Origin of the sequence: Streptomyces sp. NBC_01260, from assembly GCF_036226405.1 — a bacterium.
Lineage (GTDB): Bacteria > Actinomycetota > Actinomycetes > Streptomycetales > Streptomycetaceae > Streptomyces > Streptomyces laculatispora.
On record NZ_CP108464.1, the window covers coordinates 4,285,833 to 4,341,655 of the forward strand.

The 55,823-nt window shown below is 70.8% G+C and carries 53 protein-coding genes and 1 pseudogene (2 of these 54 cut by a window edge); 37 read left to right on the forward strand and 17 right to left on the reverse strand.

What is annotated here, in order from left to right:
* From OG322_RS19085 to OG322_RS19115, 7 genes are all read left to right on the forward strand, one after another.
* Positions 1–737, forward strand: the 3' portion of a protein-coding gene (locus tag OG322_RS19085) for a peptidoglycan recognition protein family protein (RefSeq protein ID WP_266411569.1). Its footprint begins 7 nt before the window's first position; only the last 737 of its 744 coding nucleotides appear in the window; its start codon lies beyond the left edge, outside the window; its stop codon occupies positions 735–737.
* Between the two features lie 85 nt (positions 738–822).
* Positions 823–1,416 (forward strand): GNAT family N-acetyltransferase, encoded by a 594-nt coding sequence (locus tag OG322_RS19090; RefSeq protein ID WP_123460292.1) that lies wholly within the window; start codon positions 823–825, stop codon positions 1,414–1,416.
* Between the two features lie 107 nt (positions 1,417–1,523).
* The gene (locus tag OG322_RS19095; protein WP_329306720.1) at positions 1,524–3,734 is read left to right on the forward strand and encodes an MMPL family transporter; all 2,211 of its coding nucleotides are present in this window, start codon (positions 1,524–1,526) and stop codon (positions 3,732–3,734) included.
* A 5-nt stretch (positions 3,735–3,739) separates the two neighbouring features.
* Positions 3,740–4,927 (forward strand): sensor histidine kinase, encoded by a 1,188-nt coding sequence (locus OG322_RS19100; protein WP_123460290.1) that lies wholly within the window; start codon positions 3,740–3,742, stop codon positions 4,925–4,927.
* A gap of 1 nt (position 4,928) precedes the next feature.
* Complete coding sequence (locus OG322_RS19105; RefSeq protein WP_123460289.1) at positions 4,929–5,585, forward strand: response regulator; 657 nt, start codon at positions 4,929–4,931, stop codon at positions 5,583–5,585.
* Between the two features lie 106 nt (positions 5,586–5,691).
* Positions 5,692–6,279 (forward strand): DUF2975 domain-containing protein, encoded by a 588-nt coding sequence (locus OG322_RS19110; RefSeq protein ID WP_329306721.1) that lies wholly within the window; start codon positions 5,692–5,694, stop codon positions 6,277–6,279.
* Positions 6,279–6,524 carry a helix-turn-helix domain-containing protein gene (locus tag OG322_RS19115; RefSeq protein WP_123460287.1) on the forward strand — a complete coding sequence of 82 codons (246 nt, stop codon included), beginning with the start codon at positions 6,279–6,281 and terminating at the stop codon, positions 6,522–6,524. The genes OG322_RS19110 and OG322_RS19115 overlap by 1 nt, the downstream gene beginning before the upstream one ends.
* Before the next feature lie 17 nt (positions 6,525–6,541).
* On the opposite strand, the gene OG322_RS19120 is transcribed toward OG322_RS19115, so the two are convergent.
* Positions 6,542–8,095 (reverse strand): hypothetical protein, encoded by a 1,554-nt coding sequence (locus tag OG322_RS19120; protein WP_123460286.1) that lies wholly within the window; start codon positions 8,093–8,095, stop codon positions 6,542–6,544.
* A 168-nt stretch (positions 8,096–8,263) separates the two neighbouring features.
* Positions 8,264–9,046, reverse strand: a pseudogene (locus tag OG322_RS19125) (oxidoreductase); the annotation flags it as partial.
* Between the two features lie 110 nt (positions 9,047–9,156).
* Here OG322_RS19125 and OG322_RS19130 point away from each other — a divergent pair.
* The 11 genes from OG322_RS19130 (at position 9,157) to OG322_RS19180 (ending at position 22,906) form a co-directional block, all read left to right on the forward strand.
* Positions 9,157–9,507, forward strand: coding sequence for a hypothetical protein (locus OG322_RS19130; RefSeq protein WP_148085518.1), 351 nt, complete (start codon positions 9,157–9,159; stop codon positions 9,505–9,507).
* Between the two features lie 575 nt (positions 9,508–10,082).
* Positions 10,083–11,087 carry an aKG-HExxH-type peptide beta-hydroxylase gene (locus OG322_RS19135; RefSeq protein WP_123460284.1) on the forward strand — a complete coding sequence of 335 codons (1,005 nt, stop codon included), beginning with the start codon at positions 10,083–10,085 and terminating at the stop codon, positions 11,085–11,087.
* A complete protein-coding gene (locus OG322_RS19140) occupies positions 11,084–12,214 on the forward strand; it encodes a YcaO-like family protein (protein WP_123460283.1) in 1,131 nt (376 codons plus the stop codon). The genes OG322_RS19135 and OG322_RS19140 overlap by 4 nt, the downstream gene beginning before the upstream one ends.
* A gap of 13 nt (positions 12,215–12,227) precedes the next feature.
* Positions 12,228–12,980, forward strand: coding sequence for a class I SAM-dependent DNA methyltransferase (locus OG322_RS19145; RefSeq protein WP_123460282.1), 753 nt, complete (start codon positions 12,228–12,230; stop codon positions 12,978–12,980).
* Between the two features lie 42 nt (positions 12,981–13,022).
* A complete protein-coding gene (locus OG322_RS19150; RefSeq protein ID WP_123460281.1) occupies positions 13,023–14,267 on the forward strand; it encodes a cytochrome P450 in 1,245 nt (414 codons plus the stop codon).
* Between the two features lie 217 nt (positions 14,268–14,484).
* A complete protein-coding gene (locus tag OG322_RS19155) occupies positions 14,485–15,696 on the forward strand; it encodes a S8 family peptidase (RefSeq protein WP_123460280.1) in 1,212 nt (403 codons plus the stop codon).
* Between the two features lie 400 nt (positions 15,697–16,096).
* On the forward strand, positions 16,097–17,080 hold the full coding sequence (locus tag OG322_RS19160; RefSeq protein WP_123460279.1) for an ABC transporter permease: 984 nt from the start codon (positions 16,097–16,099) through the stop codon (positions 17,078–17,080).
* Positions 17,081–17,093: 13 nt separating this feature from the next.
* On the forward strand, positions 17,094–18,020 hold the full coding sequence (locus tag OG322_RS19165; RefSeq protein WP_398911713.1) for an ABC transporter permease: 927 nt from the start codon (positions 17,094–17,096) through the stop codon (positions 18,018–18,020).
* On the forward strand, positions 18,017–20,116 hold the full coding sequence (locus OG322_RS19170) for a dipeptide ABC transporter ATP-binding protein (protein ID WP_124284469.1): 2,100 nt from the start codon (positions 18,017–18,019) through the stop codon (positions 20,114–20,116). The genes OG322_RS19165 and OG322_RS19170 overlap by 4 nt, the downstream gene beginning before the upstream one ends.
* A 106-nt stretch (positions 20,117–20,222) precedes the next feature.
* Positions 20,223–21,905, forward strand: a complete 1,683-nt coding sequence (locus tag OG322_RS19175) for an ABC transporter family substrate-binding protein (protein ID WP_185095326.1) — start codon at positions 20,223–20,225, stop codon at positions 21,903–21,905.
* A gap of 326 nt (positions 21,906–22,231) precedes the next feature.
* A complete protein-coding gene (locus tag OG322_RS19180; protein WP_123460277.1) occupies positions 22,232–22,906 on the forward strand; it encodes a DUF998 domain-containing protein in 675 nt (224 codons plus the stop codon).
* 123 nt (positions 22,907–23,029) lie between these two features.
* Here OG322_RS19180 and OG322_RS19185 read toward each other — a convergent pair whose 3' ends face one another.
* Both OG322_RS19185 and OG322_RS19190 read right to left on the reverse strand, forming a co-directional pair.
* Positions 23,030–23,575 carry a hypothetical protein gene (locus OG322_RS19185; RefSeq protein ID WP_123462147.1) on the reverse strand — a complete coding sequence of 182 codons (546 nt, stop codon included), beginning with the start codon at positions 23,573–23,575 and terminating at the stop codon, positions 23,030–23,032.
* A 330-nt stretch (positions 23,576–23,905) separates the two neighbouring features.
* Complete coding sequence (locus OG322_RS19190) at positions 23,906–24,388, reverse strand: ArsI/CadI family heavy metal resistance metalloenzyme (RefSeq protein WP_123460276.1); 483 nt, start codon at positions 24,386–24,388, stop codon at positions 23,906–23,908.
* An 89-nt stretch (positions 24,389–24,477) separates the two neighbouring features.
* Here OG322_RS19190 and OG322_RS19195 point away from each other — a divergent pair, with 89 nt between their 5' ends.
* The 6 genes from OG322_RS19195 to OG322_RS19220 all read left to right on the forward strand — a co-directional run bounded on the left by OG322_RS19195 (position 24,478) and on the right by OG322_RS19220 (position 29,003).
* Positions 24,478–24,846: an ArsR/SmtB family transcription factor gene (locus tag OG322_RS19195; RefSeq protein WP_123460275.1), complete on the forward strand. Its 369-nt coding sequence runs from the start codon at positions 24,478–24,480 to the stop codon at positions 24,844–24,846.
* Positions 24,843–25,958 (forward strand): ACR3 family arsenite efflux transporter, encoded by a 1,116-nt coding sequence (gene arsB / locus OG322_RS19200; RefSeq protein ID WP_329306722.1) that lies wholly within the window; start codon positions 24,843–24,845, stop codon positions 25,956–25,958. Before OG322_RS19195 ends, arsB begins: the two co-directional genes overlap by 4 nt.
* A complete protein-coding gene (locus OG322_RS19205) occupies positions 25,951–26,433 on the forward strand; it encodes an arsenate reductase ArsC (protein WP_123460273.1) in 483 nt (160 codons plus the stop codon). The genes arsB and OG322_RS19205 overlap by 8 nt, the downstream gene beginning before the upstream one ends.
* 57 nt (positions 26,434–26,490) lie before the next feature.
* Positions 26,491–27,714 carry an MFS transporter gene (locus OG322_RS19210; protein WP_329306723.1) on the forward strand — a complete coding sequence of 408 codons (1,224 nt, stop codon included), beginning with the start codon at positions 26,491–26,493 and terminating at the stop codon, positions 27,712–27,714.
* 78 nt (positions 27,715–27,792) lie between these two features.
* Positions 27,793–28,569 carry a polysaccharide deacetylase family protein gene (locus OG322_RS19215; protein ID WP_123460265.1) on the forward strand — a complete coding sequence of 259 codons (777 nt, stop codon included), beginning with the start codon at positions 27,793–27,795 and terminating at the stop codon, positions 28,567–28,569.
* A gap of 164 nt (positions 28,570–28,733) precedes the next feature.
* Positions 28,734–29,003, forward strand: a complete 270-nt coding sequence (locus tag OG322_RS19220) for a hypothetical protein (protein WP_123460264.1) — start codon at positions 28,734–28,736, stop codon at positions 29,001–29,003.
* Positions 29,004–29,164: 161 nt separating this feature from the next.
* On the opposite strand, the gene OG322_RS19225 is transcribed toward OG322_RS19220, so the two are convergent.
* Together OG322_RS19225 and OG322_RS19230 are read right to left on the reverse strand one after the other, a co-directional pair.
* Positions 29,165–29,539 carry a PadR family transcriptional regulator gene (locus OG322_RS19225; protein ID WP_123460263.1) on the reverse strand — a complete coding sequence of 125 codons (375 nt, stop codon included), beginning with the start codon at positions 29,537–29,539 and terminating at the stop codon, positions 29,165–29,167.
* A 210-nt stretch (positions 29,540–29,749) separates the two neighbouring features.
* The gene (locus OG322_RS19230) at positions 29,750–30,238 is read right to left on the reverse strand and encodes a MarR family transcriptional regulator (RefSeq protein ID WP_124284464.1); all 489 of its coding nucleotides are present in this window, start codon (positions 30,236–30,238) and stop codon (positions 29,750–29,752) included.
* 97 nt (positions 30,239–30,335) lie between these two features.
* On the opposite strand from OG322_RS19230, the gene OG322_RS19235 reads away from it, so the two are divergent.
* The 4 genes from OG322_RS19235 to OG322_RS19250 all read left to right on the forward strand — a co-directional run bounded on the left by OG322_RS19235 (position 30,336) and on the right by OG322_RS19250 (position 34,922).
* Entirely contained in the window at positions 30,336–31,520 is a 1,185-nt protein-coding gene (locus OG322_RS19235) for a PP2C family protein-serine/threonine phosphatase (RefSeq protein ID WP_329306724.1), read from the forward strand.
* 209 nt (positions 31,521–31,729) lie between these two features.
* Positions 31,730–33,409: a GAF domain-containing SpoIIE family protein phosphatase gene (locus tag OG322_RS19240; protein ID WP_123460260.1), complete on the forward strand. Its 1,680-nt coding sequence runs from the start codon at positions 31,730–31,732 to the stop codon at positions 33,407–33,409.
* A complete protein-coding gene (locus tag OG322_RS19245; RefSeq protein ID WP_123460259.1) occupies positions 33,406–34,497 on the forward strand; it encodes a cobalamin B12-binding domain-containing protein in 1,092 nt (363 codons plus the stop codon). The genes OG322_RS19240 and OG322_RS19245 overlap by 4 nt, the downstream gene beginning before the upstream one ends.
* Positions 34,494–34,922, forward strand: a complete 429-nt coding sequence (locus OG322_RS19250) for an STAS domain-containing protein (RefSeq protein ID WP_266411588.1) — start codon at positions 34,494–34,496, stop codon at positions 34,920–34,922. The genes OG322_RS19245 and OG322_RS19250 overlap by 4 nt, the downstream gene beginning before the upstream one ends.
* A gap of 158 nt (positions 34,923–35,080) precedes the next feature.
* On the opposite strand, the gene OG322_RS19255 is transcribed toward OG322_RS19250, so the two are convergent.
* Complete coding sequence (locus OG322_RS19255) at positions 35,081–35,452, reverse strand: DUF4259 domain-containing protein (RefSeq protein WP_123460258.1); 372 nt, start codon at positions 35,450–35,452, stop codon at positions 35,081–35,083.
* 548 nt (positions 35,453–36,000) lie between these two features.
* Between OG322_RS19255 and OG322_RS19260 the strand changes: the two genes are divergently transcribed.
* The 3 genes from OG322_RS19260 to OG322_RS19270 all read left to right on the forward strand — a co-directional run bounded on the left by OG322_RS19260 (position 36,001) and on the right by OG322_RS19270 (position 38,677).
* Positions 36,001–36,945: a DUF5996 family protein gene (locus OG322_RS19260; RefSeq protein ID WP_241200055.1), complete on the forward strand. Its 945-nt coding sequence runs from the start codon at positions 36,001–36,003 to the stop codon at positions 36,943–36,945.
* 132 nt (positions 36,946–37,077) lie between these two features.
* A complete protein-coding gene (locus OG322_RS19265; RefSeq protein WP_124284463.1) occupies positions 37,078–37,545 on the forward strand; it encodes a VOC family protein in 468 nt (155 codons plus the stop codon).
* A gap of 586 nt (positions 37,546–38,131) precedes the next feature.
* Positions 38,132–38,677, forward strand: coding sequence for a hypothetical protein (locus OG322_RS19270; RefSeq protein ID WP_185095323.1), 546 nt, complete (start codon positions 38,132–38,134; stop codon positions 38,675–38,677).
* A 19-nt stretch (positions 38,678–38,696) separates the two neighbouring features.
* Here OG322_RS19270 and OG322_RS19275 read toward each other — a convergent pair whose 3' ends face one another.
* Both OG322_RS19275 and OG322_RS19280 read right to left on the reverse strand, forming a co-directional pair.
* Positions 38,697–39,566, reverse strand: coding sequence for a hypothetical protein (locus OG322_RS19275; RefSeq protein ID WP_124284462.1), 870 nt, complete (start codon positions 39,564–39,566; stop codon positions 38,697–38,699).
* Between the two features lie 100 nt (positions 39,567–39,666).
* Positions 39,667–40,101 carry a hypothetical protein gene (locus OG322_RS19280; RefSeq protein ID WP_124284461.1) on the reverse strand — a complete coding sequence of 145 codons (435 nt, stop codon included), beginning with the start codon at positions 40,099–40,101 and terminating at the stop codon, positions 39,667–39,669.
* A gap of 732 nt (positions 40,102–40,833) precedes the next feature.
* On the opposite strand from OG322_RS19280, the gene OG322_RS19285 reads away from it, so the two are divergent.
* Positions 40,834–43,011, forward strand: coding sequence for an FG-GAP repeat domain-containing protein (locus tag OG322_RS19285; protein ID WP_329306725.1), 2,178 nt, complete (start codon positions 40,834–40,836; stop codon positions 43,009–43,011).
* 437 nt (positions 43,012–43,448) lie between these two features.
* Here the strand turns inward: OG322_RS19285 and OG322_RS19290 are convergent, their stop codons facing one another.
* The 3 genes from OG322_RS19290 to OG322_RS19300 are packed head-to-tail and all read right to left on the reverse strand — an operon-like array spanning position 43,449 to position 46,161.
* Positions 43,449–43,946 (reverse strand): hypothetical protein, encoded by a 498-nt coding sequence (locus tag OG322_RS19290; protein WP_311316943.1) that lies wholly within the window; start codon positions 43,944–43,946, stop codon positions 43,449–43,451.
* On the reverse strand, positions 43,943–45,454 hold the full coding sequence (locus OG322_RS19295; RefSeq protein WP_405700370.1) for an ATP-binding protein: 1,512 nt from the start codon (positions 45,452–45,454) through the stop codon (positions 43,943–43,945). Before OG322_RS19295 ends, OG322_RS19290 begins: the two co-directional genes overlap by 4 nt.
* A complete protein-coding gene (locus OG322_RS19300; protein WP_123460253.1) occupies positions 45,451–46,161 on the reverse strand; it encodes a response regulator transcription factor in 711 nt (236 codons plus the stop codon). Before OG322_RS19300 ends, OG322_RS19295 begins: the two co-directional genes overlap by 4 nt.
* 135 nt (positions 46,162–46,296) lie before the next feature.
* Here OG322_RS19300 and OG322_RS19305 point away from each other — a divergent pair, with 135 nt between their 5' ends.
* The 4 genes from OG322_RS19305 to OG322_RS19320 are packed head-to-tail and all read left to right on the forward strand — an operon-like array spanning position 46,297 to position 49,935.
* On the forward strand, positions 46,297–46,950 hold the full coding sequence (locus OG322_RS19305; protein WP_123460252.1) for a hypothetical protein: 654 nt from the start codon (positions 46,297–46,299) through the stop codon (positions 46,948–46,950).
* The gene (locus tag OG322_RS19310; RefSeq protein ID WP_123460251.1) at positions 46,947–48,026 is read left to right on the forward strand and encodes a peptidoglycan-binding protein; all 1,080 of its coding nucleotides are present in this window, start codon (positions 46,947–46,949) and stop codon (positions 48,024–48,026) included. The genes OG322_RS19305 and OG322_RS19310 overlap by 4 nt, the downstream gene beginning before the upstream one ends.
* A complete protein-coding gene (locus OG322_RS19315) occupies positions 48,023–48,745 on the forward strand; it encodes an ABC transporter ATP-binding protein (protein WP_123460250.1) in 723 nt (240 codons plus the stop codon). Before OG322_RS19310 ends, OG322_RS19315 begins: the two co-directional genes overlap by 4 nt.
* Positions 48,742–49,935, forward strand: a complete 1,194-nt coding sequence (locus OG322_RS19320) for an ABC transporter permease (protein ID WP_123460249.1) — start codon at positions 48,742–48,744, stop codon at positions 49,933–49,935. The genes OG322_RS19315 and OG322_RS19320 overlap by 4 nt, the downstream gene beginning before the upstream one ends.
* Before the next feature lie 207 nt (positions 49,936–50,142).
* Here the strand turns inward: OG322_RS19320 and OG322_RS41585 are convergent, their stop codons facing one another.
* The gene (locus OG322_RS41585) at positions 50,143–50,595 is read right to left on the reverse strand and encodes a hypothetical protein (RefSeq protein ID WP_443066551.1); all 453 of its coding nucleotides are present in this window, start codon (positions 50,593–50,595) and stop codon (positions 50,143–50,145) included.
* Between the two features lie 101 nt (positions 50,596–50,696).
* On the opposite strand from OG322_RS41585, the gene OG322_RS19330 reads away from it, so the two are divergent.
* Positions 50,697–52,979, forward strand: a complete 2,283-nt coding sequence (locus OG322_RS19330) for an ATP-binding protein (RefSeq protein WP_329306726.1) — start codon at positions 50,697–50,699, stop codon at positions 52,977–52,979.
* On the opposite strand, the gene OG322_RS19335 is transcribed toward OG322_RS19330, so the two are convergent.
* The 4 genes from OG322_RS19335 to OG322_RS19350 all read right to left on the reverse strand — a co-directional run.
* Positions 52,964–53,428: a response regulator gene (locus OG322_RS19335; protein WP_124284457.1), complete on the reverse strand. Its 465-nt coding sequence runs from the start codon at positions 53,426–53,428 to the stop codon at positions 52,964–52,966. The genes OG322_RS19330 and OG322_RS19335 overlap by 16 nt on opposite strands.
* Positions 53,425–55,056: a PP2C family protein-serine/threonine phosphatase gene (locus tag OG322_RS19340; RefSeq protein ID WP_241200053.1), complete on the reverse strand. Its 1,632-nt coding sequence runs from the start codon at positions 55,054–55,056 to the stop codon at positions 53,425–53,427. Before OG322_RS19340 ends, OG322_RS19335 begins: the two co-directional genes overlap by 4 nt.
* 372 nt (positions 55,057–55,428) lie before the next feature.
* Positions 55,429–55,665: a hypothetical protein gene (locus OG322_RS19345; RefSeq protein ID WP_329306727.1), complete on the reverse strand. Its 237-nt coding sequence runs from the start codon at positions 55,663–55,665 to the stop codon at positions 55,429–55,431.
* Positions 55,662–55,823 carry the 3' portion of a hypothetical protein gene (locus OG322_RS19350; RefSeq protein WP_123460244.1) on the reverse strand. Its footprint extends 204 nt past the window's final position, so the window shows 162 of its 366 coding nt (coding positions 205–366); its start codon lies off the right edge, out of view; it ends in the stop codon at positions 55,662–55,664. The genes OG322_RS19345 and OG322_RS19350 overlap by 4 nt, the downstream gene beginning before the upstream one ends.

Here is a 55,823-nt window from a genome sequence, read left to right on the forward strand (position 1 = left end):
CCCATCGACTCGCGCTGGGCGCCGCGGTCCTCCCGCTCACCCTGCTGGCGCTGCGGGACGCCCCGGTGCGGCCGGTGCTGCCCGCACCGGCCGCCGCCGCCCACGAGCGGCCGCGCCCGGTGCCGCGCGGGGCGCCGCAGCCGGCCGTCGTCAGCCGGGCGGCCTGGCGTGCGGACGAGCGCATGGTCAGGGAGCCGGCGGACTACACGGGCGCCGTGCGGGCGGTCTTCATCCATCACACGGGGGAGTCCAGCGACTACGACTGCGCGGACGTGCCGCGGATGCTGCGGGCGGTGGAGGAGGCCCACATAAAGGGCAACGGCTGGGACGACATCGGCTACAACTTCCTCGTCGACCGGTGCGGGACGATCTACGAGGGCCGGGCGGGCGGCATCCGGCGTTCGGTCCGCGGCGCGCACACCACGGGCTTCAACGCCGACAGCGTGGGCATCGCGGTGCTGGGCGACTACGGGCGCGGGGCCACGGTGCCGCCGGTCCTCCTGCGGGCCCTCGCGAAGGTGGCCGCGTGGAAGCTGGTGCCGGGCGCCGATCCGCGTGGCACGGTGCGGCTGGTCTCGACGAGCGACGCGAGCAGGTTCCCGAAGGGCACGGTCGCCGTGCTGCACGCCGTATCGGGCCACCGAGACGCGTACCGGACCAACTGTCCGGGCGAGGCGCTGTACGCCGAACTGCCCGCGATCCGGGCCGCGGCGGCGGCTCTGCGCAAGGCAAGGTGAACGGCCGCGGCCGCTCCCGTCCCGGAACTATTGCGCTAGTGCATATTCGCTTTCTGCCTAGTTCGTAATGGGCTAGGGTGCCGTCATGCCTGCCACGCACCCGCTTCCCGTAACCCTGACCGGCCGCCACGTCCGCCTGGAACCACTCTCCCCGGACCACCTCGACGGCCTCTTCGCCGCGGGCGGCCGCGACGACGAGGTCTGGCGCTGGCAGGGCGGACCGACCCCCCGGACCAGGGAGGAACTCGGCGAGAAGCTGACGGCCCTGCTCGCGGACGCACGGCGTGGCGTGTACGTCCCGTTCGCCGTCATCCACCGCGCGAGCGGCCAGGCCGTCGGCTGGACCACGTACCTGGACGTCGACGTGGCCAACGAGCGCCTGGAGATCGGCTGGACCTGGTACGGCCGTGCGCACTGGCGGTCGGCGGTCAACACCGAGAGCAAGCTGCTCCTGCTCACCCACGCGTTCGAGGAACTGGGCATGGGACGCGTGCAGTTGAAGACCGACCACCTCAACGAGCGCTCCCAGGCGGCGATCGCGCGCCTCGGTGCCCGGCGCGAAGGAGTGCTGCGGCGCCATCGCCGCCGCCACGACGGCAGCTGGCGCGACACGGTCTACTTCTCGTTGCTCGCCGACGAATGGCCCGAGGCGAAGGCCCGGCTCGACGCCCGGCTCTGACCGCGTACGGGGGCAGGCCCCCGGTGCGTTGTCCACCGACCGGTGGACAACGGGTTCCACCGGCCGGGGCTGCCGGGCGCAGGGCCCCGCGGACCAGCATGTAACGCATGAGAATGCGACCCGTACGTATGGCCCGCTGGAGCGCGCGGCACCCGTGGAAAGCGATCGTCGGCTGGTTCGTCTTCGTGCTGCTGTGCCTCGGCGCGGGCATCACCGCAGGCGGCAACCCGGCCACCACCGAGGACTTCTGGGTCGGTGAGGCCGGCCACGCCGAGTCGATGGCCACCGACGGCGGCCTCCAGCGCCGGCCCACCGAGCACATCCTGATCCGGGCCGCGTCCGGCCCCCTGGACACCGCGAAGGCCACCGCCGCGGCCCGCGATGTCACCGCCCGGATGAGCGCGCTCCCCGAGGTGGCGGAGGTGGCGCCCCCGGTCCGCTCGAAGGACGGCACGGCCCTGCGGGTGGCCGTGGTCATGAAGGGCGCCGAACTGGACGCCAGGAAGAACGTCGTCCCGCTCCTCGACGCGAGCGCGAAGGTGGCCGCCGGCTACCCGGAGCTGATCGTGGAGGAGACCGGTTCACCCGCCATCTCCAAGGGTGTCAACGACCAGCGCGGCAAGGACCTCACGCTCTCGGAGCGCCTCACCCTGCCGGTCACACTCGTCATCCTGCTGATCGTCTTCGGCTCGGTGGTCATGGCCGGAGTGCCGCTGCTGCTGGCACTCTCCTCGATCGCCGCGACGATGGGCCTGGCCATGCTGGCCTCGCACCTGATGCCCGACCCCGGCGTCGGGACCAACATGATCCTGCTCATCGGACTCGCGGTGGGCGTCGACTACACGCTCTTCTACCTCAAGCGCGAACGCGAGGAGCGGGCCCGCGCGGCGGGACGGCTCGGTCCCGAGGCGCTCGTGGAGCTCGCGGCGGCCACGGCGGGCCGCGCCATCGTGGTCTCCGGCCTCGCGGTGATCGTCTCCACCGCCACCCTCTACCTCGCCACGGACGTCATCTTCTCCTCGCTGGCGACCGGCACCATCCTGGTCGTCGCCGTGGCCGTGATCAGCTCGCTCACCGTGCTGCCCGCCCTGCTGGTGAAGCTCGGACACCGCGCCGAACGCCGCGCCGCCAAGAAGGCCGCCCGGCGCGCGAAGCGCGGCGCACTCGGCGTGACGAAGCCCGCGAAGCCCGAGAACGGGCGGCTGTTCGACGCCCTCATGCGGCCCGCGCAGCGCCACCCCGGGATCACCCTGTGCGTGTCCGTGCTGGTCATGCTCGCCGTGGCGGCGCCCGCCCTGGGCCTCAAGCTCATCGACCCGGGCAAGGACACCTTCTCCCGCGCCATCCCGGCCATGCGGGTCTATGACCGGCTGACCGCCGCGTACCCCGAACTCCTGGTCAAGCACGAGGTCGTGGCCCGCTCCGCCCCCGGCCGGGCACCCGAGGTCAGGCAGGCGCTGACGGAGCTCGGGCGGCGGGCCCAGGCGGACCCGCTCTTCGCGCGGAACGCCGAGCCGGTGCTGCGGACCTCCGCCGACGGCCGGATCAGCGTGCTGGAGCTGGGGGTGCCGTACCCGGCGCCCTCCGACGAGGCGATCGTGTCACTGGGACACCTCCGGGACCGGTACATTCCGTCCACCGTCGGTGAGTTGACGGGCGTGGAGACGGCCGTGAGCGGTGATGTGGCCCGCGGCCAGGACTATGTGCACCACGAGCGGAACAAACTGCCGCTCGTCGTCGGCTTCCTGCTGCTGCTGACCTTCGCGACGACGGCGGTGGCCTTCCGCTCCGCGGTCGTCGGCCTGATCGGCGTGGTGCTGAACCTGCTGTCGGCGGCGGCCGCGCTCGGCGCGCTCGTGCTGGTCTTCCAGGGCACCTGGGCGGAGAACCTGCTGGACTTCGACTCCCTCGGCGCGATCGCCTCCAGGGTGCCGCTCTTCCTCTTCGTGATCCTCTTCGGTCTGTCGATGGACTACCAGGTCTTCGTCGTCAGCCGGATCAAGGAGGCCATGGAGCACGGGATGCCGGCCCGCGAGGCGGTGCTCGACGGCATCGCCCGGTCCGCGAAGGTGGTCACGAGCGCGGCGCTGGTCATGGTCACCGTGTTCGCGGCCTTCGTCTTCCTGCACCTCACCGAGATGAAGCAGATGGGCTTCTGCCTGGCGGTGGCGGTGCTGCTGGACGCCGTGGTCATCCGGATGATGATCCTGCCCTCCGCACTGCTGCTCCTGGGCGAGCGCGCCTGGCGCCCGCTGCGCCCCTCACGGCGAACGAGGAGCACCGCCCCGGCCGCCCCCGCGCTCCCGCACGTAATCTGACGGGCATGCTTCAACGGCCGCAGCGCGGCGATCCGTTCTGGATCTGGGTGCTCCACGGGTGGGAGGCGCTCTCCTGGGCGCTGATCGCCCTGGTCACCCTGATCACCCTGCTGGGCGGCACGCCCCCGGGGCGGAAGCTCGGGCTGCTCGCGCTGATGGCCGTGCTCGCCCTCTGCTGGGCGCTGGTGCGCAGGCGCCCCGGCAACCCGGTGCTGAGCCCGTACGGCTATCTGTGCGTGCTCGTCGTGGTGCTGGGCGGTGTCTCGTGCCTCGGGGACGGCTTCGGGGTGTTCTACACGGTGACGCTCGCGCAGTTCATCGTCTTCGCCGACAGTCCGAGGGGCGCGGTCCTCCTCACCGGCCTCGGCGCCCTGGCGATCACGGTCGGCGGCAGCCTGCGGGAGGGCGGGCGGGCCGATGTCTTCCTTACCAACACCATCTCCTCCCTCGCTGTCTGGGCCGTCGCCGTCGTGATGGCGGTACTGACTCCCAGGGCGCTGGCACAGCGCGACGAACGGGCCGCTCTGCGAGCCGAGTTGAAGAGCACCCAGGTCGAACTGGCCGAGGTGTACCAGCGCCAGGGCGCCGCCGAGGAGCGCGAGCGGCTCGCCCGGGAGATCCACGACACCCTCGCCCAGGGCTTCGCCTCCATCATCGTGCTGGCGGAGGCGGCCAGGTCCCAGCTGGCCGTGGACACCGACCGCAGCGCCCAGCAGCTCCAGTCCATCGAGCAGACGGCCCGGGAGAACCTCGCCGAGGCCCGGGTCCTGGTCGGCGCCGCCCCCAGCAGCGGTGTGGCGGCCGGATCGGTCGCCACGACGCTCCGCCGCACCCTGGACCGTTTCACCGAGGACACCGGCCTCACGGTCACGGCGGAACTGGCGGACGTCGAGTGCGACCAGCCGACCCGGATCGCCCTGCTGCGGTGCACCCAGGAGTCGCTGGCCAACATACGCAAGCACGCCGCGGCTTCCACCGTGGGCGTCGTCCTGGCCCGGCAGCCCGACGGCGTGGAGCTGGAGATCACCGACGACGGCCGCGGGTTCGTCGTCGAGGACTCCCACGGCTTCGGGCTGGACGGCATGAGACGGCGCCTCGCGGAGTTCGGCGGCGGTCTCACCGTCACCAGCTCGGTCGGTGACGGCACCCGCATCCTCGCCACGATCCCTCTGAGCGACAGGTCCCAGGTGTGACATGACATCCGACCCCGCGGCAGAAGCCGCCCCGCTGCGCATCATCCTGGCCGACGACCACACGGTGATGCGCGCCGGTCTGGTCGCCCTGCTGGGCTCCGAACCCAGCGTCGACATCGTCGGGGAGGCGGGCGACGGGCGGGAGGCCGTCCGCCTCGTCGAGCGGCTCCGGCCGGACGTGGCCCTGCTCGACCTGCGCATGCCGGTCCTGGACGGGGTGGGCGCGACCACGGAGATCGCCGCGGGTCCCACGGGCACCCGCGTCCTGATCCTGACTACGTACGAGACCGACGCGGACATCGAACGCGGCGTGGAGGCGGGCGCCACCGGTTACCTGCTCAAGGACGCCACCCGCGAACAGCTCGTCGACGCCATCCACGCGGCCTCCCGCGGCGAGACGGTGCTGGCCCCCCGGGTCGCCCAGCGGCTGGTGGCCAGGATGCGCCGGCCGGTGCCCGTCACGCTGACCGCCCGCGAGGCCGAGGTGCTGGACGCGGTCGCCGACGGACTGTCCAACGGGGAGATCGGCCGGCGGCTGTTCATCGGTGAGGCCACGGTGAAGACCCATCTGCTGCGGATCTTCGCCAAGCTCGACGTCAACGACCGTACGCGTGCGGTGGTCGTCGCGATGAACGGCGGTCTGCTGCAACGGCGTTAGGGGATCACGTCCGCATCGCACCGGGCTCGCCGGCGGCCGCGTACTTGTCGTTTATCGATATGCTCCTCTAGGGTGGGCATATCGTTAATCGATGGGTAGGGGTGCGATGAACACGCGACTCACGAGCGTACTGGCCTCGGTGACCTTCGGGCTGGCGATCCTCAGCGGGCTTGCCTTCCTCGGCACGGGGGTCACCCACATGCTCGACGACGGGGCGGTCTGCGTGGAGACGGGCTTCTGGGCCAACGCCCGGCTGGCGTCGGACGGCCTGCCGGTCGCGAAGGGCGTGGAGGCGGCGGGCAGCGTCACGCGGCTCTGCCGGAACGGCCCCTCCGTGGGCCAGCGCGCGGCCGACCTGGGGGGCGAACTGCCCTGGCTGCTGTTCGGCGCTCTCGCGCTGCTGCTCTTCTCCCGGCTGCTGACGACCGTGCTGCGGCAGGGGCCGTTCACCGAGGCGGTGGCCGGGCGGCTCAGCGCTCTCGGCTGGTTCGTCGCCGTGGGCACACCGGTGGCCGGCCTCGTCGTCGGGTGGTCGCAGTCCTGGCTGGTCGACAGCATGGCGCCGGTCGTGGGTTCCGGGCCGACCGTCTCCGGACCGATGGTGCTCGTGTTCGCCGGTCTCGCCGGTGTGATCCTTGGGAAGATCATGCGTGAAGGCGTGCGTATGCGAGAGGACCTCGAAGGGACCATCTGATGCCGGAAGAGGAACTGCACTCGATCCGCATCCACCTCGACCGGCTCCTGGTCGAGCGCGGTATGACGCTCACCGAACTGTCCGCGCAGGTGGGCATCACCGTCGTCAACCTGTCCGTGCTCAAGAACGGGCGGGCCAAGGCCATCCGCTTCTCGACCCTGTCGAGGATCTGCGACATCCTCGGGTGCCAGCCCGGAGACCTGATCACCCACGAGCCCGCCGGGCCCGCGGAGCCCGCCCAGTAAGTGTCCGCAGCCCCGGTTCAGCAGCCGCTGCCGTCGCGCGACAGCCTGTAGGCCGAGTCCAGCCGGTAGGTGCCGCCCTTCGGCACGGTGAGCTCCGTCCAGTCCCCGTCCTGCCGCAGGCATCCACCGGCGCCGTCACCGCCGACCTCGCGCGCCCGCAGCCACGGCGAGTACGCGAGCCGCACGGTCAACGAGCCCGCTTCCGGTACCCGGACCACCAGATCGGCTTCGCTGCCGCTCACGACCGCGGCCGGAGCCGGCACCAGAGGCACCGCGTTCCGCACCCGGTAGACGGTCCAGCCGTCGTCCCGCCACACCTTCCGCAGCCACGGCAGCCCGCTCCGCACCAGGGCCGCCTCCGCCTCGGCGGGGCCGTCGGGCTTCCCGTGGTGCAGCACGACGTACCCCACGGCCCAACGGTCCAGCCAGGCACGGTAGGTGGCCGGGGACAGCGTCCCGTCGTAGAACAGCCGCCCCCGCTCCACGTCGAGTTGGCGGTTCCAGCCGCGTGCCATGTTCACGTGGGGGGCCAGGACGGTCGCCTCCCGGTGGTTGCGGGCGGGGACGACCTCCACCCGGGTGAGATCGGCGTTCAGGCGGCGCAGTTCGCCGACGACGCCGTCCGTGCGGGCGGCCCAGGACGGCTTGTGGTCGGAGACCTTGAGGTCGTCCACGGTCTTGTCGGCCAGCCAGTTGGCGGACAGCCCGAGGGCAACGCCGATCACGAGGGTGCGAACGAACAGCCTCTTCCGGACGAGTTCCATGAGCGCCGCGAGCAGCACCGGGACGGCGACGAGACCCAGGAGCCGTTCGACGTTCGTGCCGATCGGGGAGGCGACGAGGAAGACGAGGACGACGCCGACGGCGTACACCACGGCGCCGTATCGCGGTACGCGCCATTCGCGCCCCGGCGGCGCCGCGACGGCCAGCGCGGCACAGACGATGAGCGGCATCCACAGCCGGCCGCTGTGCATGGGCTGCTCGCCGCCGCCGGGGAAGAGCAGCGCGACGGTTCCCACGACGACGAAGAACGGGACGATCAGGACCACGCCCTTCCGCCACTGCCGGTCGAGGAGGTACGCCGCCCCCGCCACCACGAGGAACAGCCCCGCGACCGGACTGGCCATCGCCGCCAGCGCCCCGGCCACGACGGGGACCGCGGTGCGGTGGGCGTACAGGCAGGCGACGAGCCCGATCGCGACGCCGAGCGCGAACGTCGTGCGCCCCGACGCGACGTTGCACCACAGGGCGAGCGAGGCGAGAACCGCGGGGACGAGCGGCCGGCGCATCCCGGTGCGTACGAACAGCAGGGCGATGAACCACGAGCCGGCGAGCCCGGCGGCCACGGAGACCGTACGGACACCGAGGAAGGCCATCAGATAGGAGGAGAAGACGCTGTATCCGGCGGTGTGGATCCCGCCGTACCAGGAGAGGTTGTACGCCGAACCCGGGTGGCGTGCGGTGAACCCCGACCAGGCGAGCTGCGCGGCCAGGTCGCCGCCGCCGGTGGCCAGGACGAGCGCCCACACGACGTACAGCGGAACGACCACGGCAACGGCGACGAGCGGCACGCGTTGCCGCCGCCACCAGGGCGGGGCGGCCGGTTCTTCTTCCTGGCCGCCCCGCAGCCGATCGCCGACGTCACCCGTACCCGCTCGCACTTCCCCGCTGACACCCACCCGGCAACCCTAGGGCCTCCCGTTTGGATCACGCCGGACAAGGGCCGGACGGCCGTCGGGTCAGCGCAGGGTCTTCAGCATCTCCGCGCCGAACGGTGTGATGTCACCGGTGCGCCCGTCGATGGTCTTCGCGGCCCACTCGGGGTCGGCGATCAGCGCACGGCCTACGGCGACCATGTCGAACTCGTCGCGCTCCATCCGGTCCAGCAGCCGGTCGATGCCCGTGACCTCGGAGCCGTTGCCCTGGAAGGCGCTGAAGAAGTCACCGTCCAGGCCGACCGATCCGACGGTGACCGTGGGCCTGCCGCTGATCTTCCGCACCCAGCCGGCGAGGTTCAGGTCGGAGCCGTCGAACTCGGGCAGCCAGTAGCGGCGGGTGGACGCGTGGAAGACGTCGACACCGGCCTCGGCCAGCGGCGTGAGCAGGGTGGCCAGTTCCTCCGGCGTCTGCGCGAGCTTCGCCGCGTAGGCGTCCATCTTCCACTGGGACATACGGAAGAAGAGAGGGAAGGCGTCCGACACGGCCGCGCGGCAGGCCGCCACGATCTCCGCCGCGAACCGGGTCCGCGCGACGATGTCGCCGCCGTACGCGTCGGTGCGCCGGTTGCTGCCGGACCACAGGAACTGGTCGATCAAGTAGCCGTGCGCACCGTGCAGTTCGACACCGTCGAAGCCGAGGCGCTCGGCGGCGGCCGCGGCGTCGGCGAACGCGGCGATGACGTCGTCGAGGTCCTGCTGCGTCATGGCGCGGCCCTTGGGCTCACCCGCCAGGGACACGCCGGAGGGCCCGACCGGCTCCGCGTCCACCACCGGCGGCGCCCCCTCGGTGCGCGTGACACCCACGCCACCCCACGGGCACCCGCAACCTCGCCGAACTGATCCTGCGGGCCGCCCTGCGCCCCGGCCGGCGGGTGCTCAACGCCGGTGACCCGCGGCCGCCGACCGTACGGGAGATGGCCGCCGCCGTGGACGCGGTCCTCGGGTGCGAGAGCGAGCAGTACCTGATCCGGGGGCCCGGCGCGCCGGGGCTCGGGCGGACGCCGTGGTCACTGCAGCACTCCTTCGTCATGGACGTGAGCAGGGCCGAGCGCGAACTCGGCTACCGGCCCGTCCACGACTACGCCGCCTCGCTGCCGGAGACCGTGGCCCGGCTGGTGGACGAAGTACGGGGACGGGAGCGGCGCGAGGTGTTCCCCAGACTGGCAGCGCGCTGGGGGCGGACGGCTTTCGCGTACGAGGCGGAGGACCGGGCCATCGCGGCGGGGAAGGCGGGCGGGCAGACGATCGTGGCGCCCGGCTCCTGATCACCACAGGCCGCTTGACCACCACGGGCCGCTTGATCACCACGGGCCGCTCCGGGTTCTGGACAACCTGCCGTGCCGTGCCGTCGTCGCGATCGGCGCGATCGGCGGGGTTGCGGAGTGCGCCGGGGCCTGAGTGCGTGACCCGTACCCGGCCGCACGCGCGTATACCGGCGATACGGCGTGCGGCGTTCAGTGGGCGCGGTCCCGCCGCAAGCCGGATTCCGGCCCACGACACCTTGTCCGCCACGCATCGTCGCCGCCTGATCACCATTGGCAACGGCGGGCCCGTCCCCCAACGATGAGCCTGCCGGGTGGATTCCTTCCGAGAGCGGTGGGACCGGTGTGGTGAAGGGAGTCCGTCATGAACGAGGAGACCCAGCACATCGAAGAGGTCACGGAAGAGGAGCTTCCCGAGTTCGCCCTGATGATCGACGTCCCCGACTAGGACGTCGGGGGAGTCGGCACCACTGCGCGCACCGTGCGGCGGGCTTCGGCCCGCCGCACGGTGTCGTCGGCGCGGGGTGCGTCATGGCGTGACCGACCCAGGAGGAGTGGCGAGAGAGGGGGAGGGCCGCATGCGGGTGGAGCCGAGTGCCCGAGGTGCCGTGGAGGACCGGACATCGCTGCGGGAGCGGATGCGTACGGTGCTCGACCGGGCGGATCTGAGGGTGCCGCAGGAGTCCCTGCACCATCCGGCGGCCGTCGAGATCGTTCATCTGGTGCAGCGCGCCCTGCGGTCGGGTCCGCTCGGCCCGGACCGGCTCCGGTCGTTCTCGGAGCGGCTCGACCGGGTGCCGCCCGCCCCCGTCTGCGGGGCGGCCGCACCGCAGGGGCACTTGAGCCGCAGTGTGGCGCGTGCGTTGCGGTCGGTTCCGGCGCGGGGCGCGGACGCGCCGGCGGTGACGGCGGACGTCGTCGAGTGGGAGGCGGCCGAACGGGACCTGATGGAAGCGGCGTTGGGCCTGCTGGAGCGGGTCTGGCCACAGAGCGCGGCCGAGTTGCGGGAGACGGTGGTCGAGGTCGCGCTCCTCGGAGGCGCGGCGATCGACGGATTCACGGACTTCGCCGTGCATGGTGCGGTGCTCGTCAACAGGAGTCGCTTGCAGGGGAGTCAGGACGGTGTGCCCGGCGTCGTGAGGTGTGCCGAGGCGCTGGTCCATGAGGGGGCGCACACGCGGTGCAACGCGGCGGCGGTGGCCGAGCCCTTCCTGCTGCCGGACCGGGCGGGCCGGGGCGGGGCGGATCAGGGCGGACCGGTGCTGGTCGCCACCCCGCTGCGGGCCGACCCGCGTCCCCTGACCGGCCTCTTCCAGCAGACGGTCGTCCTCGCGCGCAGCGTGCTGCTCTACCGCGCACTGGCCGGGGAACCGTTCCTGCCCCCCGGTCCGGCGGCGGTCGGGGCCCGGTACGCGAAGCTGCTGGACGGCGCCCGGCAGGCCGTCCGGACCCTGGCAGCCCACACGGACAGCCTCACCCCGCACGGCCGGACCGTGCTGGCGGAGTGCGCGGCGGTGATCGGGGAGCCCGCCCGCCACAGCGGCTACGCACCCGAGGACTCCGCCCCCGGGGGACCCGCGTGAGTGCGTGGACGCCACAGGTCTTCGTGCCCTACCCCGACCACCCCGGCGTCCTGATGGCGCGGGTGGCCGCCCGGTCCGCCGCGTTCGAGGGGGCCGCTGCCGTTTCCGGGGCCCGGGTGATCGTCGGCAGCGCCACCGGACACGACAGGGACCAGGTCGTCCGGGGTGCGCGCGGCGAACTCCTCGAACGGATGGGGAACATCGTGGCGGGCCGGGAGGCCGAGGCCGCCGCCGGGACCGTCGCCACCTGGAGCGAGCTCCGCCGCGAGGGGGTGCCCGCCCTGGAGCCCCATGTACGACCGGAGGAGCGCCGGTTGTGGGTGCGCGCCCGTACGGTGCGGGGCGCCGGGATCCGGGTACCGGCCGGGTCCGCGTACCTCCGGCACCGGCCCCCGCCCGGCTGCGGCGCCATGCCGTCGGCCGGCTCCACCGGTGTCGCCTCCCACCCCGACCGCGAGGCCGCCGCGCGGCACGCGGCGTGGGAGGTGCTGGAACGCGATCTGGTGCGCCGCAGCTGGTACGGGCCGGCCGAGTGGCCCCCGTGCCGGCTGCCGGGGGAGCTGGGCGGAGCGCTGGGCGCGCTCACGGAGGCGCGGGGGCTGGTCGTCACCGCGCTCGCGCTGCCCGCACCGGCCGGGGCCGCCTGCGTGGTGGCGTGCCTGCACCGGCCCGACGGCACGGGACAGGCCTTCGGCGCCCGGTGCGGGCCGCCGGACACGCTCCCGGCGCTGGTCGAGAAGGCCGCGTACGAAGCGCTCATGGTGCGCTGGAGCATGGGCACCGAGACCGCCCGGCGGGCCTGGGCGCAGTGGCACGGCACGACCCCGCCCGGGACGGCCGTGCGGCACGCGCTGTGGGCGTACCACCGGCAGGACAGCCTGAGCCTGTGGGGACCGGCCCGCGCGCCGGAGGCCGGTCCGCCGGGAGCCCGTACCCGTTCCGCGCGGGCCGATCCGAGCGACCCCCTTCGCATCCTCGCCGAGCACACCGGCCAGGACGTGATCCTCGTCGACACCACCTCCCGGCCCGCCCGCGACGCGGGCGTTCACGTCGTACGCGTCATCGCACCCGGCGCCCTCCCGCTGCCCACGGGCAGCGGCCCCGGGCGCCCCCACCCCTTCGGTTAGGAGCCGCACCCGCATGACGTCCGACCCCACCACCCAGGACCGACGCCCGCACTACGCAGTTGAGTTCGCGGACGACTACGACCGCTGGTTCGGCAAACCCGGGGTGAGCGGCGCGACCGTGGACGCCCTCGAAGGGCTGGCCGGCGAGGGGCCGGTGCTCGAACTCGGCATCGGTACGGGCCGCATCGCCCTGCCCCTGCGGGCCCGCGGCCTCGACGTGCACGGCATCGACGCGTCGGAGGCCATGGTCGGCCGCCTCCGCGCCAAGCCCGGCGGCGTGGACCTGCCCGTCACCATCGGTGACTTCTCCCGGGTGCCGGTGCCGGACCGGGACGTCTTCTCCCTCGTCTACCTCGCGGCCGGCACCTTCTTCGAACTCCGCGAACAGGCCGACCAGGCACGCTGTTTCGCCCAGGTGGCGCAGCACCTCGCGCCCGGCGGCGTCTTCGTCTTCGACTCGCACGTGCCCGAGGCCCTCGCGGTGGCCGCGACCGGCTCCCAGGTCGTCTCCGAGGGGGACGACCACCTGGTCCTGTGCTACCGGCGGATCGACCCGTCGGTCCAGCGCTACAGCTCGCACTACGTCATCCACGAGAACGACCGGACCCGGCAGATGCGCGTCGAGTTCCGCTACGCGGGCGCGGGAGAACTGGACCTGATGGCACGCCAGGCGGGGCTGCGGCTCAAGGAGCGCTGGGGGAGCTGGGCGGGCGCTCCCTTCACCCGGGACAGCACCTACCACGTGTCCGTGTACGAATCCCGCTGAGTACGACGTCCCGCACAACCGCTACCTCCCACGGAGGACCGCATGAGCCAGCCCGATCAGCTGTGGCAGCCCGGTGCAGAGGAACGGCCCGATCCGCCGGCCGAACGGCTGCGGTCGTTCCCGCTCGGCCATGCGGACGGGCTCGACCCATTGCCGGAGCTGGCCGAGCTGCGCCGGCACGAACCCGTCGTCCGGGTACGGATGCCCGGCGGCGGCACCGCCTGGCTCGTCACCCGCCATGCCGACGTGCGCCGGGTGCTGGCCGACCCCCGGTTCAGCCGCAGCCGCGCGACCCGGGGGAAGGGGCCGGGAGGCCGTACGACGGCCCTGCCCGACTCGATCCTGGCCACCGATCCGCCCGACCACTCCCGGCTGCGCAGGCTCGTCGCGCCCGCGCTGACCGTCCCCAGGTCGGAGGCGATGCGCCGGGACATCGCGCGCCTGGCGGACGAGCTGCTGACGAGGATGACGGAGGTGGCAGAGACCGCGCAGGGGACGGGGGCCGACCTCGTCCCCCACTTCTGCCGGCTCCTCCCCCTCACCGTCATCTGCGATCTGCTCGGCACCCCACGCGTGGACGCCGACCTGCTCGACGCCTGGGACGGCACCCTGCGCAGCACCACCGCGAAGAACGCCGAAGTGACCGCCGCGGTACACGAGATGACCGTCTACCTCACCCGGCTCGTCGCCGCCAAGCGGGCCCATCCCGCCGACGACATGCTCAGCACGCTCATCGCGGCGCGCGACGACGGTGACCGGCTGAGCGAGGGCGAGCTCGTCTCGTTCTGCCTCGTGCTGTTCACGGGCGGCTACGGCACCACGGCCAACCGGCTGGCCGGGATCGTCCATCTCCTGCTCGAACAGCCCGAGCGGTACGTGTTGTTGTGCCGTGAGGGCCACCGGGTCCCGGGCGCCGTCGAGGAGCTCCTGCGGTACGCCCAGGCCGCCATGGGCGCCAATGTGCGGGTGGCCACCGAGAGCGTCCGGCTGGGGGACGTGACCGTCGGGGAGGGGGAGTCGGTCATCGCGCTCATGGCGTCCGCCAACCACGACGAGGACGTCTATCCCGACCCCGGCGTGCTCGACCTCACCCGGTCCGCCGTCGGCCACCTTGCCTTCGGTCACGGCGTCCACTTCTGCGTCGGCGCGCAGCTCGCCCGCGTACAGCTCCAGGAAGCTCTGACCGCCCTGACCCGCCGCCTGCCCGGCCTCCGCGCCGCCGGTCCGCCCAGCTGGCGGACCGGGCAGACCACCAGGGCCCCGCGGACCCTGCCGGTGACCTGGTGACGGCGGATCGTGCACGTTGCGCGAAGACCATGTTGCCTTGTGTTGCGTGAAGTTGACGCACCGTCAATGCTATGTCGAGGTCATGACAGCATCCCGGGATCGCTTGCCCGGCCCGAATCCACCGCGCCATCGTCGATTGCGGCATACGGACCCCGTACGCCGCACCCGATGGGCGCGCGGACTCCCTCGCGCGCCACCGTTCGAGGAGGACCTCCCGATGGCAGCATTGCGCAACGTCAAGCGGCGGATCGCCGCTCTGATCGCCACCACGACCACCGCGGCCCTGGCAGCCGCGGTCGGTGCGGCCTTACCCGCCCAGGCGGCCGCGCCGGAGGGCAGAATTCTGCACGCCGGGGCAGCGGAGGCGGTGCCGGGAAGCTACATCGTCACGCTGAAGCAGTCGGCCGGGTTCAAGGCGTCCGGGTCCGACGGCAAGCAGCTCATAGCCGGCTACGGCGGCCGCATCGAGCGCACCTACTCATCGGCGCTGAACGGCTACGCCGCGGCTCTCAGCAGCACCGGGGCCAAGCGGCTGGCCGCCGACCCGGCCGTCGCCTCGGTCGAGCAGGACCAGAAGGTCCACGCGACCGCCACCCAGAGCAACGCCCCCTGGGGCCTCGACCGGATCGACCAGGCGAACCTGCCGCTGAGCGGCACGTACACCTATCCGGACTCGGCGGGCGGCGGCACCACCGTCTACGTCCTGGACACCGGGGTGCGCATCACCCACCAGGAGATCAGCGGCCGGGCCTCGTACGGCTACGACTTCGTCGACAACGACACCACTGCCCAGGACGGGTACGGCCACGGCACCCATGTGGCCACGACCGTCGCGGGGAGCACCTACGGGGTGGCGAAGAAGGCGAAGATCGTCGCCGTGCGCGTCCTCGGCAACGACGGCTCCGGCACCACCGCCGGGGTCATCGCCGGGGTCGACTGGATCACCGCCAACCACGTCGCCTCGTCCGTCGCGAACGTGTCGCTCGGCGGCGGCGCCAGCACCACGCTGGACAACGCGGTGAGCCGGTCGATCGCGTCCGGGGTCACGTACTCCATCGCGGCGGGTAATTCGGGGGCGCTCGCGTCCAACTACTCCCCCGCCCGGGTCGCCGCCGCGATCACGGTCGGTGCCACGACCAGGACCGACGCCCGCGCGAGCTACTCGAACTACGGCTCCGCCGTGGACATCTTCGCGCCGGGCTCCGGCATCACGGCGGGCTGGAACAGTTCGGACAGCGCCACGTACACCGGCGACGGCACGTCCTTCGCCGCGCCGCACGTCTCCGGTGCGGCCGCGGTCTACCTGACGAACCACCCCGGCGCCTCCCCGGCGGCCGTGGCCTCGGCACTCGTGAACGGCGCGACGTCGGGCGTCCTCACGGGTGTCGGATCCGGCTCCCCGAACAAGCTGCTCAAGCTCGTCCCGTAACGACCTGACGGCCGGGGGCGCGTACGGGACATTTCCCCGCACGCGCCCCCGGTATGCGTCGTCCGGCAGGAGCCGCTCCTGGCCTGAAAGACCAGTTCAGCGGCTTGATACCGCGAGGCGTCGCCCCATGCGCCCCGGGGTGCGGATCCTGACATGTCCGGACCGTTTGCTACGGCGGTATTTCGGTGTCATGGCGAGAGCAGCCGGGATCTGGTGGCACCGCGGAGGTGCGGACCAGACTGACGCCCGCACATCTGTGCTCACGGCCCGTCCCCCCCCAGAAAGCTCAGCGGCACATGCAGACGTCCCCCGGCCCCGGCGACCCCGAAGCGCACCGTTCGTGCGCGGTTTCGCGTGCGGATTCGTGCGCGGTTCCGCGTGCGGGGAGGAGGTGCCGCGCATGGTGCGCTATGTGATGCGCAAGGCGGCGGGCTGGCTGCTGATGATCGTCGTGGCGACCAACGCCACGTATTTCCTGGCCAGTTGGTTCCTGGACCCGCGGTCGAACTTCAAGGAGCTGCGGCCCGTCCGCAGCGAGGCCCGGATCGACCAGGCCCTCGCGCCCTACAACCTGGACCCGCGGGTACCGGTGGTGCACCGGTGGTGGGACTGGTTCACCTCGGTGGTCGTCCACTTCGACTGGGGGAGGTCCCCCACCGGCGTCTCCGTCAACGGCGAGATCGGCTACCGCTCCCTCGTCAGCGCCGAGTTGGTCGTCATCGCGACGGTCCTCTCCGTGGTGATCGGCGTATCACTCGGTGTGTACACGGCGTCGAGGCAGTACGGCTGGGGCGACCGGGTGTCGCAGGCCGTCTCCATCGCGGTGTTCAACATCCCGACGTCCGTCGCCGCGCTCGCCGTGGTCTTCGTCGCCATCTGGCTCAACCAGCACGCCGGGCTGCGCTTCCTCTACGTCGCCGGGGAGAACTCACCGAACGTCGAAGGATTCCTCCCGACCATGGGTGACCGCTTCCTGCACCTGATCCTGCCGACCCTGACCCTGACCCTGATGGGCTACGTCGGCTACCACCTGACGCAGCGCTCGCTGCTGCTCGACACGATCAACGCCGACTTCGTACGGACCGCACGGGCCACCGGACTCACCCGGACCCAGGCGATCCGCAGACACGCCCTGCGGACCGCGCTCATCCCGACGGCGACGTCCGTGGCGTTCAGTGTCCCGGCGATTTTCACCGGGGCCATCATCACCGAGACGATCTTCGGCTGGAACGGCATGGGCCGCTACTTCATCCAGACCATCAGCAAGAACGACGTGCACGGCACGGTCGCGACGGCCGCCTTCGCCGCCGTCCTGACGGCGGTCGGCGCGATCCTCGCGGACATCGCCACGGCCCTCCTCGACCCGAGAGTGAGGGTGAGCTGACGTGGCCGCGGACGTGACCACCGGCGCCCCGCCGCCGACGGCAAAGGAGGCGTTCCCCGCCCCCGGGAACGGGCGGAATCTCGGCCTCGGCCGGCTCTACCTGCGGCGCTTCCTGCGCAACCGGCTCGCCGTCGTCGGCGTGGTGATCTTCGTACTGCTGGTGCTGTTCAGCGCGTTCGGCGGGCTGTTCACCTCGTACACGTACTCCGACACGGACTTCGCCGCACTCACCCAGCCGCCGAGCGCCGCCCACTGGTTCGGCACCAACCAGGGCGGCAACGACATCTACGCCTCCGCCGTGCACGGGCTCCAGCGGTCCCTGGCGATCGCGGTGAGCGTCTCCGTCCTGACCGTCGTCGTCGCGGCGCTCATCGGCTCCAGCGCCGCGTACTTCGGCGGCCGGGCCGAGAAGGCGACGCTCGCGGTCATCCACTTCCTGCTGATCGTCCCCTCCTTCCTCATCCTCGCCCTGGTCTCCAACCGGCTCGCCGGGGACTGGCGGGTCCTCATCGTCGTCCTGACGGTGTTCGGCTGGATGTCGACCGCGCGGGTGATCTGGTCCGTCTCGACCTCACTGCGCGAACGGGACTACGTGACGGCGGCCGAATTCATGGGGGTCGGCCCACTGCGCATCATCCTGCGCCACATCATCCCCAATCTCGGCTCGCTCCTGATCGTCAACCTGACGCTCGGAGTCGTCGCGACCGTCCTCAGCGAAACCGCCCTGTCCTTCCTCGGGTTCGGCGTCCAGACCCCGGACGTCTCGCTCGGCACGATGCTCGCGGACGGGGCGAGCACCGTCACGAGCGCCCCCTGGCTCTTCGCCTTCCCCGCGGGCCTGGTCGTCCTGCTCACCGTGTCGATGACCTTCGTCGGCGACGGACTGCGCGACGCCCTGGACCCGATGTCCGTGACCGGCGCGGCAGGAGGCCGACGATGACACGCACCACAACGCTGTCCAGAACCGGGCTGCCCGACGGCGCCGTCACACCGGTGCTCTCGGTGCGGGACCTGCGGATCTCCTTCCCCTCGGAGGCCGGAACCGTCGAGGCGGTGCGCGGCGTCGGCTTCGACCTGCTGCCGGGCCGGACCCTCGGCATCGTCGGCGAGTCCGGCTCGGGCAAGTCGGCCACCGCCATGGGCATCATGGGGCTGCTGCCGCCCTCCGCCGACCTGCGGGGGCAGGTGCTGCTCGGCGGCCGAGAGCTGATCGGCCTCGGGGACAAGGCGCTCTCCGAAGTACGGGGCAAGGCCATCGGCATGGTCTTCCAGGACCCGCTGTCCGCGCTCACCCCGATCTTCTCCGTGGGCAGACTGCTCTCCGACACCCTGCGCATCCATCAGGACCTGACGAAGCGGGCGGCCTGGGAGCAGGCCGTCGAACTGCTCGACCTCGTCGGCATCCCCGATCCCCGCAACCGGGCCCGCTCCTTCCCGCACGAGTTCTCCGGCGGTATGCGCCAGCGCGTCGTCATCGCCATGGCGATCGCCAACAAGCCCTCCGTGCTCGTCGCCGACGAACCCACCACCGCCCTCGACGTCACCGTGCAGGCCCAGATCCTCGACGTCCTGCGACTGGCGCAGGAGGAGACCGGAGCGGGCCTCGTCCTCATCACGCACGACCTCGGGGTCGTCGCCGGCTACGCGGACGACATCGCCGTCATGTACGCGGGCCGGTTCGTGGAGCGGGCCGGTGTGGACGAGCTGTTCCGGCGGCCGACGATGCCGTACACCGCGAGGCTGCTCGCCGCCGTGCCCACCGTGGACAGCGGGGTCCACCGGCCCTTGGTCCCGATCGGCGGGGAACCGCCCGCCCTGGTGGGCCTTCCGACCGGCTGCCCCTTCGCGGACCGCTGCGCCCTGGTGCTGGACGCGTGCCGCACCGACGAACCCGAGCTGCGCGAGATCGCCGGGCACGGGGACGTGGCCTGTCTGCGCGCCGACGAGACCGTCGACGGATCGCTGGACCCGGCGGGGGACGTGGACCGGGCCGGAGCCGTCGCCCCGGTGGACGGGGCGGCGCCCCGCACCGAGCCCGGTGAGGTGGTGCTCCGGGTCGAGGACCTCGTCAAGACCTTCCCGGTCACCAAGGGGGCCGTCCTCAAACGCCGGGTCGGCACGCTGCACGCCGTCAGCGGGGTGAGCTTCGAGCTGCGGGCCGGGGAGACCCTGGGCCTGGTGGGCGAGTCGGGCAGCGGCAAGACCACGACCCTGATGGAGATCCTCCGGCTCAGGCGGCCCGAGGGCGGCCGGATCGAGATCGCCGGCACCGACGTCGGTGCGGCGGGCTCCACCGCACGGGTACGGGAGTTGCGCCGGGACGTACAGATCGTCATGCAGGACCCCCTGGACGCCCTGGACCCGCGGCTGCCCGTCCACCAGCTGCTCGCCGAACCCCTCCAGGCCATCGGGCGGGACCGCGAGTCGATCCGCTCCCGCATCGGTGAGCTGCTCACGCTGGTCGGTCTGGACGCCGCGGTGAGCGACCGGTTCCCGGCCGCGCTCTCCGGCGGTCAGCGCCAGCGGGTCGGCATCGCCCGTGCCCTGGCGACGGAACCGAGACTGCTCGTCCTGGACGAGCCGCTCTCGGCCCTGGACGTGTCGGTGCAGGCGGGGGTGATCAACCTGCTGGCCCGGCTCAAGCGCGAACTGGCCCTGGCCTACCTGGTGGTGGCCCACGACCTAGCGGTCGTCCGGTACATCTCCGACCGGGTCGCGGTGATGTACCTGGGGCACATCGTCGAGACCGGGGACACCGAGACGATCTTCTCCGACCCGAGGCACCCGTACACCCGGGCGCTGCTGTCGGCGATCCCGGTGCCGGACCCGCAGCGGGAGCGCACCCGTGAACGCGTAGTGCTGGAGGGCGAGCAGCCGAGCGCCGTCCGGGTGCCGACGGGCTGCGTCTTCGTGGACCGCTGTCCGCTCTACCGCCTCGCCGGCGAGGACGTACGGCGGCGCTGTCGTACGGAACGTCCCGCGCCGACCGAGGTGGCAGGGCAGCCCGGCCACCAGTACGCCTGTCACGCGGCCTGAGTCCAACTCCTGTGCGCAGCCCCGCCGTCCGTACCCGCTGCCGCTCGTCCAGCCCCCCACCGGGCTTCCCTGTCCGGCTCCACCGAATCAGAAGGAACCTTTCGCCATGCGCGCAAGACTGGCTCTGCCCCTGGCCCTCGTCGCCGCCGTCTCTGTTGCAGCGACCGCGTGCCAGTCCTCCTCCGGGACGGACGCGGACGGTCCGGACGGGAAGGACGCCCCCAAGGCCGCGTCGGCCGCCGTCGACTACAACCCGCAGCCGTACGAGAACATCAAGGACGGCGGCACCTACACGACGGTCGGCACCTTCGACGACCAGGGCAACCCGTTCAACGTCAACGCGACGCTGACCGCGTCGCGGGTCTGGGGCTGGTACAACGCAGCCGCGATCACGTACTCGCCCACCGGTGAGGTGCAGTACAACCCGGACTACTACAGCGAGGTGAAGATCGCGGTCGAGGGCGGCGACCAGAAGGTCACCCTGACGATCAACCCGAAGGCCGCCTTCAACGACGGCACCCCGATCGACTGGACGGCGATCAAGGCCACCTGGAAGGCCAACAACGGTTCTGACAAGGACTTCGCCGCCTCCTCCACCGACGGCTACGACCAGATCACCTCGGTCGAGCGGGGCGAGAACGCCAAGCAGGCCGTCATCAGCTTCAAGGGCGTCAACGCCTCCTGGTCGACCCTCTTCACCACCTTCCTGCACCCGAAGGCCGCCACGGTCGACAACTTCAACAAGGCGTACGTCAAGAAGGCCCACCCGGAGTGGGGCGCGGGCCCGTACACCGTCGCCAAGTGGGACACCCACTCGGGCAACATCACCTTCGCCCGCAACCCGAAGTGGTGGGGCAAGAAGGGCAGGCTCGACAAGCGCGTCTTCGTCAACCTGGAGTCGACCGCGGGCGTCAACGCCTTCAAGAACGGCCAGCTCGACTACACCTCCGCCGTCGACGCGGAGAGCCTCAAGCAGATCAAGGGGCTCAAGGGCACCGAGATCCGCAGCGGCGGCAGCCCCTTCGAGTACGCGCTCTACTTCAACACGAAGTCCGCGGTCCTTTCGGAGACGGCTGTCCGCAAGGCCATCGCGCAGAGCATCGACCGGGCACAGATCGCGAAGATCCAGTTCCAGGGGCTCGACTACCGGGAGCCGCTGCCCGGTTCGGCGGTGCTGTACAGCTTCCAGAAGGGCTACCAGGACAATGTCTCGGCCGTACTGAAGCACGCGCCGGACGAGGCGGGGAAGGCGCTCGACGCGGCGGGCTGGAAGCCCGGCGCGGACGGCGTCCGGGTCAAGAACGGCAAGAAGCTCGACGTCGGGTACACGCTCCTCGGCGACGACCCGCTGGGCAAGGCCACCGCGGGCGCCCTCGCCGCGATGCTGAAGCCGGTCGGCGTCCACCTCGTCATCAAGAAGGGCGACGACGCGGACTTCTCCAAGGTCCTCAGCGACCGGCGCTTCGACCTCTTCCTCTCGGGCAACCGCTCCATGGACCCGTTCGGCGCCCGCTACCTGTGCGACTTCTACTGCTCGGACCGCGACTCCAACATCACCGGTGCGGGTACGCCGGCGCTGGACAAGGAGATCCGCGCCACCACGGAGATCGCCGATCTCGACCAGCAGTCCGCGGCGGTCAACAAGGTGGAGCGGAAGGCGCTGCGGCAGTACGCCTTCCTGCCGCTGTTCAGCGGTCCCTCGACCTACGGCGTGAAGAAGGGCCTGGCCAACGTCGGCGCGACCATCTTCAACACCCCGCTCCCGGAGACGGTCGGCTGGCAGAAGTGACGCCCGCCCCGGAACGCCCACGGGGCGACGGGGCCGAGCGATCCGAGGGGTATCGCGCCGGCCGGCCCGGCGCGATACCCCTCCTGCCGGGCCGGCGGGAGGGTCAGGACCTGCGCGCGGGGGACGTACCTGCCCGTGTCCGGTGCCGCCCCGCCCTGTGGAGCGAGCAGGGGTTCGCCGCCGCAGGGCGTGCCCGCCAGCAGCCTGCGGTGCTCCCCGCCCGACCCTCGAACCGACTGTGACTCAGATCACAGAGTCTGCGTCGATTACTCCACCGTGCGTCGTCGGTCATACATGCGACAACGCTCGGACGAGGAAGGCCCGCCATGACTCAGACACTCAACACCCGTCAGTCCGCCGCCAGTTCGATAACCGCTTCCCCGTCGGCCTCCCGACGGCTGTTGGCCGGCGCGGTGGTCGCGGGCCCGCTGTTCCTCGGGGCGGGTATCGTCCAGGGCTTCGCACGGGAGGGCTTCGACTTCACCCGCAACGCGATCAGCCAGCTCGCCCTCGGCGACCTGGGCTGGATCCAGACCGTGAACTTCGTGGTCACCAGCGCCCTGTTGCTCATCGGGTCGATCGGTCTGCGCCGCGTGCTGAGACGGGAACCGGGCGGGACCTGGGGGCCGGTCCTGATCGCCGTGTTCGGCGCCTCGTTCCTGGTCGCCGCGGTCTTCCAGGCCGATGCCGGAGGCGGCTTCCCCGTCGGTTCCCCCGATGTGGGCACGATGAGCGCGCACGGCGCGGGCCACATGGCCGGCGGGGGGATCGGCTACCTCGCGCTGTCCGCCGCGTTCCTCGTCCTGGCCCGTCCACTGGCGGCCCGGGGTCACCGCGGCTGGGCCCTGGCCTCCCGGATCGCACCGGTCGTCGTCCTCACCGGATTCATGGCCTCCGCGGCCTCGGTCCTGGTGTTCACCCTCGGAGCCGGCTCGGGACTCTGCTGGCTGGCGGCCGTCGCGGTCCGACTGCTCACCGGGGCTTCGCCGGAACGGGGCTAGGGTCTTTCGTTCGGACCGGGCTGGATCAGGGTGCCGCACCGGACCCCGCGAGCCCGGCGTGATCCAGACGAGAGGCGGCCCCCGGTGTTCTGCCGGGCGGCGGCCGTGCCCGGGAGCGGCGGCCTACAGATCCTCCCGCAGCCGTGCCCAGGTGTGCGTGTCCAGGCTGTCGTGGGGGCCGAGGCGGGAGAGTTCGGTGCCGTCCCGCCCGAGAGCCACGATGAGGGGGCGGGTGCCGCGGGCGGCCTGAGTGGTCATCCAGGCGACGACGAGTCTGTGCTGCTCGGGAGCGTCGATGCGGCGGTTGCCCACGAGGAGGCGGCCGACCTCCCGCCCGAGGTGGATTGTGGCGCAGCTGATCCACGGAGCCCCGGCGAGGGAGTGCGGCGGGTCATGGCGGTGGGTGGGGCAGAGGGTGCCCCCGCCGCCCCGGACCTCGATCACGTCGACGTCGTCGGGTTCCTCCGCCGGGGCGCTGGCGACACCCAGGCTCCGCCACTGTCCCTCGTGCCGCTCCAGGAGCGCGGTGTGCTCACGCGCCGCTGCGGACCTCGGACGCCACACGACCCAGACGGCACCGGCACCGGTGGTGGTGTCGAGATCGGCGGACACCACCGTCAGCACCCGACGCGGAACACCTCGCGGCTGCGGCTCCGCCCCGTTCAGCACGCGCCGCACCACCCCCGGGAGGAGAGCCTCCACCCATCGCCCGGCCCCCAAGCCATGTACCCACGTCCGCATACGACTTCGGTACCCGGTACGTGCGAGCCTCAAAGCAGCCCGTCCGGTGGGTGGTTACGGCTGGCAGCCCATGATGTGGCCGCCCGTCTCGATCCGCTGTCGAACGGCAGATGCCCGAACTTCCGGTGCGCCGGGCCCGCACACTGCCGGCCCGGGCCATGGAGCGGTCCTCCCGTCGCCCGGCCGGTGGGCTCGTCGGCCATGCCCCTGCCGAGACGGTCACGGCGGCGGCGTTCGGGCCGTGGCGTGCGGCGCCGGTCAGCTGCCGCAGGCGCAGCCCGCAGCGGCGGGCGCGGACGCCTCGGGACCGGCGCTCCCGCTCTGTCCGGAGCAGCAGGTGTCGCCGTCCAGGGCGGGGCTCGTGCCCATCAGTCCGGCGTCGGCCTTGACGACGTAGACCTCCCACGGCTCCTTGCCGGGGCCGTGGACCCACACCTTGTCCTGGAGGGCGTAGCAGCAGGAGGTGTCGTTCTCCTCGAAGGTGGCGAGCCCGGCGTCCTTGAGGCGGGTGGTGGCGGCGCTGACCTCCTCGGTGGTGTCGACCTCGACGCCGAGGTGGTCCAGGCGGGTTTCCTGGCCGGGCTCGCCCTCGATGAGGACGAGCTTGAGCGGCGGGGTGGTGATCGCGAAGTTCGCGTAGCCGGGGCGCCGCTTGGCGGGTTCGACGCCGAACAGCTTGGAGTAGAAGGCCACCGAGGCTTCGAGGTCGGCGACGTTGAGCGCGAGCTGGGCACGGGACATATGAGTCTCCTCGATCAGGTGCATCAGGTTGTATCGATGCCTGTCGATTCAACCTTGCGCCTTGCATCGAAAAACGTCAACATAGAAGTATGTCGAAACAAGAGCTCGTGGTGCTCGGCCAGGACGGCCCCGCATGCTGCCCCGCCCTGCTGACCGCCCCGCTGGACGAGGAGCAGGCCGGGACGCTGGCGACGGTGTTCAAGGCGCTGGGCGACCCGGTCCGGCTGCGGCTGCTGTCGATGATCGCCTCCCGCGCGGGCGGGGAGGTCTGCGTCTGTGACCTCACTCCCGCCTTCGAGCTGTCCCAGCCGACGATCTCCCACCACCTCAAGCTGCTGAAGCAGGCCGGGCTCATCGACTCCGAGCGGCGCGGGACGTGGGTGTACTACCGGCTGCTGCCCGAGATGACCGACCGGCTGGCCGCGATCCTCACCCGCCCCGCCGGGGCCGGCTCGTGAGCGCCGGCACCGCGGCGCCCGCGGGGCCGGTCGCCGGGCGGCTGTCGTTCCTGGACCGCTTCCTCGCCGGGTGGATTCTCCTCGCGATGGCCGCCGGACTCGGTCTGGGCCGCCTCGTCCCTGGCCTGGGGGACGCGCTGGCGAAGGTGACGGTCACCGGGGTCTCGCTGCCGATCGCGCTCGGCCTGCTCGTGATGATGTACCCGGTCCTGGCGAAGGTCCGCTACGACCGCCTCGACACCGTCACCCGCAATCCACGCCTGCTGGTCCCGTCCCTGGTCCTGAACTGGATCGTCGGCCCGGCCCTGATGTTCGCGCTCGCCTGGATCTTCCTGCCCGACCTGCCGGAGTACCGCACCGGCCTGATCATCGTGGGCCTGGCCCGCTGCATCGCGATGGTCATCATCTGGAACGACCTCGCCTGCGGCGACCGCGAGGCCGCCGCCGTCCTCGTCGCCCTGAACTCCGTCTTCCAGGTGATCGCCTTCGGCCTGCTCGGCTGGTTCTACCTCGACCTGCTCCCCGGCTGGCTCGGCCTGGAACAGACCGCCCTGGACATCTCCGTATGGGAGATCGCCCGCTCGGTGCTGATCTTCCTCGGCATCCCGCTGCTGGCCGGATTCCTCACCCGCCGGATCGGCGAGAAGGCCAAGGGCCGCAGCTGGTACGAGACGAAGCTGATCCCGCGCATCGGTCCGTTCGCCCTGTACGGGCTGCTGTTCACGATCGTCGTGCTCTTCGCGCTCCAGGGCGACGCCATCACCTCCGAGCCGCTCGACGTCCTGCGGATCGCGCTGCCGCTGCTGGTGTACTTCGCCGTCATGTGGGCCGGGTCCATGGGCGTCGGCCGTGCCGTGGGACTCGACTACCCGAAGGCGACGACCCTGGCGTTCACCGCCGCCGGCAACAACTTCGAACTGGCCATCGCGGTCGCCATCGCCACCTTCGGTGCCACCTCCGGTCAGGCCCTCGCCGGGGTCGTCGGCCCGCTCATCGAGGTGCCCGTCCTCATCGGCCTGGTCTACGTCGCCCTGGCCGCCCGTCGCTTCTTCCCGCAGTCCGCACCGACGGCCGGACCGGCCGTCGCCCCGGAAGGTTCCGCCCGTGTCTGAGTCCAAGCCGTCGGTGCTGTTCGTCTGCGTCCACAACGCCGGCCGCTCACAGATGGCGGCCGCCTTCCTCACCCACCTCGCGCCGGGCCGGGTCGAGGTCCGCTCCGCCGGGTCCGATCCGGCCGCCGCCGTGAACCCGGCCGCGGTCGCCGCGATGGCGGAGCTCGGCATCGACATGTCCGCCGAGACGCCGAAGGTCCTGACCGCCGACGCCGTGCGGGCGTCCGACGTGGTGATCACCATGGGCTGCGGCGACACCTGCCCCGTCTTCCCCGGCAAGACCTACCGCGACTGGAAACTCGACGACCCGGCCGGACAGGGCGTCGAGACGATCCGCCCGGTCCGGGACGAGATCGAGCGGCGCATCCGCGGACTGCTCGCCGAACTCGGCGTGGAGACCGTACGCCACCCGTCCGACCGGCCAACCCGCGGCGGTTCCGGTCCAGTTGACCCGGCCGACCGTCACCGCGAGTGAAGCGCCCACCTGCTGCCATCGACGGACGTCGTTCCCGGCAGCGCGATGAGTTCCGGTTTGAACAGCGGCGGCGCGCCTATCGCGGGCTCCCAGGTCCACCTTCTCGTCCTGGGGAACCTCGATCCGCCGCCCCTCGGCGAGGTCGGACACCACCCGCAGCAGCAACCGCACACCGAGCGGGGCCAGATGCTCGCGCCACAGGCTCTGCGCGGTCGAGCCCGGGGGCACGAACAGACGGGTCCGGCCGCACTGGCGTTGCTGACCGAGGTGTTTCCGGCCGGTCCGGCGCGTAACCGCGCCTTCAGCGTGTACGCCGCGGTCGGCGCCGCGAGCTTCAGCGGCGGGGTGCTGCTGGGCGGTGTACTCACCCAGTTCCTGGGCTGGCGTTCGGTGCTGTGGTTCTCGGTGGTGGTGGGGCTGGCCGTGCTGGCCGTGACGCGTGCCGGTCTGCCCCACGGTGTCGGACGCGGCGGCCGGCTGGATCTGCCCGGTGCGATATCGGGCACGCTGGGCCTCACCCTGCTGGTCGTCGGCGCGAGCAGTAACGGCGCGGTGGCATGGAGCGCACTCTGCGCCGCAGTGGCCCTTCTGGCGCTCTTCGTCGTGCGCGAACACCGCACCGCCGACCCGTTGCTTCCGCTCGGCCTCTTCCGGGTCCCGTCGGTACGGGCCGCGAGCCTGGCGGCGTTCCTCCAGTACATGGGCTCGGTCGGGATGCTGTTCTTCGCACCCCTGTATCTCCAGGGGATGCTGAACTACTCTCCGCTCGAGTCCGGTCTTGCGCTGGTCCCGATGTCGTTGGCCGTGTTCCTCACCGCCAACTACGCCACCGGCCGCCTGCTGGCCAGGCACACGCCGCGCGCGCTGATGGCCGTCGGGCTCGTCCTGATCGGCGGAGGAACAGCGCTGTGGATGAGCACACCGCATCACGGCAGCTATGCGCTGCACGTGCTGCCCGGCCTGGTCATCAGCGGTATCGGCCAGGGGCTGAACTTCCCCTCGATGACCTCCGCCGCGCTCACCGGCGTTCCGCCGGAACGGCACGCGGTCGCCGGCGCGGTGAACGTCGTGGCACAGCAGATCGGCGCCAGCGTCGGGGTGGCGGTCATGGTCCTGGTCGCAGCGACCAGCGAGGACCAGCTCGTCGGCTACCACCTCGCCTACCTCGCGGCCGGCTTCGCCTGTGCGCTCGGGGCGGCCTTCGTCCGTCGCGCCCCCGCGCCTGTCGCGGAACTCCCGCGTTTGTCGCCGGCCGCCTGCAGCTTTGTCCGCGATCGGTAACCGAGGGATCTTGCAGGGGCATTCGTGTGTCTAGATGGGTGCACGGCATCGGCGGAGACAGCAAAGGGGCGGGCGAACATGGCAAAGCACAAGGGAAGGGGATGGCACAGCCGGCTTCTCGCGGCGGCGCTCGGGGTGACGGCGGTGGCCGCTGCCACGTCGGTGTGGACCGCACAGGCCGACACCGTCGGGGGACGGCAGCCGGAAGCGCGTGTCTCGGCGCCGGACGCCGGGTCCCATGACCGGGCCAAGGTGGCGGAAGACATCGCGCACGCCTCGGACCGGGGCGCCCGGGGCGTCAACATCACCATCGACGACGGACCGGACCCGGTCTGGACGCCGCAGGTGCTGCAACTGCTCAAGGACAACGGTGTGAAGGCCACGTTCTGCATGGTGGGCACGCAGGCCCAGGCGCACCCGGACCTGGTCAAGGCGGTCGTGGCCGCCGGGCACCGGCTGTGCAACCACACCGTCTCGCACGACACCGCCATGGACACCAAGTCCGAGGCCTACCAGTCCCAGCAGATCCTGGATGCCGAGCGCATGATCACCAAGGCGTCCGGAGGCGTCCGGCCGCAGTACTACCGGGCCCCGGGTGGCGCTTTCACCCCGTACAGCCGGCACCTCGCCGCGTCCCGGGGAATGCGGCCGCTGGGCTGGAACGTCGACACCAAGGACTTCGAGCGTCCCGGTGCGGACACCATGGTCGCCACCGTCAAGAGCGAGATCTCCAACGGGCCGACCGTCCTCTTCCACGACGCCGGAGGGGATCGCTCCCAGACCCTGGCCGCTCTGCGCGAGATCCTGCCCTGGCTGAAGCAGCAGGGGTACTCCTACGGTTTCCCCGTCCGCTGACTGAGGCCTCTTCCGCACCGACACCAAGACGCGGCCCCGCACGGGGCGAGTACACCGGTTTCATCGAAGGCCGGAGAGCTGTGCCGTGCCGTTCCGGCAGTACCGACGACGGCCACAGCAAGCCCGTTGGGCTCAAGGAGCCCCCTCTCCGCTGAGGCTCTCCCATGGACATCCGCGCCATTGATCCCCGGGCCACTGCCTGGGAGCAGGAACATGCCCGCTACCGCGTGTACCTCTGGGACAGGGCGGCCGTCACCGCACACGAGTACGAGGTGCTGGACGAGGTCGACGTCGACGAACTCCTGGCCTGGGTTTCGGTCTACGCGGCCGAACGCGGATGGGGGTACACCATCTACGTCGCCACCACCGATGGAGACAGCCCGGGTCTCATCCGGCTGGCCGGCGTGCGGGGTGATCCGTTCGCCGACGCGTAGCGCCTTCGCCGAGCGGAACTCGATCCGGCGTACGCGTGCGGGTTCCCGCTGATCCCCTCCCTACCCGCAGGCCCCCGACCGCACCCCGCGACGCACGGTCGCCGCAGAGCCGGGCCGCAGAGCCGGCGGAGTGGTGTCGCGTACCGGGTCGGCAGATGCCTTCATCCCAGGTCTCCGGTGGGGGAGTTCGGGGCGGTCAGGAACGCGTCGACGGCGTCGCGGAAGCCGGGCCAGACGCGGGTGAACTCGTCGAGCGCGGCGCGGCCGCTGTCGGTGAGCGCGTAGTAGCGCCGGGGCGGTCCGGAGGCGGATTCCTGCCAGGTGGTGGTGACCAGGTCGTCGCGGCGGAGCCGGGAGAGCAGCGGGTAGACCGTGCCCTGGCTGGTGGCCAGGGCGCCGGAGTCCTCCAGGGCGTGGAGGAGCTCCACACCGTAGCGGGGCCGGTCCCGCATCAGGGCGAGTACGCAGTACTCCAGGACACCCTTGCGCAGTTGGGCGGCTGCCCGGGCCTGCTTGGCCGAATCACCTGGTTCCATGCGATGCAAGATACCTGGCGGGGCAAGTGGATGGGAAGAGGGGCGGATCCCCTTGCCCATCAGCCTGCTGGTGCTGGTCCCTGCGCTGGTGCCTGTGCTGATGTTTGCGCTGTTGCTCGCGACGGTCCGGGTCGTCGCCAGGCCGTGATCAGACGGGTGACTCGGCATCCCGCGTGCCCTCGGCCGGATGGCCCGGAGTCGATGGGCCCGTCAGGCGGTCTGCTGGTGACCGGGGGGCTGGGAGGGCTCCGTGACCGCGTCGCACAGTGCACTGAGTCCGATGGCGAGTGCGTTTCGCGCGTCCGGGGTCATGCGGTCCATGGCCTGGTGCAGAGCTTGTCCTCGGCGGTTCCTGATGTCGCGCAGGTGTGCGGCGCCGGCGTCGGTGAGTTCCAGCTGTATTTCGCGGCGGTCCTGGGGCCGGGGGGTTCTGCGCAGGAACCCGGCTGCCTGGAGACGGTCGCAGAGTCGGGTGACGGATGGAGCGGCTGCTGAGAGGTGGCTGCCCAGGGTGCCCAGATTGATGCCGGGTTCGCGTTCGATGATGTACAGCACGCGCGTCTGGGCGGCGGAGAGGGGTGCGGTGCTGAGCGTGCCGCGGCCGCGTTCCCAGGCGATTTCGAGGAGCTCCAGGACCTGGCTGATCTCGGGCACGGCAGTGGAGGGCCGCTGGGGAAGGGCTGTGGGGGCCTCGCTCATGTGACACTCCCGAGTGGGCCGTTTGCGCCCGTTCCGGCTGGTCGACGTCGTCAGTCTCTTAGATGAAGATATGTGAAGGAAAGCAGGTCCGGTACCGGTGGACAGACCCAGTGCGGTCGAGCGTGCTCTGCGCGAGGCCGCGCCCCACGAGATCTTCGATGTGCTCCGCTCGCTGATCGAGCGCCGCCACCACGCACGGTCCGTGGAGCTGTTGATGGCCGACTATGCCATGACCAGGCTGCAGCCCGTGGGCGTGCTGCCGCACACAGGCTCACCGGTGTCGGCGTATGAGAGCGCACCTGGGCGGGCGTTCGGCGCCCAGGAACCGCACTGCGTGCGCGACAGCTCTGCTTCCACGGTGACCGTGCATCTGCCGGTCAGTGTCCGCGGGGACCGGCTGGGTGTCCTGAGCGTCACGCTGCCGGTCGGGGAGGGAGGCGAAACGGAGGCCCAGGTTCTGGAGGACCTGCAGGAGTGCGCCGATGCGCTCGCACACGAGGTGGTCGTAGCGGAGCGGGACACCGATGTGTTTTTGCAGGCCCGCAGGGCGGAGCGGCTGACCCTGGCAGCCGAGATGCAGTGGCAGCTGCTGCCCGGTCGCTCGTGCGCCCGGCCCGAGTACAGCATCGGCGCCCAGCTGGAACCCGCGTACGCCATCTTCGGCGACAGCTTCGACTGGTCGTCCTATCCGGATGACCTGTACCTGACGGTCAGCAACGGCATGGGCGAAGGCATTGACGCCGCGCTGCTGACCAACCTCGCGGTCAATTCCCTGCGCAACGCCCGCCGCGCCGGCCTGGACCTCGGTGGCCAGGCCTACCTGGCGGATCAGGCCATCCACGGGCAGCACCGGGGGGAGCGGTACCTGTCGACGCTGCTGCTCCGCTTCCACCTCCCGACCGGGGACGTGGAGATCATCGACGCCGGTTCACCCCGTATGTGGCGATTGCGCAGGGGCGCGGTCGAGGCCATCGACCTGGAACCGCAGATGCCGCTCGGGATGTTCGAGGACACTGCCTACGTACCGCAGCACTTCGAGGTCGAACCTGGCGATCGGCTGCTGTTCATCAGCGACGGTGTCTACGATGCCCTGTCGCCCGGCGGTGAGAGGTACAGCGTGCACGCGCTGGCCCGGTCGATCACCGGTACGAGTCTGCTGCCCGCGTCACAGGTGCCCAGGGCGATGCTGCGCGAACTGCTGGGGCATCGCGGCTCCAGCCCGGCGGCGGACGACTGCCTGGTGATGTGTCTGGACTGGCACGGTCGCCGCGCCACCGGCTGAATCCGTCGTCCCCGCAAGCCACTTCGGTGGTTGGTGCGTGAAGGTCCTGGGCCCGAGTCGTGAGGATCGCACCCGTCAGGCCGTCCGCGGAAGCTCGCGTGTGGGTCCGGGTTGTCGTGAGGGACGCGCCTGAGAGATGCTTGCCGTCCGGCAAGTAATTCTTCTTCCAGTGGAAGGGTGGTGCGGTTCGCCTCAGGCGGGCCCCCTCCATGGCCTCTACCGAGGGAATCTCCGTTACGAGAACCGAGCAGCGCTCCAGGTCCGACTTCTGGGCCCTGGCGCCTTACCCCGTGTTCATGGCCGACGAGATCGGCACCGTGGTGGAGGCGAACGCCGCGGCCACCCTCCTGCTGGAAGGTGTTGTCCTCGGGACGAGCCTGGCGGACGCGGTTCCGGACTGGCTGGCGCAGGCCCACCAGGAGGCGGCGGGAAGGCCACTCAGGGCGCGGGAAGGCCTGGATGGTGAGGGTCTTCCCTCGGTGTCGGGGTTCATCGGGACACAGAGCTTCGAGGCGCATCCCACCCGGGGCCAGAACGGGACCGTGGTGTGGTGGCTGGTCGATGACACCGACCGGCGTCTGGCCGAAGAGGCGCTCGTGGCGGAGCGGGAGCGCACCGGGTTCCTCGCGGAGGCGTCCAACGTTCTGCTGGCCTCGTTGAACACCGACCGGTGCATGGTCGTCACCGCTCAGCTGGCCGCTGAGCACCTGGCGGACGCGGCGGTCGTCATCACCCCGGCGCGTGGCAACAGGCTGCCCGTCGCCCATGCGATCGCCGGTCAGGACGTCATCCGCACGCTGGTCGACTCCGACCCGTCTCAGCTCCCGGGCCTGAGCGAGGCGCTGCAGGGATTTCCCCCGGTGCCCTCACGGTGGATCGACCCCGCGACACTGCCCGAGTGGATTCTTCCGCAGGGCTTCACCGGGACGATCGGCTCCGTCGTCATCACCCCCCTGCCCGGCCACGGTGTGCCCGCCGGAGCCTTGGTCCTGCTGCGCAGCACTGACCATGAGCAGTTCAGCGAGAGCGAAGAGATCTTTGCGCGGCTGTTCGCCGCCCGGTCCGGTGCCGCCCTGTCGGCTGCCCGCCTGTACAGCGAGCAGAGCGCCATCACTCAGACGCTGATGCGTGACCTGCTGCCGCCCCAGCTGCAACGGGTGCACGGGGTGGAGTTCGCCGGCGGCTATCGGCCCGCCGAGGCCGGTGAGCGGGTGGGCGGTGACTTCTACGACGTCCACCCCGCCGCCACCTCGTCCGACGCGTCGCTGGTGATCCTGGGCGACGTGTGTGGCAAGGGTTTGGACGCGGCCGTTCTGACCGGCAAGATCCGCAACACGCTGCAGGCGCTGATTCCGATGGCCGACGACCACGAACGGATGCTGCAGCTCCTCAACGGGGCCCTGCTGAACTCCCACCACACCCGGTTCGCGACCTTGGTGATGGCCTCGGTGCACCGTGCCGAGAACCAGGTACGGCTACGCCTCACGTCGGCGGGCCACCCCGTCCCCCTGGTGGTCCGTCTGGACGGCAGCGTCGAAGAGGTCCCCACGCACGGCACGCTGATCGGAGCCCTCGAAACAGTCGAGGCGCATTCCGTCGAGGCCGTCCTGCAGCCGGGCGAGACCTGCCTGCTCTACACCGATGGCTTCACCGAGGCCCGTGGCGGGCCACTCGGCAACCAGATGTTCGGTGAAGAGCGCCTGAAGCAAGCCCTGTCGGACTGCGCCGACATGCCGGCGGAGGCCGTCGTCGAACGCATCCAGATGCTCGCCTCGTCGTGGGTGCGCGACGGCAGCCACGACGACATGGCCGTCGTCGCGATCAGTGCCCCCCGCACCACCCACCTGAGCGCGGTGAACGGCCGCACCCGGGGCAGGTACACCGCATGACACAGAGCAACCGCGCCACCGATGACATCCCGGCTCTGCGGGACCAGCTGTGGACGGCCGTGTCCGCACGCGACGAATTCAGTGCCGCGGACATCGTCTTCGCTGCGCTGGACGGCGGCCTGGCCGCGGAGACGGTTCTGCTGGATCTCATCGCTCCGGTGCAGGCCACGGTCGGTGCCGAGTGGGAGGCCAACCGTCTGAGCGTCGCGCAGGAGCACGCCGCCACTGCTATCACCGAGCGCGTCATAGCCGCCCTCGCCCACCACCCCGCCACCCGCACCACAGCCTCCCTCGGGCGTATCACCGTGGCGTGCGTGGACCAGGAATGGCACGTCATGCCGGCCCGTCTCCTCGCCGAAGTCCTCACCCTGCGAGGCTGGCAGGTCGACTTTCTCGGCGCTCAGGTACCCACCCCGCACCTCATCGCCCACCTGCACCACAGCGGTGCGGACGCGGTCGCGCTCTCCTCCTCGATCCCCACCCGACTGCCCACCGCCCACGCCGCGATCACCGCGTGCCAGGCCATCGGCGTCCCCGTCCTCGTCGGCGGGGCCGCCTTCGGGCCTGATGGCCGCTACGCCCGCCTCCTCGGCGCCGATGCCTGGGCTCCCGATGCGCGCGTCGCAGCCCAGCAACTGGCAGACGGCATCGCAGCCACTCCCGCCACCAGGCGTCAGCAGATCGACGACCTGCCCCATCTAGCGGACCAGGAATACACGCTCGTCGCCCGTTCTCATGACCGGCTCGTCAGACAGGTCCTCACCCAGCTGGAAGTCCGCTTCCCCGCGATGGCCGCCTACACCGCTCAGCAGCGCGAACGCACCGCCGAGGACATCGCCCACATGGTCGAGTTCTTGACCGTGGCCCTGTACACCGACGACGACGACCTGTTCACCACCTTCATCACCTGGACCGTCGGCATCCTCACCGCCCGCCGCGTCCCCGCCCAGTCCCTGCGCCCGGCCCTGAAGATCCTGGCAACCGAACTCAAGGAATTTCCCCGATCCACCCGGCTGCTCGACCGGGCGCGCTTCGCCCTGGACAGCGCACCCGTACCAGCCGGAACACACCTCGGAGCAACCGCATGATCCCCCTGCCCCACTCCTCCTTCACCGTCACCGTTGAAGCAGGGCCGGGCACCGCACACCTGCACATCGCCGGTGCCCTCGACTACGACACCAGCGACGAACTGGCCCAGCGTGCCGACCAATGCCTCACCTCACACGCAGATCTGCGGGAGCTGCACCTCGACTGCGCGGAGCTCACGCTCTGCGACTCCATGGGCATCTCCACCTTCCTGGCGATCCGCCGCAAGACAACCGCACGCGACATACGGCTCCACCTGGACAACGCGCCCCCGTTCCTCGAACGCGTTCTCACCACCACCGGAGTCCGGACGCTGTTCACTCAGGCGCACGATTCTCAGCTGCACGAGGAACCACTCGTCGGCCCGAGCACGTCGCCATTCATCCCTCGGCCCCACGGCGCACCGGCACCCGACTCCTCCGCATGACCACGTCCTGCCAGCGATGCCGAGCACGTCGGCGACCGGAAGCCGCGCGATCGAACCGCGGCGGCATCGGACCGGCCCACCTCGGCGCTGGACAGCGTGACGGTGCCGCGAGTCGTCGAGGACAAACGCCAAGCAGCCCTTAGGCGCCGCAACGGCCGCTACTCCGCTGCCGCCGACGCCTCGGCCAGGTGTTCGAACGTCTCGTTGAGTACCGCCCTGCGTTCGACCTTGTATGCGGGCTCCGGCTCCAAGTCGTCGATCGTCCGCTCCCACACAGCCAGGAACGTCTTGTGCCAGGTCCGGATCGTCTCGGGCGACGGGAGGGTCACGCCCACCCATCCCTGCCGGGCCAGGACGAGCAGCAGCTCCAGGTTGCAGGGGACGGTCACACCCCAGTACTCGTCCGGTTCGAGCTCCACCGGATCGCCGGCCATCGCCTCCGTCACCTCGGTCACCAGCCGGTCGACCAGCGTCGCGAGATGATCCGCCGCCGTGTCGCTGTCGAAGTTGCCCGCGCCCCACGTGCCCACTGTTCCGCCTCCGCATTGTGCGTCGTTCTCTCCGTTCGTCATCACAGCAGACGGCACTGACAGTTGGGACCTCGGCGGGTCGGTCGTGGGACGGTCGGCTGGTCGGAACAGGCTCCCCGGCATGAGGGCCATGGCCATCGCGTCGGAGGCGTCGGCGGCACGGATCAGCGCCATTCGCCGCGGGAGCGTGCGGCACCCGGCAAGGTGCAGCGTGGGAGTCGTCCGCCGACCGCCAATCGCCACCGTCGCGCAGGCGGGCTTCCGTGTGCGGCGCCTCGGTTCCTTGGTTCTCGATCGCGGGTCTCAGTGGGGGTTGAGGTTGCGGGGGAGCAGAACCTCGCGCAAGGTGGTCGAGACGGGGATCGGCTCACCCCCCTTCGTCCGACGGCCGACCTGGCCGGTCCTTGCTGGGCCACCCGTCGACCGAGGGCAAGGCGGTGCGGCTCTGGGGACTGCTGCGGGCGCCCTCCGGCCTGAGGCCACGGCGTACCGGGGGTGAGCGCCGACGCGCGAGACTGCCTGACGTTGTCGAGCAGAGGACCATCAGCATGGTGATGAAGGAATCCTCCCGGACCGGGTCGCAGTGGCCGCGGTTGCGTGTCGATGACTGGGTCGAGACCCGGCAGACGCTCCACATGTGGACGCAGATTGTCGGCAAGGTCCGGTTGGCGCACGCGCCCATGCTCAACCACTGGTGGCAGGTGACCCTCTATGTCAGTCCGCGGGGGCTGACCACCTCCGCCGTGCCCCATGGAGCTGGAGCCTTCGACATCGAGTTCGACTTCGTCGACCACCTGCTGCATCTGCGCACCAGCGACGGCGGAGCGCGCAGTATCAGTCTGGAGCCCATGGCGGTGGCCGACTTCCGTGTCCGCATCGGGCAAGCGCTGGAGGAACTGGGGATACCCACAACCATCCAGGATCATCCGAACGAGGTCGACCTGGCGATTCCGTTCTCTGCGGACTACCAGCACCGCACCTACGACCCGCGTGCGGCGCACTTGTTCTGGCGGCAACTCCTTCAGGCAGAACGTGTTCTGGGCGCATTTCGCGGACGCTTCGTCGGCAAGGTGAGCCCGGTGCACTTCTTCTGGGGGGCCATGGACTTGGCGTGCACCCGGTTCTCCGGGCGCCGCGCACCCAGACATCCCGGAGGCGCGCCGAACTGCGGTGACTGGGTCATGGTGGAGGGCTACTCGCACGAGCTGAGCAGTTGCGGGTTCTGGCCCGGCGGCGGGGAGGAGGGGGCCTTCTACTCGTACGCCTACCCCGAACCGGCCGGCTTCGCCGACAGTCCGGTGACCCCGTCGGATGCCTTCTACAGCCGGCAGAACGGTCAGTTTCTGCTGCCGTACGAAGCCGTACGCACCGCCGACGATCCGGACCGCACACTCACCGGATTTCTGCAGAGCACCTACGTAGCAGCCGCGGACCGGGCCGAATGGGACCGGACGATGCTGGAGACCGATCCGGAGCGATGGGCCGACCGGTAGGCAGGCTCGCGGATGCGGTGGGCACCGCCCGTCAGGATGCCCGTGCCCCCGCGAAAACCGGGGCGTGTCCAGGTGGCCGTGGAGAAATCGGCAGGCGAGTGGACAACGAACACAAGTGGAAGGACGACCCTCATGGCTTCGCGTGACGACTGGCCGACACCCGTGCAGGGGCTGGCGCTGACCCATTTTCTGACCGTGCGGGACGTCGCGATCTCGCGTCGCTTCTATGCCGACGTGTTTGGTGGCCAGGTGGTGCTGGAGGAGAACCCCTGCATCGTGAAGATCGCCAATGGCTGGATCATCATGAACCCGGGCGGCGGCCCCACGCCCGACAAACCCGATGTCGTCCTCACCGCTCCCGAACCCGGTGACCCCGTGTCCTCCTTCCTCAACGTGCGGGTGAGCGACATCGCTGCCTTCTACAAGCAGGCGGTTGCCAAGGGTGCGCGGTTTCTCACCGAACCCCTCGACCGCAAGGCCGAGCTCCGGTGTTATCTCAGGGATCCGGATGGCTACCTGATCGAAGTCGGGCAGGCCACCGGCATGCTGGAAGGCATCTTCGCGGATCGCGTGAACCCGCCGCCGGGGAGCAGGGCGTGACGCCCCCGAAAGGGCGCGGCGTCCGAGCGCCGGCCGACAGCGCGAAGCGATCGCTATGTGCGGTGGCCGGGCAGGTGCGTGGTTCTTGAACTGATCTGGACAACAAGGAGGCCCCAGGCTGCCGGCCTGGGGCTTTCGCGTGGAGTGGGTGACGAGAATCGAACTCGGGCTCCGAGCTTGGGAATCACCCGGCGCTCAGGTGTCAATAGGTCACCCGACCTGCGGAAAATGGCTGCTGCTTCCGGATTCGAGTGTCGCAACGGCACCTGCGCCGACCGCTCCATATCGGCGCTACTGCCACGTTATGGCACGGTGGTCACCGCCAGTGCGGCCCGCAGGCACGCCGCCTGAAGGGCGACGGAGAAATACTCGCGGTGGACTGTCCGATGCAGTGGTTGAGGTTGTTCTCCGCGCACCGGCGACCGGCCCCGGTCAGGGGCGGACGGGATCAGCGATGCCGCTCACCTGGCAGGCCACCACGAACCGGGCGTCACGCGACTGCACCGAAGTTCTGGGGCTCCGATAGGCTGATGATCGTGAACGCTGACCCGTAAAGGGCAGAGCATGACATAGAGGGAGCAGTCTGGTGTCGACCCGCAGGATATCCTCCGGTGTCTGGATCGTCGTTTTGCTGGCCGCTGCCCTCGCCGCAATTTCCTTTTTGTCGGTGCAGGCTTCCCGGAACATGCCTGCGAAGAATACCGCAAGTGCCGAGCCCAAGCCGAGTGCGAAGCCCCACCCCTCCGCCACCAAGCCCAAGACGTACAAGGTTCCCGATGACTCCGGAACCGGGCGGCGGATCGTGTATTCGCTTTCCCAGAAAAGGGTCTGGCTGATCTCCGAGAGTGAGTCCGCCGCCCGTACCTTCACGGTGTGGCCGGGCAATGTGCCCCCGGCGGAGGGGAAGCATCCGGTGACCTTCCGCCGTGCGGAGGGCACGGGAAGCGATGGTGTGCGAATTGAGCACGCGGTCTATTTTGGGACGCAATCAGCCTTTTCCAACGCCGTTGACGGGGCCTCTCCCGCACCGGACAGCACGGTGAAGACCGGCGCGATTCGCGAGAGCGTCGCGGACGGAACAGCGCTATGGGATTTTGCCACAAAGGGGACGCTCGTTCACGTCGTCGGCTGAGTGCGGGCGGTTTCCGCGGTCAGGGCGTGAGGACTTCGCGGGCGGTTTCCGCTCGTTCGGATATCCTCGCGCGCACCTCTCGGAGCTTCGCTCCTTCCGCCTTGACGGCTTCCTTCTGTATTTCGGTCTCCGCGCCGAACCATTTGGTGACCAGTCCGGTCTTCTCCTTGCAGGCGACGTCCTGCCGAGCGGCGCGTATCTCCGTACCGCTCGCCTGCTCCTCCTGCCAATTCCACCGTGGATCGCGCATGGCTTCCTCCGGCGTCGCGTACGCGAAACCCGCAGTCGCCATGCACGTCGACCAGCGGGTGAAAGCGGCGCGTACTCCGGGCTCGTTCATGGAGTCCTTGTAGCTGGCCGCCTTGATGCGGTCGGGCACGCCGCCGTCGTCGAGGGAGGGGAAGCGCCCGGCCGCTTTGCCGGAGCACTCCTCGACGGCCTTCTGCTCATCGGCGCGCGGCTGGCTCTGCTGGGCCGGGGCGGCTGTCACGGCCATCATGAAGTGGTATCCGTAGCTCGCCTGTTCCTCGTTCACCGGTCCGTAGCGGCCGGCGGTGAGTGCGGGGGCCCGCCGAGCGGAGGGCTCCGGAGGGCGGTAGGCGACGTGTTCCGAGGTCAGGCATCCGACGAGCAGAGAGCGCTGGGCCAGAGCCACCTCGCGCAACTGCCCGGGCGACTCCAGGTACGCCTCGACGGGGAATTCGAGCCCGGGAAGGGGATCGGTCAGCTTGTCCGGCCGGGCGGCCGAGGCGGGAATTCCCGATTTCGAAGGCCGGGGAACGGAGCCCTCGCCCTCCGGGGGAGACGTGGTGCTGCACGCCGAGATCAGGCCGCCCGAAAAGGTGAGAAAAAGAAGGCCGAGGGTGAGCGACTTCATTCTGGCTCGCATGATTGAATCTGCCCGTCGAGAGCGCGTCGGAATGCCGGATACGGAAAAGGGCGGGTGCCCGCCCATTTCTCGTGGCGGGCACCCATGACGAGGACGGCTGCTACAGGTTGCTGTAGGCCGACCACGAGGCATTCTGGTTGTACGTCTTGACGAGCGCCTTGTCGGTGTTCGACGTCACGGTGTCGTAGTTGCCGAGGTAGCCGGAGTTGTAGAAGACACGCACGTATTCACCGCTGCACACGCAGCCGCCGCCCATGGTGTACGAGGCGGAGGCGGAATTGTTCTTGACGGCCTGTCCCGCACCGGCGCCGTTGTTCGGGTACACCAGACCGGCGAGGTTCGAGACCCCGCCCGTGTTCCCGCTCCACCTGTAATAGGCGCCGGCCTGGCCCGAGTTGTAATACAGGCAGAATCCTATTCCGGTGGAGGATTCCTTGGGGCACGAACCGGAAGCGGCCTGCGCGGGTGCGGAGAAAGCGAAAAGTGAGCCCACCGCGGCGGCCGAGGCGACGGCGAAAACCAATGTCTTACGCATGCTAATTCTCTCCTCAGGGGCGAATAGATTTGGATGCTATCCGTGTGCCCGCAGGAGGTCAACGGATAAAAATGCGGCTTACTTTCCGATTTTCATGGATAGGTATCCTTGACGATTCGGGCGGGGCGAGCAGTACCGCGCCCGCCCGAATCAAACCTCAAAAACAGCCGCATTTTGGCGCGAAAGTATTGGCTAAAAAGAACCTTCACCCCGGGGCGAGGGAGTGCGCCGCGGTGCGGGGGCCCGCCCACCGCACCGAGGCCCCGGAGGTCGGGGAAGGGGGAGAGCGAGGCGCGGCGGACCGTTCGGCCACCCTGACCTCGGCCTCGGTGGCGAGTACCACTGGAGCCGGTGCGGACCGAGAAGACGATGGCAGACAGCCACCACTCCTGGGACGAACAAGGCCCTGGTCTCCGGCCAGGGCCTTCATCATGGAGCGCGTGACGGGAATCGAACTCGCGCTCTGGGCTTGGGGATCACCTGGCACTTGGCCCCGTGCGTAACCTCTGAGCTGGGGGAACGGGCGCCGATGGCGGCCCCGGGGGGAGGATGCTGCGTAGTCACCCCGAATCCGCGAGCTGCTGCGCGCTGGACGGGCTGGCCGAATTCCTCTGAGCGGGAGGGAAATCCTCTGCGCGGGCCGATCTTGGCTGATATACGCTGCGCCTGACTTATTCGAACAGTTTGGCGAATCCGTGCCACCGGATACGCCCTGCCCGGGGGGGCATTCCCATGACTTCGCAGTCTCGCGCGGTGCTCGGCATCGTGCTCACTCCCGTCCTCGCCCTGGCGGTCGCGGCCCCGGCCGCCGCCCACACCACCGCCCCGGCCGTGGGCGCCACAGCCCACACCACTGCCACGGCCACCAGTACCGCTCCGGCCGCCGTCGAGACGCGTGCGCCGGGTCCGTGGGGCACCCGCACCCTGCACGCTCCGAACCCCGACCCCGCCTCCACCTCGGGCGGGCTGAACGCCCTGGAGTCGGCCGGGAACGGCGCCCTCGTCTCCCTCACCGGTGACGGGCTCTCCCGTTCCACCCGGATCCGGACCGCCGGCAGCACCCGCTGGCTCGCCCCGCAGACCTGGCCGGACGCCGGCGGGTACAACACCGAGCTGGTCTCGCTCGGCGACGGCTCGGTGCGCCTGGTCTGGCGGGCCCAGCGCGCCGACGACCACGACAACTACTGGCTGAAGGTGGCCACCCTCACGCCCGGCGCGACGGCCTTCTCCGAGCCCGAGTACGTCGCCGCGGTGCCCCAGAAGGGCTACCACCACCTGGCGGCGGCCCCCGACGGCCGGCTGGTCGCCGTGTGGTCGGTCTCCGGCGTCGTGAAGGCCGCAGAGAAGACCGGCCCGCAGGCCGCGTGGACCGCTCCGGCCGACCTGAACGAGCAGCCGCCGTCCGGCAGCCGGGACATTTCCGGCATGGACCTGGCGGTCGCCAAGGACGGCACCACCCTGCTGGTGTGGCAGTGGCAGGCAAGCAAGGCCGTCGTCGCCCTGGAGAAGGCCCCCGGCGCGTCCGCCTGGACCGCGGTCAAGGGCCTCCCGGTCCCGGGCGTGGACCTGGCGCGCCCGAAGGTGTTCGCCCATCCGCAGGGCGGCTTCGACGTGTTCTACGACAACGCCGCGCACCTCATGCACTCGCGCCGGCCCGCCGGCGCCACGCAGTGGAGCACTCCCCGGACCGCCGCCAACTACGGCAGCACGTCCGGGATGGCGGCGCCCGTCCACCTGCCCAACGGCGACCTCTTCGTCGCCGGCGGGCCGGGCTACTCGACCGGCCCCTGGTACGCGGTGCGCTCGGCGGCGACCGGCGCCTGGCAGCCGTACACGCAGACCTTCTCCACGCACAAGCAGGTGCGCGCGATCGGCGCGGCCGCCACCTCGGGCGGCACGGTCACGGTGACGTGGCGGGAGGGCTACTCGGGCAAGGAGTACACGATGGCCGCCGTCTTCAAGGGCGGCACCTGGTCCGCCCCGCGGCGGCTGAGCGCGACGAGTGCCCAGTTCACCGGGGCGCCCCGGGTGGCCGCCGACGCGCTCGGCCGGCCCGTCGTGCTCTGGGACGAGTACAAGCTGACCGAGAAGAACAGCTTCGCCCTGGACGGCGTCTACCAGGCCACCACCACCAGCCGCGCGCTGCCCAAGTGGCGTGACCACACGGACGACGGCAAGGCCGACCTGTTCGGCCGCAACAGCACCGGGCTGAAGGTGTACGCGGGCGACTCGACGAAGCTGTCCGCGGGGCAGCGCGCGAGCAACTGGCCGACGGGCACGCTCGTGCTGCCGTTCGGCGACCTCGACGGCGACCGCTGCAACGACGTGTTCGTCCGCTACCCGAAGGGCGAGGCCCGCGTCTACCCGACGGTCTGCGGCGGGCTGCCCGACCAGCAGTCGTTCCACGTCAAGGTGTCCTCGGACTGGAGCGGGTACGACGCTGTCGTCTCGCCCGGCGACCTGACGGGCGACGGCCGGGCGGACCTGCTGGCCCGGTCCGCCTCGACCGGGAAGCTGTACGTGTACGCGAACAACGGCGCGGGCGGCTTCAAGGCCCGCTCGCTCGCCGGGTCCGGCTTCGGCGGCTACAAGAGGCTGATCGCCGCCGGAGACCTCGACGGCGACGGCAAGAACGACCTGCTGGCCCTGGACGCGTCGAACGAGCTGTGGCGGTTCAGGGGGACCGGCGTCGGCACGTTCACGCCCCGGTCGCTGGTCTTCAAGGACTGGGGCACCTCCTACAAGGACGTGGTCGGCGGGCTCGACCTGTCCGGGGACGGCCGGGCCGATCTCATCTCGCTCGACAAGGCCGGCCGCGCCTGGCTGAACCGGGGCAACGGCCACGGCGGATTCGGCAACCGGTCGCAGGCCGGCAAGGCCACGAACTGGTCGGACATCCGCGTCTCCTGACGGCGCGGATCCGACGGCCACTCGGGACCACGGGGTCCCGACTGGCCGTCTTCGCGTCCGGCTCCGGTTCCGGCGGGTCCGCCCGGACCACCTCGCCCCGGAAGGGCAGACGGACCGGCCGGGCCCGTTCCCCGTACGCCGCCACAGCCGCCGCGCCCATGACGGCCGAGTCAGGTACCCGCAGCCCACCGTGACGCCCGGCCGAGCAGGGCGCCGTCCACTTCGTCTCCCGCCCGCCCTCGGCCCGCGGTCTCCGAGACCGGCAGCCGGCCGAGGAGATCACGATGACGGCTCACGCGAGCTGCCGGTCTGCGCGGCGTGATCAGATCCGAGCACCCCGCACCACCCGGCCCGCGCCCGGGTCCGACGGCCCTGCCGACCTGGTTGGACGGCAGTTCACCGCGCCCGGAACGTTGCCGCGAACTCAGCTGCCCACTTCAGCCGTTGAGGAATTCCGCACACCGGTAGGGGCCCAGCACGGCGCCTTCGGACGGCCGCAGGGTGACCTTGACGTCGTCGGTCCTGACCTTCGGTTCGAGTACGGACTGGGTGCGCGCCAGCGTGCAGACCAGCTGCCCCGTTCCCTGGTCGCGCCCCGTCTCCGGATAGGCGCCGTAGAGGTGCACCGTGACGTGGGCGCCCGTTCCGGTCACCGAGAAGCCGGGGATCTGGACGAAAGAGGTGAGCCGGTCGGCCTGCTCGGCGGGCGGCGGTCCCTCGAGGAGCAGCTTCACCACCGCGTCGAGGCTCTTGATCTCCCTGTCGAGCACGGGCACCCCGCGCAGTCCGCCGGCGGACGCGAAGTACAGCCGGGCCCCGCGCGTCAGCCCGGACGCGGGCTCGCCCGCGCCTATCACTCCGGTCGGCTGGACGCCGCAGCCCATGAGGGCGATCCCCAGCGCCGCGCCCATGAGCCCCTGCCTGACCTTCTTCACTCCGTGCCCTCTCCTGTACGCCGCAGGGGCAGCCGCAGCGTGAACACCGCGCCGTGCTGCGGTCCATCGGCCACGTCGATCGTGCCGCCGTGCAGCCGTGCGTTCTCCAGCGCGATCGCCGTACCGAGGCCGCTGCCCTGTCCGCTGTCGTCGGCCGTGCCACGCGTGCGGGCCGAGTCCGCCTTGTAGAACCGGTCGAAGACCCGCTCCCGAGCCCCCGGCGGCAGCCCGGGACCGCGGTCGGAGACCTCCAGCGTCACCCACTCCCCGTCTGCCGCGTGGGCCGTCCCGAGGGTCACGGTGACCGGCGGGGCTCCGTGCCGCAGTGCGTTGCCCACGAGGTTCGCGACGATCACGTCGATGCGGCGCCGGTCGACCACCGCCCGTACGCCCTCGTCGAGGTGTGTCCGCACCCGGTCCGTCCAGCCGCGCAGCGCCAGCGACGCGCGTACGGCGTCGGCGAGGTCCGTCTCGGCCGCGTTCAGCCGTACCGTCTTGGCGTCGAAGCGGGAGATCTCCATCAGGTCCTCGACCAGCCGGGACAGCCGCGCCGTCTCCGCGCCGACGGTACGGGCCGCCCGAGCCGCGTCCGGCGGCAGCTGGTCGGCGTCCTCCTCCAGGACGGTCGCCACCATCGTCATCGCCGCGAGGGGCGTGCGCAGTTCGTGGGACACGTCCGCCACGAAGCGGCGTGCCTTCGCCTCCTGTTCACGCAGTTCCGCGTCGGAGGCCTGGAGCGCGTCGGCGGTCTCGTTGAACGTCCTTGCCAGGTCGGCGAGTTCGTCGTGGCCGGTGATGACGACCCGGCTGCCGAGGTCCCCGGCGGCGAGCTCACGGGTGGCCCGGCGCAGCTTTCGTACCGGACGAAGGACCGTCCTCGCGGCCAGCAGCGCCAGGACTGCGGCCAGCAGCACCACCGGCACGGTGCCCGCCCGTACGGAGTCCAGCAGGGCGGCGGTGTCGTCGCGCTCGGCCCGCAGATCGGCGATCGCGAAGACCTCCAGGCCGGAGGTGCGGCGGTCCCCGTCGGTGTACATCACGGGCATGCCGACGACCAGATAGGGATCGCCCCGCCACACCACCCGCTGGAACCGGGCCTCGTCCCCGGTGTGTACGGCGGCGCGCAGTTCGGGGGTGATCCGGTCCTCCGTCCGGGCGAGCGAGTCGGATGCCGCGACGAGGTCCTGGTAGCGGGCGACCACGGTGCGGGCGCCGATGCCGTCCGAGACCTTCGCCGTGAACCGGGACAGCGACGACTGGTCGGGCGGTACGTCGAAGTCGGCGGCGACCGCGGTGACCCGTTCGCGGAGGTCGTTCACGGCGGCGTTCTGGGTGCGCTGGAGGACGGCGGTGCGGGCGTCCCGGTACGCGAGGGCGGTCGCGGTCACCGCGCTGATGAGGGCGACGACGACGAAGGCGACGACGAGCCGGATGCGCAGCCCGCCGACGAGCCGCCGGGAGCGGCTCTCCGGGGCGGCGCCGTGCAAGCCTCTGTCCGTACGGTTCACAGCGGCCCGAAGCGGTAGCCGAAGCCCCGCACCGTCTGTATGTACCGCGGCTTCGCCGGTACGTCCTCCAGCTTGGCCCGCAGCCGTGCGACCGCCGCGTCCACCAGCCGGGAGTCGCCCAGGAAGGTGTGGTCCCAGATGGACTCGAGGAGCTGCTCGCGGCTGAAGACCCGGCCGGGGGAGGCCGACAGCTCCAACAGCAGCCGCAGTTCGGTGGGCGGCAGCGCGACCGGGACGCCGTGCTTGGTGACGGTCAGCGCGGCGCGGTCGATGCGCAGGCCCCCGAGGTCGGGCGGGCCGCCCGCCCGCCCGGAAGCGGACCCGGACGGCGACGGCTCCGCACGGCGCAGGGCGGCCCGGATGCGGGCCTCCAGGACGGGCGCGGTGACCGGCTTGACGACGTAGTCGTCGGCGCCCGCCTCCAGTCCCGTCACGATGTCCTGGTCGTCGCCGCGGGCGGTCAGCATGATGACCGGCAGGGTCGCCGAGCGGGCGCGGATGCGGCGGCACACCTCGAAGCCGTCCATGCCGGGCAGCATCAGGTCGAGTACGGCCAGCTCGACCCGCGCGCCCCGCTCCCCGGTCAGCAGGGCGAGGGCCTGCTCGCCGGTGGCGGCGGTGTCCACGCCGTATCCGTGCCGGCGCAGCACGAGCTCCATTCCGTCCCTTACGGACGCGTCGTCCTCGATGAGCAGCACATGCGGCATGGGGCCGATTATGGGCACGCGGGGACCGTGTGCGACTACCCCGCACAGGGGCGGAAGCGCAGGCCGGGGGTATTGTTACGTTCCCATCATGTGGCCATGGACGGGCCATCATCCGCGGCGGCGAACGTGAAACGCATGAGATTCCTCAGGACGCCTCCCCGCACCACCGCCCGGCTGCGCATGGCCATCGTCGTAGCCGTGCCCGTACTCGTCTTCTCCGTCGCCTGCGGCGGCGGTGACGACAGCGCAGGCGGCGCGAAGAAGGACGACGCGATCGCCGACGTACCGGACGCGCCGTCCGCGAGCGCCGCGGAGGGCGGGAGCAGGCCGAGCACCCGGCCCGCGAGCAGGAGCGCCTCCTACGACGCCCACATGAAGTACGTCCAGTGCATGCGCGCCAAGGGCGGCTACAAGGACTTCCCCGACCCCAAGCTCAGCGGGTATTTCGACTGGACGAAGATCAACGAGATCGGCTCCCGCCCCGGCCGCAACGAAGGCATCAAGGGCGGCGAGAACGGCGTCTGCGTGAACGAGTTGCAGGCCGCCCTGACAGCCGAGCCCGAGATCGACCAGCAGAAGGCCTACGAGTCGATGCTCGCGCACGCCAAGTGCATGCGGGACAACGGCGTCTCCCAGTTCACCAACCCGACCATGAGCGGGGGCAAGGCCCAGCCGGGCGGCCGGCCGAACCCGACGTCCCGGGCCTTCGACGAGGAGTCGCCGTCGTACAAGCAGGCCCGCAAGGCGTGCGAGACGAAGCTGCTCGACGGTCTGGACGGCATGCAGTGAAGCGCCGCACCGCCCTCCTCACGCTCGGCACGGTGACCGTCGCCGCCGCCGTCACCGGGGGATTCCTGTTCCTCGGTGACGGCGGCGACGCGGGCGCCTCCGGGCGGGGCGGCGACCTGCCGCCCGCCACAACGGCCGTTGTACGCACCGACCTCGTGCAGTCCAAGACGGTCGACGGCAAGCTCGACTTCGCGCAGCGCCGCGCCGTCAAGTCCGCTGTCGAGGGCACGGTCACGGTGGCCGCTTCCGAAGGGAGGACGGTGGCAAGGGGGCAGACGCTCTACGAGCTGAATGACAAGCCCGTCACCCTCCTCTACGGTCCGGTCCCGATGTTCCGCGAGATGAAGGCGGGCGACCGGGGCAGTGACGTACTCCAACTGGAGCGCAATCTGCGCGACCTGGGGTTCGGGCCGAAGCTGTACGTCGACCCGTGGTACGACAAGGACACCGAAGCTGCCGTCAAGCAGTGGCAGAAGACCCTGAACCGCGACACCACCGGAAGGGTCGGCAAGGGCGATGTCGTCTTCCAGCCCGACCGGGTCAAGGTGGCCGAAGCCGACGCGGCGCTCGCCGACCAGGTCGTCCCGGGCGGGACGGTCCTGACGATCGCCTCCACCAGGCCCGTCGTACGGGCGCAACTGGAGCAGACCGACGGCGCGCTCACCTCAAGCGGCACCAAGGTCGAGGTCACCCTGCCGAGCGGGAAGACCGTGGCCGGCAAGGTCGCCGGGACGGTGCGCCCCGAGGAGTCCGCATCCGAGGGCGGTGCGGTCGCCCCGGAGGGCATCACCGTCGAGGTCGTCCTGGACGGCGGGGCGGGCGCCGCCTCTGGCGAGGACGCCAAGGCGTCGGCGAGCGTGAAGTTCGTCAGCGAGGCGCGCAGGGGAGTCCTCGCGGTTCCCATCGAGGCGGTCGTCGCCCTGCGCGGCGAGAACGGCGGCTACGGCCTCCAAGTCGTCCGGGGCACCACGTCGAAGATGGTGCGGGTGGAGACGGGCATGACGGCCGACGGGCAGATCGAGGTCAGTGGCCCCGACGTGCGCGAGGGCATGAAGGTCGGAGTGGCGAAGTCATGACACCGGCCCCGGTGATCGAACTGCGGGACGTCACCAAGTCCTACCCCGGCGGCGTCCACGCTCTGCGCGGAGTGAACCTGACCGTCGAAGAGGGCGAACTGCTCGCCGTCGTCGGCCCGTCCGGCTCAGGTAAGTCCACGATGCTCAACGTCATCGGCACTCTCGACAGGTCCACCACGGGCACCGTCCGGGTCGCCGGGTACGACGTGTCCGAACTCTCCGACTCCCGGCTCTCCGCCCTGCGTGCCCGTCACATCGGCTTCGTGTTCCAGCACTTCCACCTGGCGGCGGGGCGCGACGCGGTGGACAACGTCGCCGACGGGCTGCTGTACGCGGGCGTACCGCTGAAGGAACGGCGCGCGCGTGCGCGGGAAGCGCTCGCCAAGGTGCGGCTGGACCATCGCTCCTCGCACACGCCGAACGAGCTGTCCGGCGGCGAGAAGCAGCGCGTGGCCATCGCCCGTGCCCTGGTGGGCGCCCCCCGGCTGCTGCTGGCGGACGAACCGACCGGGGCGCTGGACACCGCGTCCGGTGCGATCGTCATGGAGCTGGTGCACGAGCTGCACGCGTCCGGAACCACCATCTGCGTGATCACCCACGACAACGAGATCGCGGACTCGCTGCCGCGCCGGGTCCGCTTCAGGGACGGCGAGATCGTCTCGGACTCGCGTTCCGGCACGTGCCCCGCCTCCTCACGCGCGGAAGGGGCCGGTTCATGAGGAATGACCTCAAGCCCTCCCGCCTCTCCGTCCGCGACATGCTCCGCGTCGGTGCGGTCGGCCTTCGCGCACGTCGCGCGCGCGTGGTGCTTTCGGCGCTCGGCATCGCGATCGGTATCGCGACCATGGTCGCGGTCGTCGGCCTGTCCGAGTCGAGCCGCGCGGACCTGATGGCCCAGCTCGACCGCCTCGGTACCAACCTCCTCACCGCCGAGGCGGGCGAGGACGCCATGGGCGGGGAGATCAAGCTCCCCGAGAACGCGGTCGCGATGGTCGAGCGCGTCGGCCCGGTGCGGTACGCCACGGCCACCGCCGACGTCGACGCCCGCATCCGCCGCAGCGACGTGGTCCCCGAGGAGCGCACCGCCGGCGTCACCACCCAGGCGGCCCGCATCGACCTGCTGTCCACGCTCGGCGGCGAGGTCGACAAGGGCGCCTGGCTGAATCCGGTCGGCGAACGCCTCCCGACGACGGTCCTCGGCGCGGTGGCCGCGGACCGCCTCGGCATCAGCCGCGCCGGCGAGACGATCATGATGAACGACACGCGCGTGGTCGTCGTCGGTATTCTCAAACCGATCGAACTGGTCCCCACCCTGGACCGGGTGGCCTTGGTCGGGTTCCCCGCCGCCGAGCGCTACTTCGGCTTCGACGGCCACCCCACCACCCTCTTCGAGCGCTCCACGGACGCCTCGGTGGAAGACGTACGGGCGATCCTGGCCCGCACCATCAGCCCCGGCAACGAGGCGGGGGTCAAGGTCTCCCGCCCCTCGGACGCGCTGGCCGCCAAGGCCGCCACCGACGAGGGCCTGACGACCCTGATGCTCGGCCTGGGCGCGGTCGCCCTCCTGGTCGGCGGTGTCGGCGTCGCCAACACCATGGTCATCTCCGTCCTGGAGCGCCGCCAGGAGATCGGCCTGCGCCGCTCGCTGGGCGCGACCCGCAACGCGATCCGGCTCCAGTTCCTGACCGAGTCGCTGCTCCTGTCGGCCCTGGGCGGGGCGGCGGGCGCGCTGCTGGGCGCGGCAGCGACATACGGCTTCGCGCAGGTCCAGGGGTGGACGGCGGTCGTCCCGCCCTGGTCCCTGGCGGGCGGCCTGGCCGCCACCCTCCTGATCGGCGTGGTCGCGGGCCTCTATCCGGCGGTCCGCGCCTCCCGTCTCCACCCGACGGTGGCGCTGAACGCGGCGTGAGGCGACGGCGTACGGGGCGCCCTCGTGAGGCGGCGCCCCGTACGCCCCACGCCGCTCCCGGCCGCCGGGGTCGGACGCGTGAGCGGGGCGGACCCGGGCGCCGAAGGACACCGCCCGCTCCGAACTGAAGGCCGAGCGGCAGCGGCTCGAACCGCTCACCGCGTCCACCGCTCCGACCGGCACGTAGTGGCACGGCCGGTCACAGATTCAGGTCCAGGCGTCATGGAGGTCCTGGGGCGTGAGAGTGGAGACGTCGGCGGTGCAGCCGCTGCGGGTGACGGCGAGCAAGGGGGTGGTGTCGTCGGCGCCGGGAAGCTGGGAGCGGTGGGTGACAAGGCGGGCGAGGTCGCGGTTGTCGAAGGGTTCCTTCTCCAGACACTTGACCGAACCCACGAGGGTGATCTTCTTGGCGATGGGGGCGCGGTCGGCGCCGACGATGTCGATCTCCGGGTCGTTGGTGCGGATGAGCAGAACGGGCAGTTTCGACAACGTCCGGTCGAATGCCTTCTGCAGCGTCCCCTCGAAGCTCGGGTCCTCGCGTACGAGGTAGGGCATCTCGTCGAGGACCACCACGCTGGGAGAGCGGGTGGGCAGCGCGGAGGCCAGGCTGATCGCACCGGCACCCCGGCGGCAGGCGGCCGCTGCCGGGAGCGACGACACGCGCCCGCGGCAGCCCCTCCGCAGCAGGGTGCCGTGGAAGGATCACGGCGATCCGACAGGCCTACTGGACCGGATCGCGAACTCGGAACGTGGGAGAAGAGATGTCCCTTCCGGACCAGGGGCGGGAGGCCGAAGCCGCAGCGGCCCTCGGCTTCGACCTCAGTGAATGTGCCCAGGAGCCCATTCACCGGCTGGGCAGGATCCAGTCCCACGGCACCCTGCTCGCGGTGGAGGCCGATACCGGCACCGTGGACACCGCAGCCCTGAACACCGGTTGCTTGCTGGGGATCGCGGCCGAGGAGTTGGTCGGGGGGCCCATCACGCGGGTGCTGTCCCCCGAGCAGTGGGCCGAGGCGCTCGAGATCGGCGCTCAGCATGAGGCGGCAAGCCTGGTTCTCCCTGTCTCCATCGATGTGGCGGGCGCCCCCCGGATGTTCGATGTGACCGCGCACCGGCAGGGGCCCTTACTGGTCCTGGAGTGCGAGCCGCGCGCAGTCGCGGCGCCGCACTTCGCACACTTCTACCAGGGAGTCCGGCGGGCCCTGACTCGTCTGCGGTCCTCGAGGACAGCGGCTGAGTGCTACCGGGAGGCCACCCATGAGATCCGTGCGCTGACCGGCTTCGACCGGGTGGTCGCCTACCGCTTCGACGGAGAGAACGGGCCGGGAGAGGTGGTCGCGGAGGAACTCACCGCCGGCCACGAGCCCTGGCTCGGGCTATGGTTCCCCGCCAGTGACATCCCGCCCCAGGCGAGGCGGCTCTACCGAGACAACTGGATCCGGGCGATCGCCGACGTGGACGACATCAGTGTGGGCCTGCACCCTCCGCTCCGAGCCGATTCGAGCCTGCCACTGGACCTGTCGAACTCTGTACTGCGTACCGTGTCCGGCTTCCACCTGGAGTACCTGCGGAACATCGGTGTGAAGTCGTCGATGTCGGTGAGCGTCCTCCGGGAGGGTGAGCTCTGGGGGCTGATCGCCTGTCATGGCTACGACGCCGTCACCATCCCTCCGGAACTGCGGGCAGCATGTGAGTTCTTCGGCGTGGCCTTCTCCCTCCAACTCGCGGTCATCGAGGAACGAGAGCAGGCCGAGGCGCTCACCGCATCCCGCGAGCGCCTTGGTCAGATCATCCCCCGGGTGACGTCAGACCTGGAGGACTCGCTCCTGGCAGGCGACGACGCCTTCAGAACACTGCTGGAAGCCGATGGCGCGGTGCTCTGCCGAGGCGGTCGCAGCGTCATCAGCGGGATGAGTGTTCCACCCGCTCTGCTGGAGAACCTCCGGGCCCGCGCGGCAGGCCTGGCGCCCGGCACGGTCTGGAGTACGGACCGCCTCTCCGAGGAACCGGACCATCCCGACGACATGGCGGAAAGCGGTCCGGCGGGGGTGATGATGGTGGCGTTGAGCCGCTCGGGTGACTTCCTCGCCTGGTTCCGCAGGGCTCGTCCGACAGCCCGCCAATGGGCCGCCGACCCTTCCAGACCCGTCCAGGTCGGACCGCGAGGCGAACGGCTCACCCCTCGCGGCTCAGGTGCCGTCTTCCGCGCGGTGGTACACGGACAGAGCCTGCCCTGGACGCCGACCGACCGCGCCACCGCGCAGGAACTCTGGCGCACGCTGACAGGACTCGTACTCCGGCACGAGGCGGAACTGGCAGCGTTGAACGAACAGTTGCGTATCACCAACTCCGACCTCGACGCATTCGCCCATGTGGCAGCTCACGACCTCAAGGAACCGCTACGGGGCATCTCCAACGCCGCGACCTTCGTCATCGAGGACGCCGCAGCGGAGCTCGACGCGACCACCGTCCGCCGGATGCTCACCATGCGGCGACTGGCCGGCCGGATGGACGACCTGCTCAACTCGCTGCTGCACTTCGCCCGACTGGGCCGGGGCGGACTGCACCGCACCCGTGTGCCACTGGGCCGGGCGCTGGACTCCGCACTCGACGTGGCCGGGGAACGTCTGGCCGAGGGCCACGTGCGGGTCATCAGAAATGATCTGCCCGAGGTGTACGCCGACGAGAACCGGCTCTACGAAGTCCTGGTCAACCTCCTGGTGAATGCGGCCAAGTACGCCGCCGACCGGGACGATCGCACGGTCGAGGTCCGGGTCGACATGCTCCGTCCACCGTCAGGCGGGCCCCCGCAGCAGACCGTAGTGGTCCGCGACAACGGCATCGGTATCCCGTCCGACCAGCAGCACGATGTGTTCGAGCTGTTCCGCAGACTGCACGGGCCGGGCGAGCGCGGTGGCGGCACCGGCGTGGGACTCGCGATCGTCAAGCGGATCGTCGAGCGGCACGGCGGCGAGCTGTGGCTCGACAGCGAACCGGGCCGCGGGACCACCTTCTTCTTCACTCTGGGTCAGGAAGGAGGCTGAGCGGCAGGGCCCTCGTCCCTGCCCTTCGCCTTTCGCTGCCAGTAGTCCACAGCCCCCTTCAGCACCGTACGGAAGAGTTCGAAGTTGACCGGCTTGTAGATGTAGCTGTCGGCGCCTGCCGCGTAGCTCGTGTCCACCTCCTCCGGTTCGGTGGACGAGGTGAAGACCACCACGGCCACGTCGTTCAGTTCGGGCCGGGAGCGGATCGATCGGAGCACTGCGCCTCCACTGAGACCAGGCAGGTTCAGGTCCAGGAGGACGAGCCCCGGTCGGCGTGCGGCTTGCAGCAACCGCTCGACGAATCCGGTTCCCCGGTCGGTGAACTCCAGCGTCAGACCGGGGTGGGTGCGACCGAGCGCCCGCGCGATGGCCTCGGCGTCCTCCGCCGAATCCTCGAGCACCCAGACGAGGTCGTGATCGACCCTGTGCTCCTCGGCGGCCCCGCTCATCCGATCACCTCCGCCCGTGCGGCGAGCACGGCGATGTCGTCGGCGCCCGTCGCCCGGAATTCCACAACTGCCTCTGCCAGCCGCTCGGCGAACCCCAGTGCCTCACCGGCGCCCGTCTGCGCCACCGCGTTCCGCAGACGTGATTCGAAGAACGTTCCGTCAGCCGCTCTCGCCTCAGTCACTCCATCGGTGAACATCACCAGTGTGTCCCCCGGTGCGACGTGCGTCGCCCCGGACCCGTAGCCGATGTCCTCCAGCACACCGAGCAGATCCCCGTGGGCCGGGAGCTCCTCCACGGTGCCGTCCTCACGCCGTATCAAAGGCGCCGGATGTCCAGCACTCCAATAGCACAGGCGGAATCCCTTCCCGTCGGGCACCAGTACCGCCACCAGCGCTGTCACGAAACGGGACGTGCCCTCCCTGACCAGGGCCTGATTCAACCGTCCCAGCGCGTGCTCGGGCGTCCTGCCGTCCTCGAGGAGGGTGCGCAGGGTATGGCGGGCCAGCCCCGTGAGTGCAGCTGCCTCCGCCCCGCGACCGCAGACGTCACCGATGAGGAGGGTCACACCACCCTGTGCCCCCGGGACGGCGTCGTAGAAGTCACCGCCCACATCGAGCGAGACGTCGCCCACCTCGTATGCCGAACTCAGCGTGAGCCCCGCAATCCGCGGTAGCTCCCTCGGGAGCAGATGCCGCTGGAGAGAGACCACGTGGCGGCGCCGCTGTTCGTACAGGGCGCTGCTGTCGATGGCCAGCGCGGCCCGGTCGGCAAGATTCGCAAGGAACCGCGAGGCCCCCTCGGCGGCGAACGCCTGGTGGTAGAGAAACGTCAGGGTGCCCAGGGCCCGGCCCCGGGCCTTGAGCGGATTGACGCTGAGCGCGCTCACGGCACGCCCCGCCCCGGATGACGCGGGCCCGAAGGGCCCCCCTTCCAGCTCCTCACTTCTCAGTACCAGCCCCTGGCCGCTGTCGATTACTCGGTGCAGCACATCAGTCAGCCAGGGGTCCTCGGCCGCAACCCTGCCGAGCCACTGCTGTTCACCCGCGTCCATATGTGCGGAGGACACGGGGGTCAGTCCGCCGGCGTGAAGCAGATGCAGGACGCACCCCTCGGCGACGGCGGGGACCGCCGTGCGAGCCACCCGGCGCACGGTCCTCTCCACGTCAAGGCTGGCATCCATCTGCAACGACGCCTCCGCCAGGAAGGCGTCACTCACCTGAAGCAGCTCGGCGTCGCGCCTCGCCATGATCCGCCTGTCCGAGACCATGGCGACCTCGGCCACCTGCTTCAACCGGGTCCGCAGCGTCGCATCGACCGCGTCCCTGTCTGCGGTGCCGACCATGAACGACGCCCAGCCGCCCTGCCCCAGCGGCACGGCACACTCGGCCACGCTCCGCGCGCCCGCTGCCGTCAGAACCTGGACCTGCGGCATGGCGCCGTCGAGTTCCGACACCTCGTGAACCGTGACAGCCGGATCGCCGTCCGGAGCACCGGAAGCGCCCGATTCGCCGAAATCCTGTTCGAACTTCATGAACGAAGGCGTCGGCTCCGCCAGGGTGACACTCCGCAGATCGTGCAGCAGCCCGCCGGTCCAGCGGGTGCCCACGACGGCCAGAACACCGGGCATACGGAGCAGCATGCCGTAGAGAGAATCGGCAAGCCCTGTCACGTCCGGCGCCGTTTCGGCGACACGCCAGAGCTCATGCAGATGGCCGGACCACCATCCGTCGTCCGCCTGCGGGGAAGCCCCGTTCCCGTGCTGCTCCACTGCTGGTCCGCCGTTCCGTATCACTACTGTCGGCCCCGGCCCGTCACGGAAAACGCTATGTCACCCAGCGGCTGAGCGCCTCCAGACGCGGTCTCGGCGGCGGCGCTCCGCACGAGACGCGAGAGGCTGATCGCCAGGGACCCGCATGCGCAGAGCCGCAGCCCGCCCGGTGCTGGAACGTGCGGTAAACGCCGTCGCCGGTGACGCGGCGGTGCCGCCGCTCCAAGCGGCTCACCGCTCCTGAGCGGTGCCGACGCGGGCCGGCCCCACCCCCGCCCGGTGCCCGAGCCGGCCGGGCGGGAAAGAAGGTGCGTGCTGCCCGACGAGCCCGCAGCCGATGGTCGCCGACTTCGCCGTGGATCCGAAGAAGTACGTGATCGTGGAGGTCCGCTTCTTGCTCTGTAAGTCGTGCTGCGCCTGCTTCGTCCAGTCGATTTGCCAAGGCGGCCGGAGTGGTTCGTCGATCACTCTCCGGGCTTCCTCTCGGCGGCTTCGTGCCGGAGGTGGCTGTACTCCTCCAGAAGCCGGATGGACTCCTCGGGGTCCTCGGACTTGGCGGCGCGGGCTTCGAGGTCGCGAAGGTGTGAGTCGAGGACGGGATTCCGCGCGATGGCGTACTGCGTCCA

Excerpts from the sequence above, each read along its gene's own strand:
- OG322_RS19090 (WP_123460292.1), top strand. The coding sequence starts at position 823 with ATGCCTGCCACGCACCCGCTTCCCGTAACCCTGACCGGCCGCCACGTC.
- OG322_RS19095 (WP_329306720.1), top strand. The coding sequence starts at position 1,524 with ATGAGAATGCGACCCGTACGTATGGCCCGCTGGAGCGCGCGGCACCCG.
- OG322_RS19100 (WP_123460290.1), top strand. The coding sequence starts at position 3,740 with ATGCTTCAACGGCCGCAGCGCGGCGATCCGTTCTGGATCTGGGTGCTC.
- OG322_RS19105 (WP_123460289.1), top strand. The coding sequence starts at position 4,929 with ATGACATCCGACCCCGCGGCAGAAGCCGCCCCGCTGCGCATCATCCTG.
- OG322_RS19110 (WP_329306721.1), top strand. The coding sequence starts at position 5,692 with ATGAACACGCGACTCACGAGCGTACTGGCCTCGGTGACCTTCGGGCTG.
- OG322_RS19115 (WP_123460287.1), top strand. The coding sequence starts at position 6,279 with ATGCCGGAAGAGGAACTGCACTCGATCCGCATCCACCTCGACCGGCTC.
- OG322_RS19130 (WP_148085518.1), top strand. The coding sequence starts at position 9,157 with ATGGCCGCCGCCGTGGACGCGGTCCTCGGGTGCGAGAGCGAGCAGTAC.
- OG322_RS19135 (WP_123460284.1), top strand. The coding sequence starts at position 10,083 with ATGCGGGTGGAGCCGAGTGCCCGAGGTGCCGTGGAGGACCGGACATCG.
- OG322_RS19145 (WP_123460282.1), top strand. The coding sequence starts at position 12,228 with ATGACGTCCGACCCCACCACCCAGGACCGACGCCCGCACTACGCAGTT.
- OG322_RS19150 (WP_123460281.1), top strand. The coding sequence starts at position 13,023 with ATGAGCCAGCCCGATCAGCTGTGGCAGCCCGGTGCAGAGGAACGGCCC.
- OG322_RS19155 (WP_123460280.1), top strand. The coding sequence starts at position 14,485 with ATGGCAGCATTGCGCAACGTCAAGCGGCGGATCGCCGCTCTGATCGCC.
- OG322_RS19160 (WP_123460279.1), top strand. The coding sequence starts at position 16,097 with ATGGTGCGCTATGTGATGCGCAAGGCGGCGGGCTGGCTGCTGATGATC.
- OG322_RS19170 (WP_124284469.1), top strand. The coding sequence starts at position 18,017 with ATGACACGCACCACAACGCTGTCCAGAACCGGGCTGCCCGACGGCGCC.
- OG322_RS19175 (WP_185095326.1), top strand. The coding sequence starts at position 20,223 with ATGCGCGCAAGACTGGCTCTGCCCCTGGCCCTCGTCGCCGCCGTCTCT.
- OG322_RS19180 (WP_123460277.1), top strand. The coding sequence starts at position 22,232 with ATGACTCAGACACTCAACACCCGTCAGTCCGCCGCCAGTTCGATAACC.
- OG322_RS19190 (WP_123460276.1), bottom strand. The coding sequence starts at position 24,388 with ATGTCCCGTGCCCAGCTCGCGCTCAACGTCGCCGACCTCGAAGCCTCG.
- OG322_RS19195 (WP_123460275.1), top strand. The coding sequence starts at position 24,478 with ATGTCGAAACAAGAGCTCGTGGTGCTCGGCCAGGACGGCCCCGCATGC.
- OG322_RS19215 (WP_123460265.1), top strand. The coding sequence starts at position 27,793 with ATGGCAAAGCACAAGGGAAGGGGATGGCACAGCCGGCTTCTCGCGGCG.
- OG322_RS19220 (WP_123460264.1), top strand. The coding sequence starts at position 28,734 with ATGGACATCCGCGCCATTGATCCCCGGGCCACTGCCTGGGAGCAGGAA.
- OG322_RS19225 (WP_123460263.1), bottom strand. The coding sequence starts at position 29,539 with ATGGAACCAGGTGATTCGGCCAAGCAGGCCCGGGCAGCCGCCCAACTG.
- OG322_RS19230 (WP_124284464.1), bottom strand. The coding sequence starts at position 30,238 with ATGAGCGAGGCCCCCACAGCCCTTCCCCAGCGGCCCTCCACTGCCGTG.
- OG322_RS19240 (WP_123460260.1), top strand. The coding sequence starts at position 31,730 with ATGGCCTCTACCGAGGGAATCTCCGTTACGAGAACCGAGCAGCGCTCC.
- OG322_RS19245 (WP_123460259.1), top strand. The coding sequence starts at position 33,406 with ATGACACAGAGCAACCGCGCCACCGATGACATCCCGGCTCTGCGGGAC.
- OG322_RS19250 (WP_266411588.1), top strand. The coding sequence starts at position 34,494 with ATGATCCCCCTGCCCCACTCCTCCTTCACCGTCACCGTTGAAGCAGGG.
- OG322_RS19260 (WP_241200055.1), top strand. The coding sequence starts at position 36,001 with ATGGTGATGAAGGAATCCTCCCGGACCGGGTCGCAGTGGCCGCGGTTG.
- OG322_RS19265 (WP_124284463.1), top strand. The coding sequence starts at position 37,078 with ATGGCTTCGCGTGACGACTGGCCGACACCCGTGCAGGGGCTGGCGCTG.
- OG322_RS19275 (WP_124284462.1), bottom strand. The coding sequence starts at position 39,566 with ATGCGAGCCAGAATGAAGTCGCTCACCCTCGGCCTTCTTTTTCTCACC.
- OG322_RS19280 (WP_124284461.1), bottom strand. The coding sequence starts at position 40,101 with ATGCGTAAGACATTGGTTTTCGCCGTCGCCTCGGCCGCCGCGGTGGGC.
- OG322_RS19285 (WP_329306725.1), top strand. The coding sequence starts at position 40,834 with ATGACTTCGCAGTCTCGCGCGGTGCTCGGCATCGTGCTCACTCCCGTC.
- OG322_RS19300 (WP_123460253.1), bottom strand. The coding sequence starts at position 46,161 with ATGCCGCATGTGCTGCTCATCGAGGACGACGCGTCCGTAAGGGACGGA.
- OG322_RS19305 (WP_123460252.1), top strand. The coding sequence starts at position 46,297 with ATGAGATTCCTCAGGACGCCTCCCCGCACCACCGCCCGGCTGCGCATG.
- OG322_RS19315 (WP_123460250.1), top strand. The coding sequence starts at position 48,023 with ATGACACCGGCCCCGGTGATCGAACTGCGGGACGTCACCAAGTCCTAC.
- OG322_RS19320 (WP_123460249.1), top strand. The coding sequence starts at position 48,742 with ATGAGGAATGACCTCAAGCCCTCCCGCCTCTCCGTCCGCGACATGCTC.
- OG322_RS19330 (WP_329306726.1), top strand. The coding sequence starts at position 50,697 with ATGTCCCTTCCGGACCAGGGGCGGGAGGCCGAAGCCGCAGCGGCCCTC.
- OG322_RS19335 (WP_124284457.1), bottom strand. The coding sequence starts at position 53,428 with ATGAGCGGGGCCGCCGAGGAGCACAGGGTCGATCACGACCTCGTCTGG.
- OG322_RS19340 (WP_241200053.1), bottom strand. The coding sequence starts at position 55,056 with ATGCCCGGTGTTCTGGCCGTCGTGGGCACCCGCTGGACCGGCGGGCTG.